Raw genomic sequence first — 56,917 nt, forward strand, 5'->3', positions numbered from 1 at the left:
AGCCGGGCGATGAAGTCCAGCAGGCCGCGGACGGCGTTGACCGGCTCACCCTGCGCTCCCGGGGCCGCCCCCGTTCTGCTTGCGTGCGCCCTCACTCGTTCGAGTGAGTTGGCGGTGCGCCAGCTGCGCCATTGCGCGATCACGCGTCCCCGCGCCCGGACGGCGGCCTATCCTCCTGACGGACACTCACCGCCGGCCCGACCGGCGGGCTGAGGCAACGCGGTCCCGGACGGCGGGGAGGTCGATATCGCTACCGACAGTGGGGGTGAGGCCCTGCCGGACGGCGCGACGCGCTACCTGGTGGCCGTCCCGGTCGCCGCGCTGTGCTGCCTGCTGCCGCTGCTGCCGGCCGGGGCGGCACCCGGGGTGCCGCGCTGGCTCGGCGCCCCGGTGGACTGGCCCAAGGTCGGGCTGCTGGCCTTCCTGCACGGCTGCTGGGAGTCGCTGGCCCAGGGCCTGCCGACGCCCTGCCTGCGGCTGACCCGCCGACTGCTGCGCCGCCCGCCGCCGGCCGAGCGGGCTCCGGCCCGGCCCGGGGTGAACGCCTTCTTCCCGGTGCTGTTCGCCGGGGTGCTGATGCTGCCGCCGGCCGCCGCCGCGCTGGTCGCCGTCCCGGCCGCGCTGCTCGGCGGACCGGCCGGGCGGCGATGCCGGGCCCGCCAGCTGTGGAACGGCTCCCAGCTCGCGCTCTGCGCCTTCGCCGCCTCCGCCGCCTTCCACCTGCTGCGCGGGCCGCAGCTGCTGCTCGGCTCCCGCTTCCCCGCCGCGTTGCTGCCCGGCTTCGCCGCCGTCGCCGCGTTCTGCCTGGTCAACGGCGTTCTGGTGGGAGTCATGCTGATGCTCACCGAGGATCGGCGGCCGGACGTGCTGCTGCGCGGACTCGGCACCGTGTGCGGGCTGCCGGTGCTGGTGCACGCGGCCGGCGGGCTGATGGTGGCCGTGCTCTGGCAGGGCCCGTACGGGGCGTTCGCGGCGCTGCTGGCGCTGCTGCCGCTGTCGATCTCGGCCTGGGTGTTCGCCCAGGGTCAGCGCGAACGCGACGCCCACCAGGCCACCGTGCAGTCGCTGGTGCAGGCCGTCGAGATCAAGGACGCGTATACCCGCGGGCACAGCGAACGGGTCGGCCGGGCCTCGGTGCTGATCGCCACTCAGCTCGGCATGGAGGCCGAGCGGCTGCGCACCCTGCGGTTCGCCGGGACCCTGCACGACGTCGGCAAGCTGGGGGTGGCCACCGAGCTGCTGCGCAGAAACGGTCCCCTCAGTGAGGCGGAGCGGCGGGCCGTCGAGATCCACCCGGTGTACGGGTACGAGCTGGTGCGCGGGATCGCCTTCCTCGGCGAGGCTCACGCCGGGATCCTGCATCACCACGAGCGGATGGACGGCCGCGGCTACCCGAACGGGCTGGCCGGCGAGCAGATTCCGGAGTTCGCCCGGATCATCTCGGTCGCCGACGCCTTCGACTCGATGACCTCCACCCGCTCCTACCGGCGCGGCCGTCCGGTCGCGGAGGCCGTGGCCGAGCTGGAGCGCTGCTCGGGCAGCCAGTTCGACCCGGTGATGGTCCGGGCGCTGGTCGACGCGCTGGCCGTGCACGTGTGGCAGCCGGTGCAGCCGTCCGAGGACTGCATCCGGGCCGTGCCGGACATCCCGCTCGGCGTGCCGGAGCCGGTGCGGGCCGCGCCCGGCCGGCTGCCCGCCCAGGGCGGCGGCGCCCCGCTGGCCGGGCAGCCGTGACGGCGCCCGGGCGGGAGGGCCGTGCGGCGCACCCGGCGGTGGCCGGGCGGGAGGCCCGCGTCGTGCACGCGGCGGCGGCCGCCCTGCTGGCCCTCGCGCTGGTGGCACTGGCGGTGCGCGGGGTCGCCGAGCCCGGGGTCGCGCTGGCGTTCACCGCGCTGATCGCGCTCGGGGAGTGCGTCCGGATCACCCTTCCGGGCGATCGCGAGCAGGCGCCCATCGGCGCGGCCGGCGCGCTGGCGTACGCCCTGCTCGGGCCGCTGCGCGGACTGCCCACCGCGCACGGGGTGCTCCAGGTGGTCGCGGTGACCGGGGTCGGCCTGCTGCTGGCCTGGCTGCCCTCGCTGGCACTGCCGCACCACGGCCGCCCGCACCGGCGCCCGCCCTGGGCCGACCCGGCCCGGCGGGACAGCGCAGCGCGCCGGCTGCTCGGTGTCGGCTTCGCGGCCGCCGTCTTCCAGCCGCTCTACAACAGCGGCCTGGTCGACCGCTTCTCGCCCACGGGCCCGGCGTACGGGGCGTTCCTGACCGTCGTGGCCGCGCTGGCCGCGCTCTGCGACGCGACGCTGGCGGCGCTGCTGCGCTGGTCGAGGGGGCGCGTCCAGGGTGCTGGTGGCCGATCGGTTCCCTCGGCGGACGGGCGGGGCGGTGGTGTCGAGGGGCGGCTCGGCGCGGCCGGGCGGCGCCACCGGCACCGCCGGGCGGGCCGGGCCGGGCCGGTGAGCCCCGCCGGTACGGGGCTGCGGTTCCCGGCGGCGCTGGAGGACGAACTGCGCTCGCTGTTCGGGATCGGCTCGGCGATCGTCGCCACCGGCATGCTGGTCAGCCTGGCGGCCGGCGAGGTCGGGCTGTGGGCGCTGCCGCTGTTCTGCACGCCGCTGCTGCTGGCCCAGGTGTCGTTCCGGCGGGCCGCGGCGGTGCGGGCCACCACCGGGCAGACCATCGCCAGCCTGGCCCGGGCCACCGAGGTCGCCGGTTACACCCCGCACGGGCATGCCCGCCGGGTCGCCGACACGGCGTGCGCGCTCGGCCGGGAGCTCGGCCTGGGCACCCGGGAGCTCGCCCTGCTGGAGTACGCGGCGCTGATGCACGACGTCGGCCAGCTGTCGCTGGTCGAGCCGGTGCCGGACGGCGCGACGGCGCTGCTGCCCTGCGCCGAGCAGCAGCGGATCGCCCGCCTCGGCAGCGAGGTGATCCGCCGCACCGGGGTGCCGCGGCAGGTCGCCGAGCAGGTCGCCCGGCTGGCCGACCCGGTGTTGGGCCCGGCCGGGGCGGACGGCTCGGTGCCGCTGGCGGCCCGGATCATCCGGGTGGCCAACGCCCACGACGACCTGTTGACGGCGGCCCGCGGCCGCGGGGTCGGCGAGGCGGTGGGGCGGCTGGAGGCGCTGGAGGTGCTGCGGCTGGGCCGCGGCCGGCTGTACGACGCCCGGGTGGTGGACGCGCTGGCCCGGGTCGGCGGCTAGGCAGGGCCAGGGGCGGGGTGGCCGGCGGGGCGCCGCCCGTCGGGGTTGAGGCGGCGGGGCCGGGCGGGCAGGCTGGGTAGGGCGGGTCCCAACCTCGGCGGTGGGGAGCGCGGGCGGGGGCGGGCGTGGTTGGATGCGGTCGTAGCGTGGAACACCGATCCGGGGCACCGGGCTCCGTACCCCGGCGGAACCGGGACGGGCCCAGCGGCCACGGGACTTGAGCGGACGACGACGGCAGGGACGAACGTGAGGATCTTCCACCGGGCACGGCACCGGCCGTCCGCCACCTGGCGGCAGACGACCGACCGGGCCTTCACGCTGATCGGCGACGGCCGCTACGAGGACGCAGGCGCTCTGCTGGTCATGGCCGCCGACCTGGAGCCGTGGCTCTCGGACTCCTGGTTCAACCTGGCCCTGCTGCACAAGTTCCGCCGGGACTGGGAGCAGGCCCGCTCGGCCGGCCTGCGGGCCGTCGCCCTGCTGGACCGCGAGCACGGCGCCCCCGACTGGTGGAACCTCGGCATCACCGCGACCGCCTTGCAGGACTGGCCGCTGGCCCGCCGCGCCTGGCAGGCGTACGGGCTGCGGCTGCCCGGCGGCCCCGGCGGTCAGCCGGACGGCCCGGTCAGCCTGGACCTCGGGACCACCCCGGTGCGGCTCTCCCCGGACGGCGAGTCCGAGGTGGTCTGGGGCCGCCGGCTGGACCCGGCCCGGATCGAGGTGCTGTCCATCCCGCTGCCGTCCTCCGGCCGCCGCTGGGGCGAGGTGGTGCTGCACGACGGCGCCCCGCACGGCGAGCGGGTCACCGACGGCATCGCGTACCCGGTGTTCGACGAGATCGAGCTGTGGGCGCCCTCCCCGGTGCCGACGTACGTCGTCCTGTTGCAGGCCGCCACGGCCGGGGACCGGGACGCCCTGGAGCGGGTGGTCGCCGACGCCGGCTACGCGGCGGAGGACTGGACCTCCTCGGTGCGGCTGCTCTGCCGGGCCTGCTCGGAGAGCCGGATGGCCGCCGACGACGGCATCGTCGCCCACCACGACCCGCACGACGACGGCGACGCCGCGCACCCCGGCCACCTGAGCCACCTCAGCCAGGGCGGCGCGGCCGGGATGTCCTGGCTGGTGGAGCGCGAGTGCGGGATCGCCGCCCCGGCGAACCTGGTGCGGACGCTGCTGGACCGCTGGGTCGCGGCCGCCCCGGCCAGCCGGGCGTTCCGGGATCTCGAAGAGGTCTGCTGAGCCCGCTGAGTACCCTGGTGAGGTACGCGTAGACCTATGGAAGCGGAAGCGGAAGACATGGCGGAGCAGGCCGAGCAGCACGACCACGAGCACGAGCACGACCTGGAGGGGGCGGCGCCCGGGGCCCCCGTGAAGGTGGTCGGCGAGGAGCCGGACCTCACCAAGGGCACCGCTCGCCCGATCACCGTCGTCGGCAACCCCGTCCTGCACCGTGAGGTCAAGGACGTCACCGCCTTCGACGGCGAGCTGTCCGCGCTGATCGACGACATGTTCCAGTCGATGTACGCGGCCGAGGGCGTGGGCCTCGCGGCCAACCAGATCGGCGTGGACCTCAAGGTCTTCGTCTACGACTGCCCGGACGACGAGGGCGTGCGCCACATCGGCCACATGATCAACCCGGTGCTGGAGGAGTTCCCGAAGGACCGCCAGCGGGTGCTGGACGACGGCAACGAGGGCTGCCTGTCGGTGCCGACCGCGTACGCCGAGCTGCCGCGCCCCGACTACGCGGCGGTGACGGGCGTCGACAAGGACGGCAAGCCGATCCGGGTCGAGGGCACCGGCTTCTTCGCCCGCTGCCTCCAGCACGAGACCGACCACCTGTACGGCACCCTCTACATCGACAAGCTGTCGAAGCGGGACCGCAAGGACGCCCTGAAGCAGATGGCCGAGGGGACGCCGCGGTACGCCACCGTGCCGAACGAGTAAGAGCCTCTTGGTACTTGAAGGCCGGCGCGGATCGTCCGCGCCGGCCTTCGGGCTGTTCGGGGGCTGCTACTGGAGGAAGAGCCACTCCGGGCCGTAGGTGAAGCGCGGGTCGGCGGGGAGCTTGATGCCGTTGATCTGCTGGGCGGTGCGGCGCATCGAACCCATCATCCCGATCGCCGGGAAGAGCGAGTCCGAGCCGCCGGCGCCCCAGGCGTCCTCAAGGGACCGCAGCATGTCGCTGTACTGCTGGTTGAAGGTGTGCAGGAGCTCGGAGGTGGCGTGGTCGGGCTGGTTGCCGGGGGAGTTGAGCCAGCCGCCCTGGGGCACGCGGGCGACCGGGGAGGTGTCCGGCAGCGGGACGTCGGGACCGGTGAACTCGAACTGCCCCGTCTGGTCGTTGCGGACCAGCTTCTTGCCGACGGCGATCTCCTTGAAGGCGTAGTAGTGGGCGAGTTCGCCCGGCGCGCCGGGGAAGGGGTTCTCCGGGGAGACGTCGGTGCCCTCGCCCTGGGTCTGGATGACGTGGATCGCGTTCAGCACGTCGTCGAGGGTGTTCATCGCGACGATGTCGTTGCCGGCGCCGTGGCTCGACGAGAGCGGGAACTCCACCTGGTGCTGCCCGGTGATCAGATGGGCGAAGGTCGGGAAGACGTTGGCGATCCGCTGGTAGAAGGCGCCGATCGTGTTGCCGTCGACGGCGAAGGCGAGGGGGTGCTCGGGCTTCTCGATGTCCGAGAACAGCCCGGCGGACTCCCGGCTCAGCCCGCTGAGGAACACTTCCAGCCCGGGGTTGACGCCACCGGGCAGCTGGCCCGGGTACTTCGGGACGGTGAGCGGGTCGGTGAGGACGACGGTGCCGCCGATGGTGGTGAGCATGTTGCAGACCAGGCCGAAGTGCGACATCTCGTCGAAGACGATCTCGCGGATCGTGTGGCGGACCGGCTGGCTGTTGTCCGGGTTGGTGATCGACCAGAGGGCGGTGGCGTAGGGCGGGATGGTGGACAGCTCCAGCATGATCGCCCGCTGGAGCGCGTCCTTGAGCTCCTGCTCGGTCCAGTCCTCCTCCGCCATGGTCATGAGCTGGACGATGGCGTCGCTCTCGTAGTCCAGGATTCCGGTCGTCGCCACAGTGGGCCCCTTTCGTTCGACTGTGGCCGGACGGTAGCCGGGGGCGGATCGTATACGGACGCTTCTCTCCGGTGTGGCCCGGGAGTTCATTCGGATGGTGGCGCTCGACGGTCCGCCGCCCCGCCCGGCCGCCTGACCGGTGGGCCGGGTGGTCCGCAGGAGCGACCTATGCGGCGCTCGTGAAGGTGAAATGGGTCGCGGCGGGGGCCCCGTCGACGGGCCGGACCGCGACCCTGCCGTACTCCCCGGCCCGCGTGACGGTCCACGCCGCTCCGTTCGGCGCCACGACCTGGTACGCCCCCTCGACCCCCGCGACGGGGACCAGCAGCCACTCCTCGGCACTCGTCTGATCGATGAGGTAGGCGACCAGTGACCCATCGGCCCGGTCACCCTCGACCCCGGCGGGGGCGCCCTTGGCGTACAGCTGGTAGCGCTCGTTGGGAAGCGCCTCGACGGCCCAGGCGGCGTCCTCGTCGTCCGTCAGACTGAAGACCGGCTTGGGCGAGAGGGTGAACGGCTCACGGAGAGCCCGACCAACCACGGCGTCCCCACTGCGAATTGTGTAGAGGCCGGTGCCCAGCGACATTGCCGCCATCCCTTCCTGGGGTCGGGGGTGTACCGCAGTTGTACGCAGCGGCGCTGGCGGGCGAGTGGGGAACGGCTTTGGCACCACCCGATCGTGTGGTGTGATCCGGAACCGAGTTCGGCACATCCGTGCGAGTGGTGGCCGGGCGCTGAACCCGATGCCCGCAGCTCGCGTCAACGGATGGGCCGGCTCTGCTCTTCGCGGCTGAGGCGTGGTCGTCCTTCCTCGCTGGGGTCAAGGGTGGGGCGTTTTCGACCGACTGAACCAACAGAGGTGCCCCGCACGGGCTGTGGCCGTGCGGGGCACCTCTGTTGGTGGTGTCCTCAGAGGATGCGGCCGAGGTGGATGACCGCGATGGTCACCGTCTGCTCGGCGATCTCGTACAGGACGCGGTAGCGGCCGATGTGGATCCGGCGGAGATCCGGGGAGCCGTAGGGTGCTGAGCCTGCCGGTCGGGGGTCGTCGGCCAGTAGGTCGACTGCATCCATGACCTGGCGAAGGCCGTCCGCGTCATCCTTGAGGAATCGGGCGGCTGCGTTGATCGCAGGCTCGTCCCAGATGATCCGGTAGGTCATTCACGCTCCAGGCCCAGGAGGGACCGGACGTCCTCGTGGGGCACGCTCGCAACGGTGCCGGCGGCTTGGCGGGCGCGGTAGCGGGCGAGCGCGAGCTCGTCCTCCAGGTCGGCGAGTTCCTGCGGATTGATGAGCACGGCGGCGGGCTGGCCGTGGTCGGTGATGGTGATGCGTTCGCGGCTGTGGGAGGCGCGGCGCACTAGAGTGCCGAATCTTGCTCGCGCCTCGGTGATGGGCAGAGTCTCACTCATGACAGAACTGTACACTTCACGCGGGTGATCGCGCGAGATGTTGCCTTGAGTAGCGTCCTCGTAGCTGAGGGTTGCGGTGTTGTCTGCGAGAGAGGGGGAGCGCCGAGTGGCGCTCCCCCTCTCTCAAGGCCTGACTCCTAGAAGTCGTCGTCGAAGGAGACGGACCCCTCAACGGCGACCTGGTACGCCGACACGCGGCGCTCGAAGAAGTTGGTCAGCTCCTGGACGTTCTGGAGCTCCATGAAGCCGAACGGGTTGGTCGACCCGTAGCGGATCGGCATGCCCAGGCGGGCCAGGCGCTGGTCGGCGACCGCCTCCAGGTACTGGCGCATCGACTCGGTGTTCATGCCGGTCAGACCGTCACCGCACAGGTCCTGGGCGAACTGGAGCTCGGCTTCGACAGCCTCCTCCAGCATCTCCGTGACCTGCTTGGCCATCTCGTCGTCGAAGAGGTCGGGCTCCTCCTCGCGGACGGTGTCCACCACGGAGAACGCGAAGTCCATATGCATGGACTCGTCGCGGAACACCCAGTTGGTGCCGGTCGCGAGACCGTGCAGCAGACCGCGCGAACGGAACCAGTACACATAGGCGAAGGCGCCGTAGAAGAACAGGCCCTCCACACACGCGGCGAAGCAGATCAGGTTGAGCAGGAACGCCCGCCTGTCCTCCTTCGTCTGCAGCGAGTCGATGTGGTCGACCGCGTTCATGTACTTGAAGCAGAACTGGGCCTTCTGGTGGATGGAGGGGATGTTCTCCACCGCGGCGAAGGCCGCGTTGCGGTCCTCCGGGTCAGGCAGGTAGGTGTCCAGCAGCGTCAGGTAGAACTGGACGTGCACGGCCTCCTCGAACAGCTGGCGCGACAGGTACAGCCGCGCCTCCGGGGAGTTGATGTGCTTGTAGAGGCTCAGCACCACGTTGTTCGCGACGATCGAGTCGCCCGTCGCGAAGAACGCGACCAGCCGGCCGATGAGGTGGCGCTCGCCCTCGCTCAGCTTCGCCAGGTCGGCGACGTCCGAGTGCAGGTCCACCTCCTCCACGGTCCAGGTGTTCTTGATCGCGTCCCGGTACCGGTCGTAGAACGACGGGTAGCGCATCGGGCGCAGGGTCAGCTCGAAGCCGGGGTCGAGCAGCATCTTGCGGTCTTCGGACTGGGGCATTACTGGCAGGCCTCGCAGGACTCGGGGTTCTCCAGGGAGCAGGCGATGGCGTCCTGTTCGGCCTGGGTCATGGTGGGGGCGGGAACCGGCACGGCGGTGCGGGCGGCGCCCGACGCGGCCTGGGCGATCCGGGTGGCCGGGCGCGAGCGCAGGTAGTAGGTGGTCTTGAGACCGACCTTCCACGCGTACGCGTACATCGAGCTGAGCTTGCCGATGGTCGGCGCCGCCATGAACAGGTTCAGCGACTGGCTCTGGTCCAGGTACGGCATGCGCGCCGCGGCCAGGTCGATCAGCGCGCGCTGCGGCAGCTCCCAGGCCGTCCGGTACAGCGAACGGACCTCCTCCGGCAGCCAGGTGAACTCCTGGACGGAGCCGTTGGCGTCGCGCAGCGCGTCGCGGGTCTGCTGGTCCCAGACGCCGAGCTCCTTGAGCTCGCGCACCAGGTACGGGTTGACCTGGAGGAACTCGCCGCTCAGCGTCTCGCGCTTGAACAGGTTGGACACCTGCGGCTCGATGCACTCGTACACACCGGCGATCGACGCAATCGTGGCCGTCGGCGCGATGGCCAGCAGCAGCGAGTTGCGCAGGCCGGTCTCGGCGATCCGGACCCGCAGCGCTGCCCAGCGGTCGGCCCACTGCGGCGCGGCGGACGGGAAGTGGTCGATGTGCAGCTCGCCGCGGGCCGCGCGGGTCTCGCCGTACGCCTCGTGGCGACCGAGCTGCTCGGCCAGGTCGGCGGAGCGCTCGTACGCGGTGAGCATGATGCGCTCGGCGATGAGGGTGGAGAGAGCCTTCGCCTCGGCGGAGTCGAAGTCGATCCGCAGCTTGAAGAAGACGTCCTGGAGGCCCATCACGCCGAGGCCCACCGGCCGCCAGCGCGAGTTGGAGGTGCCCGCCTCAACCGTCGGGTAGAAGTTGATGTCCACCACGCGGTCGAGGAAGGTCACGGCGGTCCGCACGGTGGCGTCCAGCCGCTCCCAGTCCATCGCGCCGAGCAGGTCCGCAGCCGAAGCCCCGTCAGCCACGTGCGCACCGAGGTTGACCGACCCCAGGTTGCAGACGGCGGTCTCGGAGTCGTCGGTGACCTCCAGGATCTCGGTGCACAGGTTGGACGAGTGCACCGTGCGACCCGGCAGCGCGGTCTGGTTGGCGGCCCGGTTGGAGGCGTCCTTGAAGGTCATCCAGCCGTTGCCGGTCTGCGCGAGGGTGCGCATCATCCGGGCGTACAGGGTCTGCGCCGGGATGGTGCGGACGGCCTTGCCGGCCAGCTCGGCCTTGCGGTACGCCTCGTCGAAGTCGGCGCCCCACAGGTCGACCAGCTCGGGCACGTCGGCCGGGGAGAACAGCGACCAGTCGGCGTTGGCGTTGACCCGGCGCATGAACTCGTCCGGGATCCAGTGCGCCAGGTTGAGGTTGTGGGTGCGCCGCGCCTCCTCACCGGTGTTGTCGCGCAGCTCCAGGAACTCCTCGATGTCGGCGTGCCAGGTCTCCAGGTAGACGCAGGCCGCGCCCTTGCGGCGGCCGCCCTGGTTGACGGCGGCGACCGAGGAGTCGAGGGTGCGCAGGAACGGCACGATGCCGTTGGACTTGCCGTTGGTGCCGCGGATCAGGCTGCCGCGCGAGCGGATGCGCGAGTAGGACAGGCCGATGCCGCCGGCGTGCTTGGACAGCCGGGCGATCTGCGCGTACCGGTTGTAGATCGAGTCGAGGTTGTCCAGCGGCGAGTCGAGCAGGTAGCAGCTGGACATCTGCGGGTGCCGGGTGCCGGAGTTGAACAGGGTCGGCGAGGAGGTCAGGTACTCCAGCCGGCTCATCAGGCGGTACAGCTCGGCGACCTCGGCCACGGACTGCTCGGTGTCGCCGACTGCCAGGCCACAGGCGACGCGGAGCAGGAAGTGCTGCGGGGTCTCGACGACCTTGCGGGTGATCGGGTGGCGCAGCAGGTAGCGGGACTGCACGGTGCGCAGGCCGAAGTACTCGAAGCGGTCGTCGCCCTGCGGGTCGATCAGCGCGTCGAGGGCGGCGGCGTGCTTGGCGACGAAGGCGGCGGTGGTGTCGCCGATCAGGCCCTCGGCGTGGCCGACGGCGATCGAGGCGGCGAAGGACACCGCGCCCTGGCTGTTCGCCTCGTCCACGATCTCCAGGGCGAGCAGGCGGGCGGCGAGCTTCGAGTACTGGGGGTCCTCGGCGATCATCGACGCGGCGGCGTCCACGGCCAGCCCGCGCAGCTCGGCGAAGTCCGAGCCGGCGTGGCGGCCGCGCAGCGCGGCGGCGGCGACATGGCCGGGGTCCACCTGGGGGAGATCGACGCTGCGGTCGGTGAGCAGCCGCAGCAGCGCGCCGCCGGGGTCGGAGACCGTCGGGTCGGCGGGGGCGGTACCGGAACCCTGGGTGGGCAGGGTGGCTGAGGCAGCGGTGGTCAAGGCGCTCTCTCCTGGCGGCGATCGGCGGCGGTGATCGGGGCACCGGACCGTTCGGGGCAGGGGAGCATGGCGCGAACGCGGAGCGCGTCGCGCGACGGTGGCATCCCCGGCCCGCCCGCGAGGCCCGGAAGGTACTGCTCGTGCTGGCGCGGCCTCTGCGGGAGGGCCGGGTGGCACGCCGTCGGCAGGTACTCGGACTCGCGGGCTCGGCCTGGTGGGCCGCCCGCACACCGCTGCGGGGCAGTCCCGGACTCCCACCGGGTTCCCCTGCGTCGACAGCAGGAGTGAGCATACATGTAGTGGCGAGGGACTGCGGCGGCACCATATGTAGTGGCTGCCGTGTCGAGTGCCGAGGCCGGTCCGGCGGGCTGTCAGGCCTTCAGACCGGCCCGGTCAGCCCTTCAGGCGGGCCTGGGTCGGCCCTTCAGGCGGGCCTGGGCCAGCCCTTCAGGCAGGCCCGGGCCGGCCCTTCGGACCGGCCCCGGTCAGTACTTCAGGTAGACCCGGTAGGTGCTGGAGTCGCCCGTCGGGGAGGTGAACTGGGCGATCAGCCGGTAGTGCCCGGCGGTGGCCAGCGCGGCCGTCAGAGCCCGGTCCGTGGCGCTCGGCGCGGTGCTGTCGAGGACGACCATGGCGTACTGGCCGTCCCGGATCGCGGCCGCGCTGCCCTCGTCGCCGTGGTGCTGGACCCCGGCGGCGTCCCGGTAGTCGGTGCCGTGCCGCGCCGGGACCCACTGCCCGGGCGCGCCGACGGCGACCAGGTAGTAGTCGGCGAGCCCGTCGACCTCGGTGAGGTAGCGGCCCTGCGGGGTGGAGTGCAGCCGCAGCACCGCGAGCAGCCGGCCGGAGTCGGGGCCGCTCTGGTAGCGCAGGGAGGACTGTTCGAGGCCGAGCGCGAGCAGCGCGACCCAGACCAGGATGCCCAGCTGGGGGTGGCGGAAGTGCGCGCCGACCAGCCGGGTCAGCCCCATCCCGGCGACCGGGGTGGCGAGCAGCAGCCCGTACCCGAGGTGCCGGAACATCGTCTGGGAGGTGCCGAGCCCCAGGTGGACGGCCGGGACGAGCAGCGCGGTGGCGGTCAGGGCCAGGCCCAGCAGTGCGCGCTGGGCCCGGGTGGCGGTGAGGCCGCCGTTCTCGGGCGACTCGTTCAGCTGCTCGCGCCGGACGTAGGCGATCGCGCCGGCCACCGCGAGGACGGTGAACAGGCCGCCCCACTGGGCGACGTACAGCAGGGTCTCGCCGAACGGGCGGGCGGCGTGGCCGAGCCCGGGGGACCAGGTCAGGACGTCGTCCAGCAGGCCGAAGGGCAGCAGGGCGCCGGCCGTGGCGGCGGCCAGCAGCAGACCGCGCAGCAGGGCCGGGCCGAGCCGCCGGTGCGGCCAGGCGGTGGCCACGGCCAGCACCAGCAGGGCGGGCAGCGCGAACACGGCCGAGTAGGCGACCGCGGCGGCCAGGGCGGCGGCCGGGGCGGCGAGCAGGACCAGGGCCACCGGGCGGCGGGCGGTGAACACCACCGTCCAGGCCGCCAGGGCGACCAGGAGCACGGCGAGCGCCTCGGGGGCGGCGTAGTAGCCGACCACGACGGTGGACTGCACGACCGCGTACGCGGCGATGCCGCAGATGGCGACCCGCTCGTTGAAGAGCCGGCGGGTGAGCGAGTACAGGAGCACCGTGGTGACCAGGGCGAAGGCGAGGCTGAGCGTCCGGGCGCCGAAGACGCCGCCGGCGTTGGCGGCCGCCCCGGCCAGCGGCGGGTAGAGCCAGGGCGAGCCGGCGATCCGGTCGACCAGGTCGGTGGTCACGGTGGCGCCGTCGAGCAGGTGGGAGAGCTGCTGGCGGCCGGCCACCATCGCCACCGCCTCGTCGGGGTGCGCGGCGGCCAGCAGGCGCAGCGACAGCGCGGCCTGGACGGTCAGCACGGCGGCCAGCAGGCCGCGGGCGATCCAGCGGCGGCGGGGGCTGGGGGCCGGGTCCCAGCCGATCGCGGCGACCTCGGGGATGGTGTACGGCGCCAGCTCGACGGCCTGGTCGTCGGGCTCGGGGGCGGCGGGTACGGGCTCGTCGTCGGGGTGGACGTCGGCGGCCGCGGCGGGGGAGAAGGCGGGGGAGAACTCGGGCTCGGTGGTCATCATGGGTTCCGGATGTCGAAGCCGTAGCGGGGGTCTGCCACGCGGTGCTTGAAGGCGGCGAGGGTCTCCGGGACGGCCTCGATGCGCCAGTCCGCCCGCTTGACGATGTTGAACCAGATGAAGCCGATGACGTCGTCGTGCGCCTCCAGCCCGGAGAACAGCTGGTCGATGTCCGCGAGCTGGCGCTTGCCCTGTTCGGAGGCGGTCTCGCTGATGAAGAAGGGCTTCTTGGTGAAGGCGCGGATCTCGGCCATCGTGGGCCCGTACAGGGTGTCGAAGGTCTTCGGGCCGTAGCGGGTGAAGTAGCCGGTCATGCCGGCCCAGTCCACGTAGGTGTCGCCCGGGTAGTACGGCGCGAGCCGGGTGTTGGGCGCGGGGTCGGTGATGTTCGGGCTCCAGACCCAGATGACGTTGGTGGCGCCGGCCTTGTCGAAGATGTCGTGGACGTGGCGCCAGGCCGCGACGAAGTCGGCGGCGTTGGAGGCCTGCCGGCCCCACGGGTACCAGTCGCCGTTCATCTCGTGCGCGATGCTGATGGCGATGGGCTGGTCGAGCCGGGCGACGGCCTTGGCGACGCCGCGCACGTAGTCGTCGGTGTCGCCGGCAGCGATGTCGGCGAGCGAGTGCGAGTACGGCTCCCAGGCCATGAAGGGCAGCGCCCCGGCGTCGTAGATCCGGCGGGCCCCGGCGGTGTCGAAGCCGCCCTCCCAGTGGGCGTAGAAGGCCAGCACGTTCGGCTGCTTGCCGATCGTGGTGGTGTAGCCGGGCAGCGCGTCCATCGTCGCGGGGACGTTCGGCAGCGCGGCGCCCAGGTACTTGTGCTCGGGCTTGAGCAGCGGGGTCACGTCGTACGGGACGCCGGTCGGGGCGGGCTTGGGCTTGGGCGCCTGGGTCTGCGCCTGGCCGAGGGTGCCGCCGGCGGCCTTGGACCCGGACGGCACGGGCTGAGTGGACGGCGCGGCGGGCACCGCCGCCATCGCCTCGAAGCCCGGGTCGGCCGGCCCGCAGGCGGTGGCGAGCAGCAGCGCGGCGGTGAGCAGCGGGAGCCGCAGCCGGCGGAGCCGGGCGGCCCGTCGGGGGTGGGCGGGCATGGTGATCACGCAGCTTCCGTGGGGCGCGGCTGGACCAGGACCCGGCCGACGATGGTGGCGTAGAAGAGGCCGGACGCGAGGACGAGCGCGAAGTTCAGCGGGCCCATGGTGAGCATGCGCCAGATGCTGAGGCCGACCCAGAGCACGGCCGTCCCGCCGCCCCAGGCGATCATGGCGGTCCAGAACCGCCGGGTGCGGTTCTTCTTCGCCCCGCTGGAGCCGGTCGGCTGCCAGGCCATCCGGTTGCGGCGCAGGATGTCCCAGATGGCGAAGACGTGCGCCCAGCCGTACATCATGCGGGCGGCCCAGGCCTCCAGCCGGTACGGGTTGCGGTGCCAGAGCGGGAAGACGACGGTCGCGTAGAGCAGGCCGGGCAGTACCAGCAGGGTGTTCTGCCAGTGGATGAGGTCGGGCCTGGTCAGCACCAGCACAATGGGGATGAGCGGGGAGACGAGGGTGAACAGGGCCGTGTGGATGTAGTAGAAGAACCCGGACAGGTAGCAGGCCCGGGTGACCGGCTTCAGCTTGGTCTCCCAGAACTTCCGGCTGCCGAGCAGGCTCATCGACCCGGTGCACCAGCGGTACTGCTGGTTGAAGAAGGCGCCGATGTTGTCCGGGCAGACGCCGGTCGCCAGGGCGATCGGGACGTACTGGAGGTCCCAGCCGAGGCGGCGCAGGTCGAAGCCGGTGTGCACGTCCTCGGAGTGCCCGATCAGCGTGGTGCCGCCGTTCTGCTCCAGCGCCGCCCGTCGGTACACGGCGCAGCTGCCCACGCAGATCGCGCCGTCGTTGCGCTGCCGGGAGACCTGGACGGTCCGGTAGAAGAGCTCCTGGACGGCGCCGGCGCCGCGCTCGATCCAGTTCTGGGTGTCGAGGATGCGGAAGAACTGGGGAGATTGGACGATGCCGAGCTTCGGGTCGGCCGCCATGTAGGGGAGCAGCTCGTTCAGCAGGTCCGGCCGGGGCGCGAAGTCGGCGTCCAGGATGAGGATGTACTCGCTGTCGGAGTTGCGGAAGCCGAACTGCAGGTTGCCGGCCTTCTTGAACCAGCCGAGCTTGTTGCGGGTGCCGTACACGAACTCGAAGTCCACGGCCATCTGGGCGAGTTGGGCGCTGTTGCTGTCGTCCAGGACGTACGGCGTCACCTCGCCCGGGTACTGGTCGCGCAGCCGGGCGACGTGCGTCCAGGTGTTGTGCAGGACCTCGATCGGTTCGCCGGCGACCGGCAGGAAGATGTCGACGGTCGGGTAGTGCTCGGGCTGCCAGCCCTTCACCAGCGCGCGGTGGGCGGCGAGGTCGAAGGTCTCGTTGAAGCCGTGCACCCACCGGGATATCAGGTAGTACACGATGGTGAAGGCCAGCGGCGGGATGAAGACCCAGAACCACGGCGTCGCGTGGAACAGGCCGATCTCACTGGCCACCATGCAGCCGAAGCTGATGAGCGAGAAGCAGGTCAGCACCCAGAGCCGGCTGCGGGCGTAGGAGTACTTCTCGGTGTTGTCGGGCGGCTGCGGCAGCAGGCTCCACTGGTTGCGGGCGGCCGGATCCCGGCGGCTCCGGCGGCGTGAGCCCGGTGCCCGTTCGCTGCCCGCGAGTCGGGTGCCCTCGGCGACACTCACGTGACTCCACTTCCCCCGAAACCGTGTTGACCCCGTTTGTCCCCGCGCAGCAGCCGGTTCCGAATCACTGTGCGAGGGATGCCAGGATGGTACGGGACGGCCTGCGGTGCCCTTTCGGCCTCCCCGTCCGATCCGCCGTCCGATCCGCCGTCCGGTCCGCCGTCCGGTCCGCCGTTCGGAACCGTTCCCGGGCTCCGGTCGTGATGTGGACCGTGGGTGGACGCGTACGGCTGTGCGGTCGTCCGCCCGGTGGGCAAGGGACGGTTCAGCAGGGGCATCGGGGGGATCATCGTGGGCGGCAGCACTGGGCGGCCGGCGCGTGGACTGCGGGCGGCCGCCGCCCTGGGTGCGCTCGCCGCGCTGCTGGCCGGGTGCGGCGGCGAGGCCGGGGCGAAGGCGGGCCCGCCCGCCGCGACGGCCCCGGCCCCGGCGGCGGCGAGCCCCGGGCAGAGCCTCTGCACGTCCGCGGCGGAACCGTTCCCCAAGCGCCCGTTGGGCGACGACGGCGCGCTCGTCCTGGAACCGAACCCGTGGAACACCTCGGGCACGCTCTGCCTGGACCCCACCGGGGACACCGGATTCACCGTCACCGGAGTGCGCGACCTCGCCCCGCACAACCCGCTCGCCCCCGGTGCGTACCCCAACATCTCCACCACTCCCGGGGCGAGTGGACTGCCCGTCCCGGTCAGCGCGCTGGGCGACGCGACCGCGGACTGGGACGCCTACGGGCGGGTCAGCGGCTCCTTCAACCTCTCCTTCGACCTCTGGTACGGATCGAGCCCGAACAACTGCGACCCGGGCGAGAGCGCCGAGCTGATGGTCTGGCTGGACGCCACCGACAACGTCAAGCCCGCCGGGCGCCAGGTGACGGACGGCCAGGGCATCGGGGACACCACCTACGACGTGTTCGAGGCGCCGATCACCGGCCCGCACAGCGTGATCAGCTACGTCCGCACGGCGCCGACCCACACCGTGCGCGGCCTGAACCTGCGGCTGTTCACCGCCGACGCGATGGCCCGCGGGTACGTCCCCAAGGGCTCCTACCTGTGCCGGGTGCAGGCGGGCTTCGAGATCTGGAGCGGCGGCACCGGGCTGCGCACCGAGTCCTTCGCGTTCCACAACCGGGTCGGCCTGCCGGCCGGCGAGGTCGGGGCCGGTGCGCCTGGGATCTGCCTGCGGCACGGCGGCGGCGGGGCGGCGGGCACGCCGGTGACCGTCGGGTCCTGCGGCGACCAGGCCGTCTCCACCAACTGGACGGTGGGCAACGACGGTTCGCTGCGCGGCGGGGCGGCCTGCCTGGCCCCGGGTGGCGGCGGGGGCGGGGGCGTGACGCTCGCCGAGTGCACCGGCGCGGCCGCGCAGCGCTGGGTGGCCGGGGCCGGTCAGCGGCTGCTGCACAAGGAGTCCGGGCTCTGCCTGGGGACGTCCGGCGGCGCCCTCGCCGACGGGACGTCGGTGCTCCTGCGGCAGTGCGCCGACGTGGTCTCGCAGCGGTGGCGGCTGCCCTTCAACGGGCTCGGGTAGCGCCGGCCCGGCGGATCCGGTCGGACCGGCCCGGCCGGTGGCGGTCCGATCCCGGGGACCGGACCGATCCGTCCCGCACCCCCCATGGGTTTGGCGGGGCTGATGCCCTAGCATTCCCACACATGAGCGATCGACCGGTACCGAGTGGCGAGCCGGGGCAGCCCTCCGCGACGCCACCGCAGCAGGCACCGGCCGGAGGGGCCGTACCGGCTCCCGGTGTGCCCCCGCAGCCTTCCCCGAGCGGTGCCTTCGGGCCCGCCGCCGCCGAGTTCGGCCCGCCGCCGGGCGTCGCGCCGCAGCCGGGGCAGCCGCAGCCCGGGCAGGTGACACCTCGTCCGGTGTCCCAGCCGGTGCCGCTGCTGCCGCCGCCGGGGCAGCCTGGCCAGCCGGTGTCCGGTCAGCCGGTGCCGCCGGTCGGGCCGGTGCAGCCGGCCCCGGGTCAGCCGCAGCCGCAGCCGGTGCCCGGTCAGCCGGCCCCGGGTCAGCCGGTGCCGGGTCAGGCCCTGCCGCAGCCCGCGCAGCCGCAGCCCGGCCAGGCGATACCCGGGCAGCCGCTGCCCGGCCAGCCGGCCCCGCAGCCCGGCCAGCCCGCCCAGCAGTGGCAGCAGCCCGGCTTCCCGCCGCCCTCCTCCTCCGCACCGGACTGGGAGGCCCTGGCCGAGCAGAACGAGCAGCAGGCCAAGAAGCGCCGCCGCTTGAAGCTGATCGGCGCCGTGACGGCCGTCGTGGTCGTCGCCGCGGCCGGTGCCGGGGTCCTGCTGATGAAGCGCGGCTCCGACGACAACAAGACCCCGGTGGCCGACAGTTCGGCGAGCCAGAGCCAGACCCCCGGCACCCCGAGCGGCTCGGGTTCGCCCTCGGGCGGCGGTTCGGCCACGCCGAGCGGTCCGCCGCAGACCAACGACAGCCCGCCGACCGTCGGCACCCTCCCCGCGACCAAGGGCACGGCCGCCCTGGGCCTGGGCTCGGACGCCAAGCCGGGCACGCTGGCCGGGTACAACGGGCAGGTGCTCAAGCTGGCCAGCGGCCAGAACTCCTTCGCCCAGACCACCAGCCAGATCGTCGACACCAACAAGAGCTTCACGGTCTCGATCCGGGTCAACGTCGACCTGCCGAACGGCAACCGCAGCGCGCTCAGCCAGGGCGACGGCCAGTACTACGCGTACTCGCTGGGCCGGACGAACAACGACGGTCACAACCTCTGGTACTTCAAGGTCCAGTTGCCCGGTGGCGGTTCGGCGGTGGCGTACTCCAAGGGCGACGCCACGGTCAACCAGTGGGTGCTGCTGACCGGGGTCTACGACGCCGCGGGCGGCCAGATCACCCTGTACGTCAACGGCGCGCCGCAGTCCTCCGCCAAGGCGGCCGGGGTGCGGGCCAGCGGCGCCAACACCCTCCAGATCGGGCGGCTCAGCTCCAACGCACAGTGGAGCGACCCCTGGCACGGCGCCGTCGCCGACGTCCAGACCTGGGACCAGGTGCTGCCCGAGGCCGACATCGTCAAGACCGTCGCCGGTCCGAGCTCGCCGCCGTCGATCCCGCCGACCGCCGCCTGGCTCACCGGCGGCTGACGCCGGGCCGAGCGGCCCCGAGAACGCCGAACACCCGCCCGGGGCGCCCGCCCGGCCCCGGCGGGGTGGTCGGCCGCTGCCGTGCGGCCCGGGGCGTCTTTTCCCCAAGCCGTACCGGATGCGAAGTCCCGAACGAGGAGCAGTACTGATGAGCGCGGACGGCCGCTGGATCCGGCCCGAGTCCACCCGGCGGCCCGTCCTCACCCCCGTCGGGGCCGGGCCGGCCGCGGGCGTCGGCCCGGGCGGGGCCGACCCGCAGACCGGTGCCCGGACCGCGGCCCAGGCCGTCGCACAGCCGGAGCCCGCCTCCCGCCGGCGCCGCCGGCCCACCGCCCGGCCGGCCCATCCGCCGCGGCCGGCGCTGCGGGCCGACTGGCTGCCGCTGCTCGCCGTCCTGCTGGTGCAGGGCGCGCTGTCGTACCACCTGATCCTCAGCAACACGGCCTTCATCGACGAGGGCACCTACATCTACTCCGGCTACCAGGAGATCGCGCACCTGCGGCACGGCAGCCCGGTCGCGACGTACGAGACCTTCTTCTCCGGATCGCCGCTGATCTACCCGGTGGTGGTGGCGCTGGCGGACATGGCCGCCGGCCTGACCGGCACCCGGCTGCTGAGCCTGGCCTTCATGCTCTCCGGCACGGTGGCCGTCCACCTGACCACCCGGCGGCTGCACGGCTCGCTCGCGGCCTTCTGCGCGGCGGCCGCCTTCGTCGCGCTCGGGCCCAGCCAGTTCCTGGGCGGGCTGGCCACCTACGACGCGATGGCACTGGCGCTGCTCGCCTGGGCCGGGTACTTCGCGGTGCGGCTGACCACCGGCGGCGGGTACCCGAGCCTGGTGCTCTCCGGCCTGCTGCTGGCCCTGGCCGGCTGCACCAAGTACGCCGCGCTGCTCTGGGTCCCGGTGGTGGCCGGGGTGGCGGTGCTCGCCGGGCCGGGCGGCCCGCTGCGCTCCTGGGCGCGGTGGCGGCGCGGCATGGGGATCCTGCTCGTCTTCGCGGTGGCGGTCGTCGCCGCGGCCCTGGCGGCCGGCGAGCGCTACATCAACGGCTTCAACCACACCACGCTCAAGCGCGCCCTCGGCCACGACTCGTACTCCTACGTGGCGGGCGAGGCCGCCCGCTGGGTCGGCGCGCTGCTGGTGCTGGCGCTGATCGGCGTGGTGACGCAGTTGCTGACGGCGCGTCGCCGGGGCGGCGAGACCTGGCCGCGGTTCTGGCTGGCCGTGCTGCTGCTGCTCGGTGGGCTGCTCGCGCCGGTGAACCACATCCGCATCCACACCTGGCTGTCGCTGCAGAAGCACGTGGACTTCGGCGCCTGGTTCGCCTGCGTCGTGGTGGGCGCGCTGCTGGCGCAGCTGGTGCTCTGGCTGCGCCAGCGGTTCCACCTGGCGGTGGGCGTCGCGGTCGCGGCCCTGGTGATCGGCCCGCTGGGCTGGGTGGGCACGGCGCAGGGCCGGGAGATGTACGGCGAGTGGTCGAACTCGGAGTCCTTCGTCGCCGCGCTGAAGCCGTACGTGGTCAAGGGCGACGACCGGTACCTGATCGAGAACTACAACGTGCCCGCGTACTACCTGCGCGAGCAGAGCAACTGGCAGCAGTGGCACGACCTGGTGGCGGTCTACCGCCGGGATCCGGCCACCGGTCAGCAGCAGTCCGGGGTGCCGGCGATCCAGGCGGGCATCACGGCGCACGAGTGGAAGGTGGTCGTGCTGGACTTCACCCAGACCGCCGCCACCGACAAGGCGATCCAGCCGACCCTGAAGGCGGCCGGGTACAAGGTGGTCGACGTGGTGAAGAGCGGCGAGCACGGCCAGTACACGATCTACGTGGCGCCGGGGTACGGCAAGAAGTGACGGGGCGCCGGTCGGGCGCCGGTCGGAACACCGCGGTGTCAGAACGCCATGGTGTAGACCATCAGGTCCATCCCCGGGTACGGCGCCCAGTCGCGCTCGGGAGTGCGCCGGAAGCCGAGCCGCTCGTAGATCCGGTGCGCGGTGGTCATCTCCGGGCGGGTGGAGAACGCCATGCCGGCCAGGCCCAGTTCGCGGCTGCGCGCGATCGCCGCGCGGACCAGGGCCTCGCCGACGCCCCGGCCGCGGGCGGCCGCGGCGGTGGCGAGCATCCGGATCTCGCCCTCGCGCGGGGTGGCGATGTCGGCCCACTCGGTGCCGCCGACGGCGAAGGTCACGCAGCCGAGGACCGGTCCTCCGGCCGCGTCGACGGCGACCAGGAGTTCGGCCTCCGCGGACCGGCGGGCGGCGTCGCGCAGGAGGCCGACGTAGCTGCTGCCGGGCGAGGTGAAGCCGTCGCCGACGAAGGCCTCGACGGTGACGCGGCCGGCGTCGTCGAAGTCCTCCGGACGGGCCTGGCGGATGACGATGTCCATCGGTCCAGTGTGCCGGAGCCGTGGGCGGTCCTGATCTCAGGGGTGCTGCGGACCGGGAGGGTGGCCGGGTCGGCGGACGGGCGGAGCGAGGCGGCGGGCATCGTGCCGTACAGCCGGTCGAGCCGGTCGGGCCCGGCCGGGTAGCCGCCCGGGCGGTGCCAGTTGTCGCGGCCGGTGGTGGCGCCCCGGCCGACCTCGCGGCCGATCAGGGTGCCGAGCAGGCCGAAACCGCCGACGACCCCGGCCAGGGCGAGCGCGCTTGCGAGTGTGTCGGAGTCCATGCCTCCACTCTGGTCGGGCCGCCGGACGCCCACGAGTGGCAGGAATGACCGATTGCCTCGAAATCCTGCCACCGACGTCTATCCCGCGCGCCACCCCACCGGGCATCCTGGGCGGATGCTGAAGAACGTGGTCACGGTGGTGCTGGAGGAGATCCACCCCTTCGAACTCGGTGTCGCCTGCGAGGTGTTCGGCCTCGACCGCACCGACGACGGCCTGCCCGGGTACGACTTCGCCATCGCCGGCGCCCGCCCGGGGCCGCACCGCACCCACGCCGGGTTCTCGGTGGACGTCCCGTACGGTCCCGAGCGGCTGGCCGGGGCGGACCTGGTGGTCGTCACCGCCTCCACGATCCGCCCGCAGTACCCGGAGCCGCTGCTGGAGGCGCTGCGCGCGGCGGTGGACGGCGGCGCCCGGGTGCTCTCCATCTGCAGCGGCGCCTTCGTGCTCGGCGCGGCCGGGCTGCTGGACGGCCGCCGCTCCACCACCCACTGGCGGTACAGCGAGGAGCTGGCCGCGCGCTTCCCGCGGACCAGGATCGAGCCGGACGTGCTGTACGTGGACGACGACCCGGTGATCACCTCCGCCGGGACGGCCGCCGGCATCGACGCCTGCCTGCACCTGGTGCGCAAGGAGCAGGGCGCCGAGGTGGCCCGGGGGATCGCCCGGCGGATGGTGGTGGCGCCGCACCGGGAGGGCGGGCAGGCCCAGTTCGTGAACCGCCCGCTGCCCGAGGGCGACGGCGACTCGCTGGCCCCGTTGCTCGACTGGATGCGGCACCACCTGGACGAGGACGCCACCGTCGAGCAACTGGCCGCGCGGGCCCACATGTCGCCGCGCACCTTCGCCCGCCGCTTCCAGCAGGAGACCGGCACCACCCCGCACCGCTGGCTGACCGGGCAGCGGGTGCTGCTGGCCCAGCGGCTGCTGGAGTCCACCACCGAGCCGGTGGACGCGATCGCCGCCCGCTGCGGCTTCGGCAACGCGGCCGCCCTGCGGCACCACTTCGGGCGCCGGCTGGGCACCACGCCGCTGGCCTACCGGCGCTGCTTCGCCGGGCCGCCGGCGAGGTCGGGGCTGAACTGACGATCCGTCAGTTGTCCCGTGCCAGATGGTCGACGGCGTTCCAGGCGGCGGGCCGCAGCCGCCCGTCCTGGGCCCGCCAGAGGCTGGTGGAGCAGTTGTGCACCGGCCCCAGCGCGGTGAGCCGGTCCTCCGTCAGCCGCTCCAGGACGTAGCGCAGCATGAGCACCGTGCAGTCGTGCGCGACCAGCAGGACGGGCCGGCCGGCCTCCTCCTCGCAGACGTCCCGGAGCAGACTGCGCACCCGCAGCGCGACGTCGGCCCAGGACTCCCCGCCGGGCGGCCGGTAGTACAGCTCGCCCATCTTGCGCCGCCGGGCCGCCTCCTCCGGGTGCTGGGCCTCGATCGCGGCCCTGGTCAGCATCTCCAGGACGCCCAGCTCTCGGTCGCGCAGCCGCTCGTCGTAGCGCACCGCGAGGGTGACCGGGACGGCGCCGAGCCCGGCGGCCTGGGCGAGCGCGATCCGGGCGGTCTCGGCGGTGCGCACGTACGGCGAGCACCAGACGGTGCGCGGGCGGTCGGCGCTGGGCAGGGCGGCCCACCAGCGGCCGAGCGCCTGGGCCTGCTGCTGGCCGTGCAGCGACAGCGGGATGTCGGCGTCCCGGCAGCTGATCGGCACGCTGAGCGCGCCGACGGCCTCGGCCAGCTGGAACTCCACGTTGGCGGTGGACTCGCCGTGCCGGGTGGCGATCAGGACGGACGGCAGCCGGGTGCCGGCCGCCGGACGGTGCGCGCCGAGGTGGTCGGGCGGGCTCTGGGTGGACTGGTGTTGGCCGTTGAGGGTGGTGCCGAGTTCTGCCATGCCGCGTGCTCCCCGTGGGTCGATCAGTTGCCGGCCGGTTGCCGGTCCGGTCTGGTGGTGCCCTGTGAAGACGGCTGTTCATACATATGATCGCGCCGCCTTCTCCAGTGTTCACGGAGAGGGCGGCGCGATCACAGGGCGCGCGCAGCGCGAATCAGTGCGCCGCTACGGGCTCCGGCGCGTTCTCCAGCTCCTCGTCGCCGGCCTCGGCGGTGTAGTCGGACGGCTTGGTCTCGTCCGGGCCCTGGGGCGCCTTGACCGCCCGCAGCACCAGCGTGAGCGCCACCGCGACCAGCAGGTTCAGCACGAAGGCGGTCAGGCCGATGTACCCCATCTCGCCGATGCCCGGGATCTCGGCCGCGTTGCCGCCGAAGTGCTTGGTGGACTTGCTGGAGATCCCGTAGGCCTCCCAGGTGCCGTACGCCATGCCGGCGGCCCAGCCGGCGAACAGCGCCCAGTGGTGGAACCAGCGGGTGAACAGGCCGCCGACGATCGCCACGAAGGTCTGCACGATCCACAGGCCGCCGAGCAGCTGGAGGTTGATCGCGGCCTGCTTGTCCATGCCCAGCACGAAGGCCAGCGCACCGACCTTCACCAGCAGCGACACCAGCTTGGCGACCCGGGTCTCGTCCGCGGCGGTGGCGGCGGGCTTCAGCCACTCCTTGTAGATGTTGCGGGTGAACAGGTTGGCCGCCGCGATCGACATGATGGCGGCCGGCACCAGCGCGCCGATCCCGATCGCCGCGAAGGCCACGCCGGTGAACCAGTCCGGGAACATGTCGGCGAACAGCCGCGGCACCGAGAGCTGGTTGTTGAAGTTCTTGTCGCCCTTGCTGACGCCCGCCGCGATGGCCATGAAGCCGAGCAGCGCCAGCAGACCCAGCATCAGCGAGTACGCGGGCATCAGCGCCATGTTGCGGCGCACCGTGTTGCGGGACTTGGAGGCCAGCACACCGGTCACCGAGTGCGGGTACATGAACAGCGCCAGTGACGAGCCCAGCGCCAGCGTCGCGTACGTCCACTGCTTGTTCTCGGGGACGGTCAGCGAGCCGGCCTTGGTCGTCGCGTACTGGTGCGACACGGCGTCGAAGATGTGCCCGAAGCCGCCGAGCCGGATCGGGATGTAGATCACCGCGACGATGATCACGACGTAGATCAGGGTGTCCTTGACGAAGGCGATCAGCGCCGGGGCCCGCAGGCCGGAGGAGTAGGTGTAGGCGGCCAGCACGCCGAAGGCGATGAACAGCGGCAGGTCCTTGACGAACCAGTTGGCGTTCTCGCCGCCGCCGACGCCCAGCACGTCCAGCACCGCCTGGATGCCGACCAGCTGGAGCGCGATGTACGGCATGGTGGCCAGGATCCCGGTCAGCGCGACGACCAGGGACAGCGGCCGCGAGCCGTACCGGCCGCGCACGAAGTCGGCCGGGGTGACGTACCCGTGCACCCGGGAGACCGACCAGAGCCGGGGCAGGAAGAGGAAGACCAGCGGGTAGGCGATGATCGTGTACGGCACCGCGAAGAAGCCGGCCCCGCCGGTCGCGTAGACCGCGGCCGGGACGGCGATGAAGGTGTACGCGGTGTAGAGGTCGCCGCCGAGCAGGAACCAGGTGACCCAGGTCCCGAAGCTGCGGCCGCCCAGGCCCCACTCGTCCAGGTGCAGCGCGTTGTCGGCCCTGCGCCAGCGCGAGGCCAGGAAGCCCATCACGGTGACCAGGGCGAAGAACAGGACGAAGACCACCAGGGCCGGCACATTGACGTTGCTCATCGCGCGTCCCCCTCGGCGGTCCTGCGGGCAGCCTTGCGGGCGGCCTTGCGGGCCTTCTCGTCCTTGTTGATCAGCAGGTAGGCGGCGACGGTGAAGACCGCCGACACCGGCACCCAGAGCAGCTGGTACCAGTAGAAGAACGGCATCCCGCCGACCTCCGGGTCGGGCTTGTCGTAGGACGACACCCAGAGCATCGCGACGATCGGTACCAGCAGGGCCAGCGCGGCCAGCACCCGCTCCGGTGTCACCGCGGGGACGGGCGCTCCAACTGGCTCGGGCATGACAGGTTCGGCAACATCGGTATCAGACGACATCCACGGCTCCGCTCCGGAGGGTTCTCCCCGTCGGCGCCGCAGCCCGGGAGGACGCCGAACGCCCCCGCGAACCCGCCGAGCAGCACCATCGGTGATCGGCAGTCAGTACGGCTGCGCAATCTAGAGCATGGCGTGATCCATGTCACCGGGATTGACGGAACTTCCCGCCATCCGGACGGATGTGAGCTGCGGACGCGAACGGGCACCGGCGCGCGGGTCGCGTGCGCCGGTGCCCGTGGCACTGCGGGAGCGCCCTCTACTCCGGGCGCTTCAGCCGGGTGATGAACTTGTAGCGGTCGCCGCGGTAGATCGAGCGGACCCACTCGACCGGGTGGCCCTCGGCGTCGAAGGAGTGCCGGGACAGCTGGAGCATCGGCAGGCCGAGGTCGGAGCCGAGCAGCCCGGCCTCGCGCGGGTTGGCCAGCGTGGTCTCGATGGTCTCCTCGGCCTCGGCCACCGTCACCCCGTACACCTCGCGCAGCGCCGCGTACAGCGAGTTGTGCTTGGCGAGGTTGCGGCGCAGGGCGGGGAAGCGCTTGGCGGACAGGTGGGCGACCTCGATGGCCATCGGGTCGCCGTTGGCCAGCCGCAGCCGCTCGATCCGCAGCACCCGGCCGCCGGGCTTGATGTCGAGCAGCGGGGCGAGCCGGTCGTCGGCGGTGATGTACCCGATCTCGATCAGCCGGGAGGTGGGCTCCAAGCCCTGGGCCCGCATGTCCTCGGTGTAGGAGGTGAGCTGGAGGGCCTGGGCGACCTTGGGCTTGGCGACGAAGGTGCCCTTGCCCTGGATGCGCTCCAGCCGGCCCTCGACGACCAGCTCCTGGAGGGCCTGCCGGACGGTGGTGCGCGAGGTGTCGAACTGGGCGGCCAGGGCGCGCTCGGGCGGGACCGGGGTGCCGGCGGGCTGGGTCTCGGTGAGCTGGAGCAGGTGGCGCTTGAGGCCGTAGTACTTGGGGACGCGCGCGGTCGGGTCGGCGCCGGCCTGCGTCGGGACGTTCTTCACCTCGGGGTCGTTGACCTGGGCGGTGGTTCCCCCGTCGCTGCTCATCGGACCTGTTCTCCCGCTTCTCGCAGGGCCTTTGCGGGCCCCGCCACATCGTTAACGGGTCACATCGTTGCATGTATGGCTACGGAACGAATACCTCATCACGCGATGAACGATGTGCGGTGTCGGCTTGATAACGGGTGGTCCTGATTGGTTGAACAGCCGTTGACAGGCCCATTGGTCTAGGCCAAGCTCCAGGCATCTGGTCTACACCACTAGGCCGGTTACTACGAATCCCCCCACCCGTTCGCAGGGGTCCGCGGCACCTATTCTCCCGCTTTTTGTGGGTCTGCCGCTGCCACCCGACGGGGGTAACCCAGGCATCCCTCAGGAGGATGGCGTGAAGCGTCAGCTCATCGCGGCGGTCGGCGTCGCAGCAATGGTCGTCGGCCTGGCGGCCTGTGGCTCGGACGCCAAGAGCAGTGACAGCAAGTCCGACTCGTCGAGCTCGTCGTCGGCCGCGGGCGACAAGTACAAGGGCAAGACGCTCAAGGTGTGGCTGATGACCGGCTCCGCCCCCAAGGGCTGGACCGACGCGGTCAAGACCGAGTTCGAGACCACCTACCCGGGCTCCAAGGTCGACTTCCAGATCCAGGAGTGGGACGGCATCGGCGCCAAGGTCACCGCCGCGCTCTCCGAGGGCTCCGTCGACGTCCTGGAGATGGGCAACACCCAGACCGCCGGTTACGCGGCCTCGGGCGGCCTGCTCGACATCACCAAGGACAAGGCCGCCCTGGGCGGTGCCGACTGGGCCGCCAACCAGAACGAGGCCGCCGTCCTGGACGGCAAGCAGTACGCCGCCCCGTGGTGGGTCTCCAACCGCGTCGTCGCCTACAACAAGGACCTGTGGGCCAAGGCCGGCCTGACCGCCACGCCGAAGACCCTGGACGAGTTCTACGCCGACCTGGAGAAGCTGAAGGCCACCGAGGGCGTCGCCGACCCGATCTACCTGCCGGGCCAGGAGTGGTACACCTACTTCGGTCTGCTCACCGGTGAGGGCGGCAAGATCGCCAAGAAGGACGGCGACAAGTGGGTCGGCGGCCTGTCCTCGCCCGAGGCGCAGAAGGCCTTCGAGACCTACAAGAAGCTGCAGAGCTACTCGGTCACCGGTCCGAAGGACAAGGACGAGGCCACCCCGCAGCAGAAGGACGTCTTCGGCAAGGGCAACGTCGGCGCCATGATCGGCCTCGGCTGGGAGCTGCCGGACGAGAAGGACATGCCGAAGGCCAAGATCGGCTTCTTCCCGCTCCCGGGCAAGACCGCCGACAAGCCCTCCGGCGTCTTCCTCGGCGGCTCGAACCTGGCGATCGCCGCGCAGAGCAAGAACACCGACATGGCCAAGGACTTCCTGAAGGTCGCCCTCAACGACAAGAACGAGGGCGCGGTCGCCGCCGCCGGCAACATCCCGAACAAGGCCTCGCTGAACAGCCAGCTCACCGGTGACTTCGCCAAGGCCGCCCAGGCGGGCGCCGCGGTCGGCGGCATCACCCCGAACACCCCGAACTGGGCGAGCGTCGAGGACAAGCCGAACCCGATCAAGGAGTTCCTGACCGCCGCCCTCCAGGGTGGCGACTACGCGGCCACGGCCAAGAAGTACGACGACGAGATCGCCAAGCGGCTCAACCAGAAGCAGTAGCACTGAGCGGCGTCGCTCACCGACTCCCGGCGGGGAGCCGGTGAGCGACGCCTGTCCGTCGTGGCCAGGGTTGTGAGGAAGTGAGAACGATGGCTGTGCATTCGGAGCGGGTGCAGACACAGTCCCCGGACCAGGGGAAGACTGTCGTGGCCAGTATTGAGACGAGTGCCGCGGGCGGCGGTGCCAGGGGCGCCGCGCCGAAGGGCACCAGAACCGCGGGCGGACCCGGTCTGGGCGCCCGCCTCGCCCCGTACCTGCTGCTGCTGCCGGCCGTCGTGACGACCGTCGGCCTGCTGGGCTGGCCGCTGCTGAAGACCGTCCTGCTGTCGTTCCAGAACCTCAACAAGCGCCAGCTGGTCCTGCACCTGACCGAGTGGAACGGCTTCGACAACTACAAGGAGCAGCTGACCGACCCGGACTTCTGGGCGGTCACCGGGCGCACCGTCGTGTTCACCCTGGTGAACGTGGCGCTGATCATGGTCGGCGGCACCCTGATCGGGCTGCTGCTCAACCAGCTCGGCAAGAAGATGCGCCTGGTGCTGTCGGTCTCGCTCCTGATGGCCTGGGCCATGCCGGTGGTCGCCGCGACCACCGTCTACACCTGGCTGTTCGACTCGCAGTGGGGCGTCGTCAACTGGTTCCTGGACCAGCTCGGCTGGCACTCGATGGCCCAGTACAACTGGCTCAGCGACCAGTACTCGACCTTCTTCGTGGTCATCCTGCTGATCGTCTGGCAGTCGATCCCGTTCGTGGCCTTCAACATGTACGCCGGCCTGACCACCATCCCGAAGGAGCTCTACGAGGCCGCCCGGATGGACGGCGCCGGCTCCTTCAAGATCTTCGGCTCGGTGATCTTCCCCAACCTGAAGCCGTTCTTCCTGGCCACGACCTTCCTCGAGGTCATCTGGGTGTTCAAGGCCTTCACCCAGGTCTACGCGATCAACGGCGGCGGCCCCGAGAACCTGACCCGGACCCTGCCCGTGCACGCCTACCTGGAGGGCTCCTCCGGTCAGCACTACGGCGTCGGCTCCGCGATCGCGGTGCTCACCATCCTGATGCTGGGCGTGCTGATGGCGTACTACTTCCGCATCATGATCAAGCAGGAGGACGAGCTGTGAGGCGCTCTCTCTTCGGACGTACCTGGCCGAACGTGATCGCGGTCGTCCTCGCCGTCTTCTTCATCTTCCCCGTCTACTGGATGGTCGCGACCGCCTTCAAGCAGGACCGCGACATCATCAGCAGGACGCCGGTCTTCCTGCCGCTCGACGGCACCGTCGACCACTTCACCACCGCGGTCAACGCGCCGAACTTCTGGACGTACGTCGCCAACAGCCTCACCGCCACGGTCGGCGCGGTGCTGCTCTCCCTGGTGATCGCGACCCTGGCGTCCTTCGCCATCGCCCGGATGAAGTTCCGCGGCCGCAAGACCTTCGTGCTGGTCATCATGGTCGCGCAGATGGCGCCCTGGGAGGTCATGACCATCGCGGTCTACATGATCTCCCGCGACAACCAGATGCTGAACAGCCTGGTCCCGCTGACCCTCTTCTACATGATGATGGTGCTGCCCTTCACCATCTGGACGCTGCGCGGCTTCATCGCCGCCGTCCCGAAGGAGCTGGAGGAGTCGGCCATGGTGGACGGCTGCACCCGCAGCCAGGCCTTCGTGAAGGTGATCTTCCCGCTGCTGGCCCCCGGCCTGATGTCGACCTCGCTGTTCGGCTTCATCACCGCCTGGAACGAGTTCCCCCTCGTCCTGATCCTCAACAAGGAGGAGGGCAAGACCCTGCCGCTGTGGCTGTCCTCCTTCAAGACCGCCTTCGGCAACGACTGGGGCGCCACCATGGCGGCGTCGACCCTGTTCGCCATCCCGGTGCTGATCCTGTTCGTCTTCCTCCAGCGCAAGGCGGTCGGCGGTCTGACCGACGGCGCCGTGAAGGGCTGAGAAACCGTGAGCATCCTCGTCCCCACCGCGCTGGACAGCGACCAGCTGCACCGCGACGCGCTGACCGTCCTGCAACCCGGCTTCGTCGGCACCGAGCCGCCGGAGTGGCTGCGCCGGCACCTCGCCGCCGGGCTGGGCTCGGTCGCCCTGTTCGACCGCAACGTGGTCGACCTCGACCAGCTCTCCGCACTCACCACGGCGCTGCGCGGGGAGAACCCCGACCTCCTGATCGCCATCGACGAGGAGAGCGGCGACGTCACCCGGCTGGAGGCCGGCTCGGGCTCGTCCTGGCCGGGCAACCTCGCGCTCGGCGCGATCGACGACCCGGCGCTGACCCGGGACGTCGCCCGCGAGCTGGGCCGGGCGCTGGCCGCGGCCGGCGTCAACTACAACTGGGCGCCCACTGCGGACGTCAACTCCAACCCGCGCAACCCGGTGATCGGCGTCCGCTCCTTCGGCGCCGACCCGGAGTTGTGCGCCCGGCACACCGCCGCCTGGGTGGAGGGCCTCCAGTCGGCCGGCGTGGCCGCCTGCTCCAAGCACTTCCCCGGGCACGGTGACACCGCGGTCGACTCGCACCACGGCATGCCGGTCATCGACGTCGACCTCGACGTGCTGCGGGCCCGCGACCTGATCCCGTTCCAGGCGGCGATCGCGGCCGGCACCAAGGCCGTGATGACCGCCCACATCATGGTCCCGGCGCTCGACCCCGAGCTGCCGGCCACGCTCAGCCCGCTGGTGCTGCGCGACCTGCTGCGCGCCGCCCCGGCCGACGGCGGCCTCGGCTACCAGGGTCTGATCGTCAGCGACGCGATCGAGATGGGTGCCATCGCCGACACCTTCGGCATGGGCGAGGGCACCGTGCTGGCCCTGACGGCCGGCGCGGACGCGATCTGCGTCGGCGGCGGGCTCGCCGACGAGGACACCGTGCTGATGCTGCGTGACGCCATCGTGGCGGGCGTGCGGGCCGGGCGGCTCACCGAGGAGCGGCTGGCGGACGCCGCCGCCCGGGTGCGGGCGCTGGGCAGCTGGGGCCGGATCTCGGCCCAGGGCGAGCGGCCGGAGCCGGACCTGGCGGTGGGCCTGCGGGCCGCCCGCCGGGCGCTGAAGGTGGTCCGCGCGCCGGGCCGCGAGGTGCTGCCGGTGACCGAGCGCCCGTTCGTGGCCTCGTTCTCGGACGAGCCGAACATCGCCGTCGGCGACGTCACCCCGTGGGGCGTGGCCGGCATGCTGGCCGACCGCTTCCCCGGCACCCGCACCCGTGAGGTCGGCCCGGCCGAGGCCGCCCCGGAGCGGCTGGACGCGCTGGTCGCCGAGCTGGTGGCCGGGGCCGAGGGCCGCCGACTGGTGCTGGTGGTCCGGGACGCCCACCGGCACGCCTGGATGTCCGCCGCGCTGGGCCGCCTGGTGGCGGCCCGCCCGGACGCCGCCGTGGTCGAGATGGGGCTGCCCCAGTCCGAGCCGGTCGGCGCGCTCCACATCGCCACCCACGGCGCCGCCCGGGTCTGCGGGCTGGCGGCCGTCGAGGTGCTCACCGGGCAGCCGGGAGCGATCGGCTGAACCGATGTCAGGACGTCACCGGGAGTGTCCGGGAGACGTCGGCCGACGGGCCCGTCATGCGCATGTCGCATGGCGGGCCCGTTCCGTTGTTGCCCGCGCTGACCTGCGGATTCGTCGAGTGACCGTGCTCCCTCAAGCAGGCCTTAAATCCCACTTAAGTCCCACTTAGGGTGATGGTCTCGCAACTGATTGCCACGCGGTACAACGGCTCTGCAACGGCCTTGGCAACAACGGCACTTGGGCGTTGACACCGGCATTGGTCTAGGCCAGAGTCCATGCATCCGGTTCGAACTTCAACCTCACCGGATGTGGTATCGGCCCTCCCCGCAGCTCTCGCCGCCCCGGCCCGGACTCTCCGCTGCGGGCGCCACCACGCTGCCGGCGGGCATCACGGCTCTAACACCCTCGGAGGATGGCGTGAAGAAGCGTCAGCTCATGTCGACGTTCGGCATCATGGCACTGGCGGTCGGGCTGACGGCCTGTTCCTCGTCCGGCTCCCCGTCGGCGGACGGGAAGAACTCCTCCAACGATCCCCAGGCCGCGACCGGCACCGTCACCGTCTGGCTGATGGACGACGCCCAGAAGAACTGGCCGGACCTGGTGCAGCGGGTCAACGACGAGTTCGCGGCGAAGTACCCGAACGTCGTCCTCAAGCTCGCGTACCAGGGCTGGGCCGACAAGGTCGGCAAGCTCGACAGGGCGATCGCCGACGGCAACGCCCCCGACGTGGTCGAGCTCGGCAACACCGAGACCATGAAGTACGTGCTGGCCGGCTCGCTGGCCCCGGTCGACCGGACCACCTTCGACAACTCCGACAGCTGGATCAAGGCGCTCGCCAACACCTGCACGTACCAGGACAAGCTCTGGTGCGTGCCCTACTACGCCGGCGCCCGGGTGGCCATCTACAACACCACGGCCTTCCAACAGGCCACCGGCAGCGCCGAGTTCCCGAAGACCGAGCCCGAACTGCTGGCGGCCCTGGACAAGGTCGCGGAGAAGAACAAGGCCGACCGGACCTTCTCCCCGCTCTACCTGCCCGGCCCGTACTGGTACGCCGCGATGAGCTACGTGGCCGCGGCCGGCGGCAGCATCGCCAAGTTCGACAGCTCCGGCAACTGGCACGGCACCCTGCACGACCCCAAGTCCCAGCAGGGCATCGGCCACTTCGTCGACCTGGTCCGCAAGTACAACAAGGGCGACCTGGCGGTGAACGAGCAGAACCAGTTCGAGGCGATGGCCCGCGGGCACGCCGCGTCCTTCTACGGCAACGGTTTCGAGGCCAGCAGCGTGACGGCCCCGGTCACCGGTGACCCGAACCTCAAGGACGCGGTCAAGGTGGCCACCATGCCCGGCCCGGACGGCAAGCCGCTGCCGACCTTCATCGGCGGCTCCGACCTCGCGGTCACCGCCAAGTCCCCGCAGGCCGCGCTGGCGGCCGACTGGATCCGGATGTTCACCAGCACCAAGTCCCAGCAGGCGCTGGCCGACAAGGACATCCTGCCGAACAACCTCAACCAGCTGAACCAGCTGAAGAACAAGCCGACCACGGCCGCCGCGGCCAACGCGGTGCCGGACGCCTGGTTCACCCCGCTCGCCCCCGGCTGGGGCGCGATCGAGAAGCAGAAGATCCTGCCGGACATGCTGACCGCCATCCTCAAGGGCAAGTCGGTGGACCAGGCCACCAAGGACGCCGACGCCGCCATCGACCAGCTGATCAACAGAGCGTCCTGATCCCGAGGCCGCCCCCTCCCGCACCGGCCGGAGGGGGCGGCGGCCGGACCTGATGTGCTCCGCCGCAGCGGCCACCGTAGGATTGCGGCAGGGAACAACACCCGCAGCGAGTGTGCGGACTCGCCGCCGTAGAGGTCCCCGTCGGGCAATCCGCCCGGACGGGGTCGAACCATCTCATCGGAGGCACACCCAGATGTCCGACACGCAGACTGTTTCCGTCCCCGGCCGGATCATGGCGGCGGAGATGGCCGAGCAGCCGGCCGTCCTCCAGCGCATCCTCGACGAGGGTGCCCCGAAGATCCGCGAGATCGCGGCCGAGATCGCCACCCGCAACCCGCGGTTCGTCCTGCTGACCGCGCGCGGCACGTCCGACAACGCGGCGCTGTACGCCAAGTACCTGATCGAGATCCTGCTGGGCAAGCCGGCCGGTCTGACCTCGATGTCCACCACCACCGCCTACGGCGCCAAGCCGGACCTCACCGACGTCCTGGTGATCACCGTCAGCCAGTCCGGCGGCTCGCCCGACCTGGTGGCCTCCACCAAGGCCGCCCGGGAGGCCGGGGCGATCACCCTCGCGGTCACCAACAACGCCGCCTCGCCGCTGGCCGAGGTCTCCGAGTTCCACATCGACGTGCTGGCCGGCCCGGAGAAGGCGCTGCCCGCGACCAAGACCTACACCGCCGAGCTGCTGGCGCTCTACCTGCTGATCGAGGGCCTGCGGGGCGGGGACGGCTCGGCCGCCAAGGAGCTGCCGGCCCTGGCCGCCGGCGTGCTGGCCCGCCAGGCCGAGGTGAAGGCCCTGGCCGAGCGCTACCGCTTCGCCCAGCGCCTGGTCATCACCTCGCGCGGCTACGGCTACCCGACCGCCCGCGAGGCGGCGCTCAAGCTGATGGAGACCACCTACATCCCGGCCTCCCCGTTCTCCGGCGCCGACCTGCTGCACGGCCCGCTGGCCATGGTGGACAACGTCTCCCCGGTCATCGCGATCGTTCCGGACGGCAAGGGCGGCGAGGCCCTCCAGCCGGTGCTGGACCGCCTGCGCGGCCGGGGCGCGGACCTGGTGGTCATCGGCCAGCGGCCGCAGGTGGACGCCGCCTCCGCGGGCTTCGCGCTGCCGGCCGGCGTGCCCGAGGAGGTCCAGCCGATCCTGGAGATCCTGCCGCTCCAGCTGCTGGCCTACGAGGTCACCATCGCCCGCGGCCAGGACCCGGACGCCCCGCGCGCCCTCGCCAAGGTCACCGAGACCCACTGACGCTGCTGGCGCAAAGCGAACCGGGCCCCCGTCCACAGGCTGTGGACGGGGGCCCGGTTCGTTGAGCGGCGGAACGGGGTTCTGGTGGCACAAAGCACTACGGGCCACGGCGCCGACACGGGACCCTCAACCCGTGCGGCACCGCAGCCCGGAGCTGTCGTCGGGCACCGGGGGCGATCGAGGACTGTGCGGGGTCCTCGCTCGGCGGCGTCCGACCGAGGAAAGGCCTCGCGCGGTCAGGGCAGTTGCGCGGTGGGCCTCTCCTTGGTGCCCTTTCATTGTGGACTAGACCAATCTCGATTGTCCAGGCCTCTCCAAAAATTGGTCTAAACAACTCCCGGTGGTCGGTGGCCGCCCACTCCGCGGTCCGCCGTGCCCCGCCCGGACCTGCGGCGCTACGCTCGCCATGTGCCCTCGTTGAACGAACTCGTCCGCCGCCACACCACCCTGACCGGGGCTGACGTGGAATGGCTCCACATGCTGGTCTCGGAGTGGCAGCTGCTCTCCGACCTCTCCTTCGCCGACCTCGTGCTGTGGATCCCCACCTGGGACGGCATCCGCTACGTCTCGGTCGCCCAGATGCGTCCCAACACCGGCCCCACCTCCTACCAGGACGACATGGTCGGCCACCTCGTCCCGCGCGGCCGCCGGCCGCTGCTGGACGCCGCCTTCGACGAGGGGCGGATCGTGCGCGAGGGCGACCCGGAGTGGCGCGAGGAGGTCCCGGTCCGGGTCGAGTCCATCCCGGTCCGCCGCGAGGGCCGGGTGCTCGGGGTGATCGCCCGCAACACCAACCTGCTGACCGTGCGCACCCCCAGCCGGCTGGAGCTCACCTATCTGCAGAGCGCCTCCGACCTGGCCCAGATGATCGCCGCCGGCAGCTTCCCCTTCCCCGACGTCGAGCAGGTCGACATGGACGCTGCCCCCCGGGTCGGCGACGGCCTGATCCGGCTGGACGCGGACGGCATCGTCACCTACGCCAGCCCCAACGCGCTCTCCGCCTACCACCGCCTCGGCCTCACCGCCGACCTGGTCGGCAGCCACCTCGGCCGCGCCACCGCCGAGCTCGCCCCGCCCTCGCGCGCGGCCGTGCACGAGGCCCTGGTGAAGCTGGCGAGCGGCTGGGCGCCCCGGCAGACCGAGGTGGAGGCCCAGGGCGGCGTGGTGACCCTGCGGGCGATCCCGCTCAAGCCCAAGGGCACGCTGACCGGTTCGCTGGTGCTCTGCCGGGACGTCACCGAGCTGCGCCGCCGCGACCGCGAGCTGATGACCAAGGACGCCACCATCCGGGAGATCCACCACCGGGTGAAGAACAACCTGCAGACCGTCGCGGCCCTGCTGCGGCTGCAGTCCCGCCGGATGGAGTCGGACGCCGGCCGGGCCGCGCTGGACGAGGCGGTCCGCCGGGTCGGCTCGATCGCGATCGTGCACGAGACGCTCTCCCAGGCCCTGGACGAGCAGGTGGCCTTCGACGAGATCGCCGACCGGGTGCTGGCGATGGTGATGGAGCTGTCCCAGGACGGCCGGGTGGCGACCCGCCGCACCGGCAGCTTCGGCATCCTGTCCGCCGAGGTGGCCACCCCGCTGTCGATGGTGCTCACCGAACTGCTGCAGAACGCCCTGGAGCACGCCTTCGGCCCGACCGCCTCCGGGAACCTGGAGGTCAGCGCGCTGCGCGGGCGGGCCCCGGCCACCGGGACGGGCTGGTCGGACAGCTGGAACGGCGGCGCCCGGCCGGAGGAGTTCCTGCTGATCACCGTGCAGGACGACGGCCGGGGCATGCCGGAGGGGTTCGACCCGCAGACGGCGGGCAACCTCGGGCTGCAGATCGTCCGCACCCTGGCCACCGGTGAGCTGGGCGGCACCTTCGACATGGTGGCCGGTCCGGACGGCGGCACCAAGGTGATCCTGGAGATCCCGGTGCGCTGAGCCGCAGGCCGAGGTGTGACGAAGTGTGACGGGGGCGCGTGTCGGGCGGAAGCGCCGGTCGCGCGCTCCACGCGCCGTCCGGCACCTGACCCGTCCGGGAAACAGAGTCCGGGAAACAGAAACGAGGCCCTGTCGACCGGGGGGGGTGGGTCGACAGGGCCTCTCAACCCGTTCCGGCCGTCGGGGGGAGTCGGCCGGAACGGGGGCTCTGGGTGGTGCGACACCTCGCCGGTGCGTTGCACACGGTGAGCGCCACAGCTCCACAATATTGCTCTAAGTGAACAGTATCAAGTGGCTGGACGGTCCGGTGTCGCGGAACCTCGTCGGACAAGGTCCTTTGTGCGGAAGGCTTCACCAGGAAGTGCAGGGAAGCCTTTGATCATGTGTTGATCGGTACGGCGGTTACTGCTGGTGCTACGGCGTGTGATCAGGCGGTGCGGGCGCGGTTGCGGGCGGCACGGCGCTTCATGGCGCGACGCTCGTCCTCGCTCATACCGCCCCAGACGCCGGCGTCCTGGCCGGTCTCAAGAGCCCACTGCAGGCACTGCTCCATGACCGGACAGCGGCGGCACACGGCCTTGGCTTCCTCGATCTGCAGCAGAGCAGGACCGGTGTTCCCGATCGGGAAGAACAGCTCCGGGTCCTCTTCGCGGCAGACAGCGCGGTGGCGCCAGTCCATGGTCGTCCAACTCCTCCTGCCGGCGGGGGTGGCCCGGTCGGCATAATCGATGGCTTTGTGAATGTGAACGCTTTCACGAATCCCGCAACAGCAAAAGAGACCAAAGGCCCACCGGGCCCGGGTGGTCTGTGCTGGGGAGGGATTCGGCGATTCGAGGGACACTCCGCGGTCGGCCTCCGTCAGGTGCTGAGGTTGCCGTCGCTGCGATGTGTCCCGATCGCCATGTAGAGGTTCGCAAACCTCGGGCCCGGATACAACCCCCTTCAGGGAGGAATTTTTGATTCTTCGGTGTCGCCTAGCTCACAGCCCGTACTTCTATGGAGTGAAGGGGGCTTGTGCGTTCGAGAAGAAGGGTGAACCCCCCTTCCGGTCACACAATCACACGCAGTGCCCGCCGTACGCCTGTGAAACTGACGCGACTCCTGTCTCCAAGATGGTCCCCGTCGACCTGAAACGGCGCGGGTTCCTGTGAAACCAAGGTGAAGTGTCTGACGTCGTGATAGGAGACGACGTGCTTGCCGGACGGACCGACCGGCGGGGTGCCGTCACTCGAAGGTGCGTGCGACCGCAGGATCTGACGGATCGTTCGAGCCGTGCCGAACGCCGTCATCCGGGTGATCCCGAAGACGTCGAGGTCCGTGTCGAAGGAGGCGAGTGGTGAGGGGTACACCGGGCGGTTGCCCAGGAAGGTCCAGGGCGAGGTGTTGCTGACTATCGACAGCACCAGCCCCGGCACACTCCGGTGGCCCGGAAGTTCCAGCGTCACCGGGCCGGACCGGCGCTGCTCACGCTGGGTGACGTAGTGCCGTAGCGCCTGCCCGACGTAGAGGGCGTGGGTGGACTTGCGCCCGGCCCGGCGCTGCTCCTCGACCCGGCCGACCACCCCGGCGTCGAAGCCCAGGCCGGCGGTGAAGGTGAACCAGCGGTCCGGCAGCCCCTCGGTCATCGCCTTGCCCAGGCCGATCGGCCGCTCGCTCCCGCGCTCCAGCGCGTCCAGCAGCGCCCCGGTGGCCTCCACCGGATCGTTCGGCAGACCCAGCGCGCGGGCGAACACATTGGTCGAACCGCCCGGCACCACGGCCAGTCGCGGGACCTTCTCGCCCGGGCCGTGCGCCAGCAGCCCGTTCACCACCTCGTTGACCGTCCCGTCGCCGCCCAGGGCCACCACCAGGTCGACCGAACCGTCCTCCGTCGCCTCCCGGGCCAGGTCGCGCGCGTGGCCCCGGTACTTGGTTTCGGCCACGTCCAGCTTGAGGTCGCTGCGCAGGGCGTGGATGAGCACATCCCTGGTGCGGCCACTGGTGGTGGTCGCCTTTTGGTTCACGACCAGGAGAGCGCGCATGGGCAAAGCCTACGGGTCGGTACGCGGCGGGCGGCGGCTACCCTGCTGGAGTGACCGCAGAATCCTCCGCACCCGTACCCACGGCCGGCCCCGCCCGCCCGGTGTCCCTGACCGTGGGCGCCGCCATCACCGCCCTGGAGGGCGCCGCACTGGCCGTCGTCGGCGTCTGGGACATGGTGTCCGCGCTGTCCGGCCAGTCCAAGCAGCTGGCCCTGAACGAGTTCGGCGGCGTCGTCATCGTGCTGCTCGGCGTGCTGCCGGTGCTGGCCGCCCGGGCGCTGCTCAGGGGGCGCCGCTGGGGCCGCAGCCCGAGCGTGCTGACCAACTCGATCTGCCTGCCGGTCGGCTACTACATGGTGCAGAGCGGCGGCGCGATGGTCGTCGTCGGCGCACTGGTGATCCTGCTCGGCCTGGTGGGCATCGGCGCCCTGCTGAACCCGAAGTCGACGGCGGCCCTCTACGCTCCGCACGAGGGCTGAGCGCACAGGGCCGCCGGTGGTCCCGCGGGGCCGCTGAGCGGCCGTCAGTTCTACTCCTCCACGAGGAGCTTCTCCCGCAGCTGGGCCAGCGTCCGGGCCAGCAGCCGGGAGACGTGCATCTGGGAGATCCCCACCTCGGCGGCGATCTGCGACTGGGTCATGTTCCGGAAGAACCGCAGCACCAGGATCTTCTGCTCCCGGGGCGGCAGTTGGGCGAGCAGCGGCTTGAGCGACTCGCGGTACTCGACGCCCTCCAGCGCCTCGTCGGTGGCCCCCAGGGTGTCCGCCACGGCCGGCGACTCGTCGTCGCTGTCCGGGACGTCCAGGGACAGCGTGGAGTACGCGTTGGCGGACTCCAGGCCCTCCAGCACGTCCTCCTCGGAGATCCCCAGGTGCTCCGCCAGCTCGTGCACCGTGGGGGAGCGGCCGTGCCGCTGGGAGAGCTCGCTGGTCGCCGTGGTGAGCGACAGCCGCAGCTCCTGGAGCCGGCGCGGCACCCGGACCGCCCAGCCCTTGTCGCGGAAGTGCCGCTTGATCTCGCCGACGATGGTCGGCGTCGCGTAGGTGGAGAACTCCACCCCGCGTTCGTGGTCGAAGCGGTCCACCGACTTGATCAGGCCGATGGTGGCGACCTGGGTCAGGTCGTCCAGCGGCTCGCCCCGGTTGCGGAACCGCCGGGCCAGGTGCTCGACCAGCGGGATGTGCATCCGCACCAGCTGGTTGCGCAGCTCGACGCGCTCCGGGGAGCCCTCGGGCAGCGCGGACAGCCGGACGAACAGCGCGCGGGCCGCCTCCCGGTCCGGCGCGCCCGAGCGGTGCGGGCCCTGGGCGGGCACCGCGCCGCGCAGGTCCCCGGCCTGGTCCGCCGGATCGGGCGGGGGCACGGAGGCGGGCGACGGATCAGACGTCGGCTCGGTCGGGTGGCTCATCCGGTGGGCGTCCTTCGGGTGCGCTTCGTCGGTGGCGGCGAGGCCGGGAACGCTCGCCTGGGTCGGTACGGCAGGGCCCGCCGTCGCGAGGCCGGTACGGTCCAGATCACTCACGGCCATTCCCCCGTTCCGTTCCGGGAGCACCGGGGCCCTCGGCCCCGGCATCGTCTCGTTGGTCGTACCGCGTGGTGGGCGGTACCGGGCGCCGCCCGCCCGGCCCCCCGTAGGGGACCGGCCGGACGGCCCTTTCGCACGGTGCTGCTGCTCGGCGTCCCGCCTAGTGGACGGTGGAGCCGCCGCGCTTCTTGTGCAGGCTGATCGACACGGTGTTGTCCGCGCCGACCGAGGAGTCCACCTCGCCGGCCAGTGCGGAGAGCACCGTCCAGGCGAAGGTGTCCCGCTCGGGCGCCTTCCCGTCCGTGGTCGGGGCGGCGACGGTCACCTTCAGCGAGTCGCCGACCAGACGGAACTCGCAGGAGAGGACGGAGCCGGGCACCGCCTGCTGGAGCAGGATGGCGCAGGCCTCGTCCACCGCGATCCGCAGGTCCTCGATCTCGTCGAGGGTGAAGTCCAGCCGAGCCGCCAGGCCGGCCGTCGCGGTTCGCAGGACCGAGAGATAGGCCCCGGCCGCGGGCAGTCGGACCTCCACGAAGTCCTGGACTCCGGGCTCGCCGTCGATCTGGGACACCCTCACCTCCTGGGTGACGCGCTGTGCTTCCGGGCCGGTGGCCGCGGCACTGTCTGTTGCTTGGCTCAACTGCTTCGCCCCAACTGTCCAGAGGGGTGGTGCGGTACGTACCGGTCATACCCTGCGCAGGGCGGCCGGACGCCGCGTATCCGCCTGAGACCTTACCGCTTTCCGTGCTCCGACCCTGGCCCGGGAGTCACTCATGGTAAGCCATCGCGACGCTGGGTGGCAGGGGTCGGAGCGGACCGGTGCCCGCCGTCAGCGGGTGCCGGCGGCGGTGAGCGCGTCACCGGTGAGCCGGTGGACGGTCCACTCGTCCATCGCCACCGCGCCGAGCGACTTGTAGAAGTCGATCGAGGGCTGGTTCCAGTCGAGCACCGACCACTCGACCCGCGAGTAGCCGCGCTCCACGGCGATCCGCGCCAGCTCCAGCAGCAGGGCCTTGCCGTGGCCGCCGCCCCGGGCCTCCGGGCGGACGTACAGGTCCTCCAGGTAGATCCCGTGGGTGCCGCGCCAGGTCGAGTAGTTGCGGAACCAGACGGCGAAGCCGACCGGCTCGCCGGTGGCGTCGTCCTCGGCGATCAGGCCGAACAGCGCGGGCTCGGCGCCGAACAGCGCCTCGTGCAGCTGCGCCTCGGTGCCGACCGCCTCCTGCGGAGCCTTCTCGTACTCGGCGAGCTCGCGGATCATGGCGTTGATGAGCGGGACGTCGGTGGGAACGGCGGTGCGGATCATGGATAGGAGCCTACTGGGCGGGCCCGGTCTCGTCCCAGGCCTGGATCGAGGTCTGGTCGACGATCCGGCCGTCCTTCAGGCCGGCCATCGAGGTCATCAGCACCCGGACGCCGTCCGGATAGAGACAGGACTCCATGAAGGCGACGTGATCGCCCTGGACCACCACCTGCTCCAGCTTGTGGGTCATCTCGCGGCCGTAGATGTCGCTCAGCATGGCGCCGATCTCGTCCCGCCCGTGCATCACCAGGGGGTGGCTGGGCTGGGTCTTGTGATCGACCATGCGCAGTTCGGCGTCCTCCGCGTACAGCGCCAGCAGGGCGTCGGCGTTGCTGCGCTCGATGCCCTCGCGCAGCGCGCGGGTGTCGAAGGCGGACGGCGCCGCCGTGGTGGTCATGGTCTCGCTCCTCCGGTCGGGTTCCGTCGGCTCGTACTCCGAGCGTACGCCCGGCGCGAGTGAGCCAAAGGGCCGTGCCGGATCAGCCGCGCAGGTAGGCGGCCAGCGCGGTGATCGCGGCCGGGTTGCGCGGGCTCTCCACCAGGTCGACGTAGTCCAGCACGAAGATCCGGTCGTTCCTGATCGCGGAGACCCCGGCCAGCGGCGGGAAGGACTTCAGGAAGCGCCGCTTGGCCTCGGCACCGGTCTCCCCGTAGTTGTTGATCACGATCACCTCGGGGTCGCGCCGGACCACGCTCTCCCAGCCGACGGTGGTCCAGCTGTCCGCGAGGTCGCCCATCACGTTGCGCCCGCCGGCCCTGGCGATGATCTCCTCGGGCGCGGCGAACCGCCCGGCGGTGTACGGCTTGTCCTCGCCGCTGTCGTACAGGAAGACGGACGGGCGGTGCTCCGGTTGCGGGACGGCCGCGATCTGCGCCCGGAAGTCGGCGATCAGCCGGTCGGCGCGGTCCCGGACGTCGAAGATCTCGCCGAGGTTGGCCAGGTCGGTGTAGAGCGCGTCCAGCGGGGACATCACCCCGCGCTCGGGGCCCTTGCCGCTGCGGCAGGACTCGCTGAGCACGTACGAGTCGACGCCGAGCCCGGCGAGCGCCTGCGGGGTGAAGCCGGTCGCCTCGCTGAAGCCGTAGTGCCAGCCGGCGAAGACCAGGTCGGCCCGGGCGTCCAGCACGATCTCCTTGGTGATCTGCTTCCTGGAGAGCCAGGTCGTCCGCTGGTAGCCGTCCTTCCAGGCCACCTTGTCGACCTGCCCCTTGTCGTCGGGCATGACGTAGCCGGCCATCCGGTCCTCGAGGCCGAGGGCGAGCATCAGTTCGGTGATGCCGACGTCGTTGGTCACCGCCCGGGCGGGCTTCTGCCGGACGGTGAGCTTGCCGCCGCAGTTCTCCACGGTCACCGGGTAGTGGGCGGAGGCGGTGGCGCCCTCGCCGCCGGGGGCGATCTCGGCGCCGCAGCCGGCGAGGGTCAGGGCGAGCAGGGTGGCGGCGGCAACGGCCTTGGTGCGCACGGGTTTCCTTCAGGGGAGGCGGTCGAGGAGCAGGTGGACGGCGCCCGTCACCGGGTGCCGGACGGGGGTGGCCCGGACGCCGAACACCTCGGCCAGCAGGGCGGGTCGGAGCACCTCGGCGGGCGGTCCGGAGGCGACGATCCGGCCCGCCCGCAGCACGTACAGCAGGTCGCAGTGGCCGGCCGCCAGGTTGAGGTCGTGCAGCGCGGTGAGCACCGTCGGGCCGGCCGCGCGGACCAGCGCCAGGACCTCCAGCTGGTGCGCGACGTCCAGGTGGTTGGTGGGCTCGTCCAGCACCAGCAGGCGCGGCTCCTGGGCCAGCGCGCGGGCGATCAGCACCCGCTGCTTCTCACCGCCGGACAGGCTCAGGAAGCCCCGCCCGGCCAGGTGTTCGGCGCCGACCCGGCGCAGCGCCCCGACGCAGTGCGCGTCGTCCCACGCGCCCGGTCCGCCAAGCCCGCGCCGGTGCGGCAGCCGTCCCATCGCGACCACCTCGGCCACCGTGAAGTCGAACTCGGCGGTGTGCTCCTGCGGCAGCGCGGCCACCCGCCGGGCGGCCTCCCGCGCGGGCAGCGCGTGCAACCGCGCGCCGTCCAGCCGGACGGCCCCGGCGGCGGGCCGCAGCGCCCGGTAGACGCAGCGCAGCAGGGTGGACTTGCCGCTGCCGTTGGGCCCGATCAGCCCGACCACCTGCCCGGCGGCGGCCTCCAGCGCGACCTCGTGCACCAGCCGGGCGCCGGCCAGTTCGACCGAGACGCCGTCGAGGGCGAGGTGCTGGCCCGTACTCATCAGCGACCCCCGAAGGCGTGGCCGCGACGGCGCATCAGCAGCAGGAAGCAGGGCACCCCGAGCACCGCGGTGACCACTCCGACGGGCAGTTCGGCGGGCGCCAGCAGGGTGCGCGAGACGATGTCCACCCAGACCAGCAGCAGTGCCCCGGCGAGCGGCGCGACCAGCAGCAGCCGGCGGTGCCCGGCCCCGACCAGCATCCGGGCCAGGTGCGGCACCATCAGCCCGACGAAGCCGATCGCCCCGCTGACCGCGACCACCGTGCCGGTGACGGCGGCGGTCACCACGAACAGCTCGCGGCGCAGCCGGTCCGGGTCCACGCCGAGCGTGGTGGCGGTCTCGTCGCCCATGGCGAGCGCGTCCAGCCGCCCGGCGGCGCAGACCAGGTACGCCAGGCCGGCCAGCACGGTGGCGGCGGCGATCGGGACGGATCCCCAGGTGGCCCCGCCGAGGCTGCCGAGCAGCCACATCATCGCGTCCCGGGCGGCCTCGCCGCGGGCGGCGGCGAAGACCATCAGCGCGGTGGCGGCGGAGAAGCCGTAGGACAGCGCGGTGCCGGTGAGCACCAGCCGCAGCGGGGTGAGCCCGTACGCCGTCCGGGCCGCGAGGTAGACCAGCACCATGGCGACCAGCGCCGAGCCGAAGGCCGAGACGGAGATCGCCCACACCCCGAGCGAGGCGAACGCGCCCAGCAGCAGTACGGCGTTGGCGCCGACCGCGGCGCCGGAGGAGACGCCGAGCACGAACGGGTCGGCCAGCGCGTTGCGCACCAGCGCCTGCACGGCGACGCCGGTCGCGGCCAGCCCGGCGCCGACCACGGCGGCCAGGACGGTGCGCGGCAGCCGGATCTCCCAGACGATCGCGTACCCGGCCGCCTCGGCCGCCTCCAGCCGACCACCCGTCAGTCCGGCGCCCAGCAGCCGCAGTACCCGGGGGAGGCCGAGCCCGGTGGCACCCAGCGCGGCCCCGCAGACCAGCGAGAGCAGCAGCGCGGCCGCCAGGGCGAGGGCGAGCGGGACGGCGGGCAGCCGCCGGGGGAGGGGCGGGGCCGCGGTGGCGGGCGCTGTGCTGCTCAAAGACCGGGTGCCTTGCCTCGGGCCGCGGGCGCGCCGGGGCGGACGCCGGCAGGGCGCGGGCCCGGGCGCCATCCCCTCGCAGTCCACGGCGAGTTGTCGGGAGTTCAGCGGCCGGGGGCGATCGGGCTGGCGCGGCTCCGGAGCGCTCTCCGGGGCCGTGCTCACCGTTGCGGGTCAGCGCCGGATTCACACCGGACTTCTCCCTCGGCCGCTCTGGCAGCATAACAGCCGCTCAGCCCCTGCACCCCTTACGCGACCCGGATCGACCGTGAACGCACGACCGCCCCCGTCCGGCGGGCGGACGGGGGCGGCCGGGTGGCGACGCGTCAGGCTCAGGCCTGCTTGGTCTCCCAGAAGATCTTGTCGACCTCGGCGATCAGGTCCAGCAGAGCCTGGCCGGTGGCCGGGTCGGTGGACGCCTTGGCGGCCGAGGCGGCCTTCAGGGTGTCGTTGATCAGCTGGTGCAGCTGAGGGTACTTCTCGAAGTGCGGGGCCTTGAAGTAGTCGCTCCACAGCACCGAGATGTGGTGCTTGACGGCCTCGGCGCGCTGCTCCTTGATGATGATCGCTCGCGCGCGGAAGTGCGGGTCCTCGTTGGCCTGGTACTTCTCCTGGGTGGCCTTGACCGACTCGGCCTCAAGCTTGGCCTGGGCGGGGTCGTACACGCCGCAGGGCAGGTCGCAGTGGGCGTGAGCGGTGGCACGCGGTGCAAACAGACGAGAGAACATGGGAGTCCTTCCTTAGATCGTCTTCCCGCGCCCGAGATTACCCTTCCGCCCTCGTGGTTTCGCGGCCGGGCGGCGGGCCTAGGGCAAAAGGCGGAGCCGGAACCGGGGTAATCCGGACATCGAGCAGGTGACGGTCCGTACGGCAGACTGGGAGCCGGCAGGCCGGGAGGAGGAGTCGTGACACGCAGGACGGAGCCGGAGCGGAGCGCCCGGGGCGGCGTGCTGCCGTTCGGGCTGGTCGACGTGGCGGGGCCGTCGATGGTCCCGACCCTGCGCGAGGGCGACCAGCTGCTGGTCCGCTACGGCGCGCCGATCCGGCCCGGCGCGGTGGTGGTGTTCCGCCACCCGCTCCAGCAGGACCTGCTGGTGGTGAAGCGCGCCGCCGAACGCCGCCCGAAGGGCTGGTGGCTGCTGTCAGACAACCGGCCGGTCGACAGCGACAGCCGCAGCTACGGTCCCGTTCCGGACGAACTGGTGCTCGGCCGGGTCCTGCTGCGGCTGCGCCCGCACCCGGTCTGGCTGGCCCCGGGCCGCCGGCTGGAGCGGCTGCTGCTCACCACCCGGCTGGCCCGGGTCCCGGGCCTGGCCCGCCGCCTGGGCGTCTGGGCCGAGGAGCTCTAAAGCTTGTTGCCCATTGCGGCGGCTTCCGCCTCCTGGCGCTTGCGGGCCCGGTACGCGGCGACGTTGGCGCGGGTCGCGCAGCGGTCCGAGCAGTAGCGGCGCGAGCGGTTGGTCGAGGTGTCGAGGTAGGCGTTGCGGCAGGGCGCGGCCTGGCAGATGCCGAGCCGGTCGGCGCCCAGCTCGGTCAGGTGCACCGCCAGGCCCATGCACGCGACGGCGCTGAAGTGGGCGGTGGCGGTCGGCGAGTTGTCGCCCAGGTGCAGGTGCCAGCGCGGCCGCCCGGCGTCGTCCAGGTAGTCGTGCCCGGAGACCAGCGGGCTGACCGGGAACTCCATCAGCAGGCTGTTCAGCAGGTCGACGCCCCGGGTCTCGTCGCCCTCGGCGGCGGCCTCGAAGACCCCGCGCAGCCTGGTCCGCACCGCCCGCAGCCGGGGCAGGTCGGACTCGTCGGCCAGCGCGGCGGCCCGCGAGGAGTCCGCGAACAGCGCGCGCACCGCGTCCACCGAGGTCAGCGAGTCGGTGCCGCGCTCGGGTTCCTCGGTGTTCACCAGCCGAACGGCGAGATCGGCGTAGGAGGCGAGCTCCACGGCGGTCCTTCCAGGAGATTCGGTAACGGAGGGGTTCGGTAACGGGCGGACTGCTTCCAGCCTATTACTCGGAGGGGGAAAACGGCGGCGCCCGGCAGGACCGGCCTGCCGGGCGCCGACGGTACGGCTCAGAGGACCTTGGAGAGGAAGGCCCGGGTGCGCTCGTGCTGGGGGTTGGTGAGGACCTCGCGGGGGTTGCCGGACTCGACCACCACACCGCCGTCCATGAACACCAGCGCGTCGCCGACCTCGCGGGCGAAGCCCATCTCGTGGGTGACGACGATCATCGTCATGCCCTCCTCGGCGAGGCCGCGCATGACGTCCAGCACCTCGCCGACCAGCTCCGGGTCGAGCGCCGAGGTGGGCTCGTCGAAGAGCATCAGCTTGGGCTTCATGGCCAGCGCGCGGGCGATCGCCACCCGCTGCTGCTGGCCGCCGGAGAGCTGGGACGGGTAGCTCTTCGCCTTCTCGGCGAGCCCGACCCGGTCCAGCAGGGCCATCGCGCGCTCCCGGGCGTCGGCCTTGTTCTCCCGCTTGACCTGGACCGGGGCCTCCATGACGTTCTCGATGGCCGTCATGTGCGGGAACAGGTTGAAGCGCTGGAAGACCATGCCGATGTCCCGGCGCTTGAGCGCGACCTCGCGGTCCTTGAGCTCGTAGAGCTTGTCGCCCTTCTGCCGGTACCCGACCAGTTCGCCGTCCACCCAGAGGCGGCCGCCGTTGATCTTCTCCAGGTGGTTGATGCACCGCAGGAAGGTCGACTTGCCGGAGCCGGACGGGCCGACCAGGCAGAACACCTCGCTCTGCTTGACCTCCAGTTCGATGCCCTTGAGCACCTCGACCAGGCCGTAGGACTTGTGCACGCCCTCGGCCTTCACCATGGGCTCGCCGGGGACGGTGTCCCGGCGGTCCTTGCTCAGGTCGGTCATCACAGACCACCTCCCACGCCACCGCTGCCGCTCTGTTCGTGTCCGCCGGCCGTGATGACCGGCGGTCCCGGCGGCGGCAGCGGCTTGCCCTTGAACAGGCCGCGCAGCCGCTGCAACGGGGTGGGCGGCAGCGTCCGGTTCGCACCACGAGCGTAATGCCGCTCGACGTAGTACTGACCGACGGTGAGGATCGAGGTCATGATCAGGTAGTAGATGCTGACCGCGACCAGGACCGGGATGGTCTGGAAGGTCCGCGAGTAGATGTCGTGACCGGCGGTGAACAGCTCGGACAGCGAGATGACCTGGACCAGCGAGGTGGTCTTCAGCATCGAGATGGTCTCGTTGCCGGTCGGCGGGATGATCACCCGCATTGCCTGCGGCAGGACGATCCGGCGCAGCGTGGCCGCCCGGCTCATGCCGAGTGCGTGCGCGGCCTCGCTCTGCCCCTCGTCCACCGACTGGATGCCGCCGCGGACGATCTCCGCCATGTACGCGGCCTCGTTGAGGCCGAGGCCGAGCAGCGCGGCGGTGAAGGTCGGGATCAGCGTGTTGGTCGACTCGGACCAGAACTCCGGCCCGAACGGGATGCCGATCGACAGCTTCGGCCAAAGGGCGCCCAGGAAGTTCCAGAACACCAGTTGGACCAGGACCGGGGTGCCGCGGAACACCCAGATGTAGAACCAGGCCGTCCCGGACAGCAGCGGGTTGGGCGAGAGCCGCATGACCGCGAGGATCACACCGCCGACCACGCCCATCAGCATGGACAGCACGGTGAGTTCCAGGGTCACCCAGATGCCGTGGATGATCTGGTCGTTCTGCATGGTGTCGCGGACGACGTCCCACTGGAACGCGGGGTTGAAGATCAGGGCGTGGAGCAGCATCGCGGCGAGGACGACGACGACGACGGCTCCGGCCCAGCGTCCGGGGTGGCGGACCGGGACGGCCTTGATGGTCTCAGGCCGTCCCGGCTGCACCGGCCCCTGCTCTGAAGGATTCACGTTGGGTGGCCTCAGGGGGTGTGGTGGTGCGGAGGATCAGCTCTTGGCGGCGTTGATCTCGGACTTTTCGATCGCGCCGGCCTCGACGCCCCACTTCGCCAGGATCTGCTTGTACGTGCCGTCGGCGATCAGCGACTGGACGGCGCCCTGGACGGCCGGGGACAGCGGGGAGCCCTTGTCGACCACGACGCCGTACGGCGCGCTGTCGTAGGTGTCGCCGATCTTCTCCAGCTGGCCGTTGGTCTGCTTGACCGCGTAGTCGACGACCGGGGAGTCGGCCATCATCACCTGGTCGCGGCCGGAGACCAGCGCGGTGGTCACGTCGGTCTGGAGGGTGAACTTGTCGCCGTCGTTCGGGATCGGCGGCTTGCCGGCCTTGACGCAGTCCGGGTTGCGGACGTCGGTGATCTCCTGGGCCTGGGTGGTGCCGGTCTGGACGGCCACCTTCTTGCCGCAGAGGTCCTTCGGGTCGATCTTGTCCGGGTTGCCCTTCTTGACCGCGATGGCGCTGCCGGCAGTGAAGTAGGTGACCATGTCGACGGTCGCCTCGCGCTCCTTGGTGTCGGTGAAGGAGCTCATGCCGAGCTGGTACTTCTTCGCCGTGATGCCCGGGATGATCGAGGTGAAGTCGGCGTTCTGGACGTCGGCGTTCAGGCCCAGCTTCTTGGCGATCGCGTTCGCCAGGTCGACGTCCAGGCCGACGATGTTGCCCTTGTCGTCCTTGAACTCGTTGGGCGCGTACGAGGCGTCGGAGGCGACGACCAGCTTGCCGGAGGACTTGACGTCGGCCGGGACGAGGGCGGCCAGAGCCGGGTCCGCGGTCACGGCGGCGACCGTGGCGCTCGGGTTGGCGCCGGCGGTGGTGCCCGAGGATGACTTGCTGCTGCCGCAGCCGGTCAGGACCAGGGAGACGGACGCGGCAACCGCGCCGGCCGCGAGGAGTCGGGTGCGCTGGGTACGGGCGGTCATGGGGGGATCTCCTCCTGAGGGAGAGGTCGGGCGGAGCGCGCCGCGGGGGGCGGCACACCGGGGCAGCAGGCCGTACGGCGCTGTACGGGTGTATTTCGCTGTACGTCGTCGTACGTTGCAGGGCCAGGGGTCGTGCAGTCCCGGGCAGTGGGCCGCCCGGGGTGGTACGAGGTACTGCTTCCGCCACCCTCCGCCGAGGTGGACGTTGACCGAACCGCCTCGACCAGTGGCCGGCTCGATCCGAGATGGGGGGAATCCTGCCATCTGAGGACGGTCAGGTGGCCCTCATTCAGATCAAAATCGGATAACGAGGACTCAGAGTGTCCGCTATTCGGACGAATTCCGAGCCCCTGTCACCCTGCGTATAAGTATGCAGAGCCCGCTGCTCTCTGCCCCGGAGGCCCGCCGCCCGCAGGTCAGATGCCCCCGTTGATCACCGCGTTCTGGGCCGCGCCCGCGCTGACGTTCCACTTGGTGAGAATCTTGTCGTACTCGCCGCTGCGGATCAGCTGGTCGACCGCCTTGGCGACCGTGTCGCGCAGCTGGGTGTCCTCCTTGCGGACCGCGATCCCGTACGGGTTGGAGGTGGACTGCGCGCCGGTCAACTCGAAACGGCCGTCGGTGCTCTTCGCGGCGTACGCGGCCACCGGGAAGTCGTTCACACCGGCCGCGGCCCCGCCCGAGGCGACCTCGGCCAGCGCCTTGTTGTCGCTGTCGAAGCGGCGCGGGGTCAGCTGGCGGCCGGTGCGGGCGCAGACGGCCACCTGGCGGGTGATGATCTCGTCCTGGGTGGTGCCCTGCTGGAGCGCGACGGTCTTGCCGCACAGGTCGTCCAGGCTCTTGATGCCCTTGGGGTTGCCCTTCGGGACGACGATCGAGGTGCCGGCGATGAAGTAGTCCACGAAGTCGACGCCGGGGTTGACCTGCTTGCCGTTGTCGTCCAGGCCCTCGCGGCGGACCCGGATGTCGCTGATCGCGGACATCGCCACGTCGAACTGCTTGCCCTGGAGACCCGGTACCAGCTTGTCGAACGGGGTGTCGACGTACTCGATCCGCACGTCCATGATGCGGCCGAGCGCGGCGGCGATGTCCGGGTCGAGGCCGTCCGGCTTGCCGTCGGCGCCGTGGAACTCCACCGGGGCGTAGTTGACGTCCATGCCGATGCGCAGCACGCCGGCCGAGCGCTGGGCCTTGGGGAGCTTGTCGCGGAGTTCCTTGACCGGGTCGGCGGAGGCGGACTGCCCGCTGTCGCTGCTGCAACCGGTGAGCAGCAGGGCCGTGGCGGTGGCGAGCACGGTGCAGGCGAGGGCCGGCCGACGGCGGCGGGGGCGGTGGTGCATATGGGTTGCTCCTGTGGGAGGGACGTGCGAGCGCCACGTTGTCGCGGAGGTGTACGCAGGATGGCGGACAAGCGATCCTGCCATCCCGCCCTGCCGGGCCCGGCGGCGGGTGTGTCAGAATTCGGATCCGGGTGACCCCCGAACGCTCGAACCAGACCGCCGAGTCCCGACAGGCTCGGGGTGCTCAGGAACGGAAGTCATCACGTGGCTCCGTATCCGAGGCGCCGGCTCCCCTTCGCGTCTGCGTTCACTCCTGCGGGTGCGCGTGCGCCATCGCCGTTGCCGCCGCCGGAGCCCGGCGCTTCCGACGCCGGGCCCCTGTGACGCGACAGCTCGGCGATGAATTGCACGTGACGAGGACGAAAAGGCATAGGTGCGATGCCTTTGTCCGACCTACGCTCGGCCCGGAAGCAACAACGCCGACTAACAAGACCCATAACCCTCATCCGAGGGCGCCGCTCGACGGCAGCGCCCCGACCCTCTCCCGGGTCCGCTTCGGCGTACCCGGTTTCCGGCTTACCGGACGGGTCGCCTCGTCCGTCGACCGCGTCCTCGCCAGATCAATGACGAAGAGGTCATCGTGGCAGCGGAGATCATCACCAGCAGCACCCAGGACACCGACGATCCGGTCGACGCCGTTTTCGCGCTCCACCGCGGCGGCAAGATGGAGATCCGGGCGACCGTCCCGGTGCGCGACGCGGACGACCTGTCCCTCGCCTACACCCCCGGTGTCGCCCGCGTCTGCACGGCCATCGCCGAGCAGCCCGAGCTGGTCAACGACTACACCTGGAAGTCCAACACCGTCGCGGTGGTCACCGACGGCACCGCGGTGCTGGGCCTGGGCGACATCGGCCCGGAGGCCTCGCTGCCCGTGATGGAGGGCAAGGCCATCCTGTTCAAGCAGTTCGGCGGGGTGGACGCCGTCCCGATCGCGCTGGCCTGCACCGAGGTCGACGAGATCGTCGAGACCGTCGTCCGGCTGGCGCCCTCCTTCGGCGGCGTCAACCTGGAGGACATCTCCGCCCCCCGCTGCTTCGAGATCGAGCGCCGGCTCCAGGACGCCCTGGACATCCCGATCTTCCACGACGACCAGCACGGCACCGCGATCGTCACCACCGCCGCCCTCTGGAACGCGGCCAAGGTGACCGACCGCGAGATCGGCTCGCTGCGGGCCGTCATCTCCGGCGCCGGCGCGGCCGGCATCGCCATCGCCAAGATGCTGGTGGCGGCCGGCATCGGCGACGTCGCGGTCTGTGACCGCCGGGGCGTGGTGTACGAGGGCCGTGGCGACCTCACCGACGTCAAGGCCGAGATCGCCGCGCAGACCAACCGCAGCGGCCTGAAGGGCTCGCTCGCGGACGCGCTGGCCGGCGCGGACGTGTTCATCGGCGTCTCCGGCGGCACCGTGCCGGAGGAGGTCGTCGCGACCATGGCCGAGGGCGCGTTCGTCTTCGCGATGGCCAACCCGAACCCGGAGATCCACCCCGAGGTCGCGCACAAGTACGCGGCGGTCGTCGCCACCGGGCGCAGCGACTTCCCGAACCAGATCAACAACGTGCTGGCCTTCCCCGGCATCTTCGCCGGCGCCCTCCAGGTGCGGGCCAGCCGGATCACCGAGGGCATGAAGCTGGCCGCCGCCAAGGCGCTGGCGGGCGTCGTGGCCGACGAGCTGACGCCGCAGAAGGTCATCCCCTCGCCGTTCGACGAGCGGGTCGCCCCGGCCGTCACCAAGGCCGTCGCCGAGGCCGCCCGCGCCGAGGGCGTGGCCAGAGCCTGACGACGGGGCCGTAGCCGATCTGGGGCCGGGACGCGCGTCACATCGACGCGTGGTTCCCGGCCCCGGCCGTCGGGGCTATCGTCCGGATCATGTTTGCTGCCTACGCCGCACGAATCGATGCCGACGACCCGCTGAGCGGACTGGAGTTGGGCGAACTCCCCGAGCCGCAGGCCCGACCCGGGTGGAGCGTGGTCACGGTCAAGGCCGCCAGCCTCAACCACCACGACCTGTGGTCGCTGCGCGGGGTCGGCCTGCCGGCCGAGAAGCTGCCGATGATCCTCGGGTGCGACGCCGCCGGCGTCGACGAGAACGGCAACGAGGTGGTCATCCACTCGGTGATCGGCCAGACCGGCCACGGGGTCGGCCCGAACGAGCCGCGCTCCATCCTCACCGAGCGCTACCAGGGCACCTTCGCCCAGCGGGTGGCCGTCCCCACCTGGAACCTGCTGCCCAAGCCGGCCGAGCTGAGCTTCGAGCAGGCCGCCTGCCTGCCCACGGCCTGGCTGACGGCCTACCGGATGCTGTTCACCAACGCCGGCGTCAAGCCCGGCGACACCGTGCTGGTGCAGGGCGCGGGCGGCGGGGTGGCGACCGCGCTGATCGTCCTCGGCAAGGCCGCCGGCCTGCGGGTCTGGGTGACCGGGCGGGACGAGGCGAAGCGGCAGCGGGCCGTCGAGCTCGGCGCCGACGCGGCCTTCGAGAGCGGCGCCCGGCTCCCGGCCCGGGTGGACGCGGTGATGGAGACGGTCGGCGCCGCCACCTGGTCGCACTCGGTGAAGGCGCTGCGCCCGGGCGGCACGATCGTCATCTCCGGTGCCACCTCCGGCCCCAACCCGCGCGCGGCCGAGCTGAACCGGATCTTCTTCCTGGAGCTCAAGGTGGTCGGCTCGACCATGGGCAGCAAGGAGGAGCTGGCCGGGCTGCTCTCGCTCTGCGCCACCACCGGCGTCCGGCCGGTGATCGACTCGGTGCTGCCGCTGACCGAGGCCCGGGAGGGCTTCGCGCGGCTGGCCAAGGGCGACGTCTTCGGCAAGATCGTCCTCACTCCGTGAGCCCGGCCCCGTCCCGGGCCTGAGACGGCACGACGACCGGCCCGGCGCTCTCCCCCGAGCAGCACCGGGCCGGTCCGTCCCCCGTACGTCAGCCGAGCAGGCGCTTGAGCCGTTCGCCGGCGGTGCCCAGCACCGTGCGGGCCTGCTCCAGCCGCTCGGCGGTCACCCCGCTGTCCCGGGCCGCGTCGCGGACCTGGTCGCGGAAGCGGTCGAGCAGCCGCTCCAGCTCGCGGGCCGGGTCCTCGGCGGGGTCGGTCCGCGCCCACGGCGGCAGGTCGGCGGGGGCGGTGGCCGGCTCGTCCTTGTCCAGGTCGATCCGGGTGACCGTGATCTGCTCGGCCGGCTCCTCCGCCGGGTGGCCCCAGCGGGCCGCGTCGGCCAGCCCGGCCAGGCCCTTGGTGAGCTCGGACAGGCCCTCGGCCAGTCCGGTCGGCCAGTCGCCCTTCGCGGCGTGCTCGCGCACCTGCTGCTCGACCCGGCGCTTGATCCGCAGGGCCTCCTGCTGGGCGGCGGTGCGGGCCGCCCGGGACTGCTCGCGCAGCCGGCGGGCCTCCTCCTCGGCGGCCTTCGCCTTGGCCTTGGCGGCCTTCTCCTGCTCGCGGGCCTTCTTGGCCTGCTCCTTGGCCTGCCGCTTGAACTGGTTGAACTCCTCCCGGGCGCGCTGCCAGGCGTCGGCGTCCCCCCAGGGGCCGGCCCACGGGTCCCCGTCCTCGGCGCGCTCCGGCCGGGGTGCCGTCTTCGCGGCGTTCCACAGCTCCTCGCGCAGGTCCTTGGCGCTGTCCCGGACGTCCTCGCGGATCGCCCCGGCGAGCTGGGCCACCGAGTCGTGGATCTCCAGCTCCAGCTCTTCCAACTCGCTCTGGCGGGCCTCCAGTTCGGTCCGGCCCGCGTCGGTGAGCCGGTAGACCTTGCGACCGCCCTCGGTGCTGTGGGTGACCAGGCCCTCCTGCTCCAGCTTGGCGAGCCGCGGGTAGACCGTGCCGGCGGACGGCGCGTAGAGGCCCTGGAAGCGCTCCTCCAGCAGGCGGATCACCTCGTAGCCGTGCCGGGGGGCCTCGTCCAGCAGCTTCAGCAGGTAGAGCCGGAGCCGGCCGTGGCCGAAGACGGGGGTCATCTCAGACCTCCTTGGTGAGGTCGGGCTTCGACGCGGCGGGGTCGCCGGCGGTGAGCTCCTTGGCCGGGGCGTCGTCCTCCGGCTCGGGGCGGCGCAGCACGGTGACGGCGCCGGAGACGGTGGTCACGGCGAGCTTGCCGCGGCCGTCGCCGAGCTGGCCGGAGAGCTTCTTGGCGCCCCAGGCGCTGTTGAGCTTGAGCTCGTCGAAGCTGCTGGAGAGGTCGCCGCTGGTGGAGCCGGCCTCGACCTTGGCGTCGGCCAGGGACGGGATCCGGATGACGACCGGGCCGCTGACGGTGGTGACCTTGACGTCGGCCGGGCCGGCGACGTCGAGGTCCAGGGTGACCGCGCCGGTGACGGCGTTGGCCTGGACCTTGTCGGCCCGGCCGGCGACCACGGTGAGCTGGCCGGAGACGCTGTTGACCTTGAGCTGGCCGGCCACCGACTGGGCGTCCACGTCACCGGTGATGGTGTTGGCGTCGGTGCGGCCGGTCAGGCCGACCAGGGTGGCGTCGCCGCTGGCGCTCTGCACCGAGACGTGGCCGGAGACCCCGGAGACGGTGGTGCCGGCCGCCACGGTGCCGACCTTGACGTCGGTGCCCGCCGGGACGGTCAGGGTGACGCCGGCGACCCGCTTGCGCTTGAAGGAGCTGAGGAAGCCCTTCACCGAGTTGACCGACTTGAGCCAGTCGCCGAACTCGCCCCAGCTGTTGATGTCCTTGTAGGTGACCGTCAGGACGCCGTCCACCAGGGTCACGTGCAGCGGGTCGCCGCGGAGCTCGGTGACCTCCAGCCGGGCCGGGCCCTCGGCCGCCACCACGTTCACCGTGCCGTCGATGACCCGCACGTGGAGCGCGCGGACCGCGTCCTCGACGGTGATCCGTTCGGGCCCCTCGACCGTCCACTGGTTCATCTCTGCCGCCTCCCGTTGTGACTCGCGATGTATCGCGTTCTCGTTTAAAGACGATATATCGCGTGGCGGGAAAAACAAGCCCGCGGACCCCCGATCCCGACCCTGAGCCGTCCCGGAGGTCTCCCCTACGGGGCTGCGGGGGCTGTGGGGGCATGCAAGAGGCCCGGGGGCAGTCGCCTCCCGGGCCTCTCACCTGCGGTTCACCGCGTCACTCGTCGTCCTCGTCGTCGAGCCGGGCCAGCCAGGTGGCCAGCCGCTCGACCGGGATCTCGAAGTCGGGGTTGAGGTCCACGAACTCGCGCAGACGCTCGGCCAGCCACTCGAAGGTGACCTCCTCGTCGCCGCGCCGGTTCTCCAGCTCCTCGATGCCGCGGTCGGTGAAGTACACGGTTCCACTCCGGTCCGATGGGGATTGACCTGGTCAGGATAGTCCGGTCAGCTGGCGCGCCAGGTGCTGACGGTGACCTTGGCGGCGCCGGTGGTCGGGTCCGCCGTCTCGATCGTCGCGATGGCGATGTTGCGGGTGACCCGGTCACGGACGCACAGCAGGCGGCCGGGCGCGACCCGGTTGTACGAGAGGTCGGTGTCCGGCCGGGAGTCGATCGCGACGTTGCACTGCTCGGGCGTCACGGTGGGCTCGGTGATCACGGCGAAGTCCGACTTGTTGTCGCCGTAGCTGGCGAAGCCGTTGGCCTTGCTGCTGCTGCCGTTGGCGGCCACCCCCAGGCCCCACTTCAGGTCGGTGCCGTGCGGCACGACGGTGCCGCTGTCCAGGTCGATCCGGTAGG

At 71.8% G+C, this 56,917-nt stretch carries 52 protein-coding genes and 1 riboswitch (1 of these 53 cut by a window edge); of the genes, 19 read left to right on the plus strand and 33 right to left on the minus strand.

Annotated elements, in window-relative coordinates; all coding sequences use genetic code 11:
- The first annotated feature begins 297 nt into the window (after positions 1-297).
- The 4 genes from ABTY15_RS04180 (at position 298) to def (ending at position 5,144) form a co-directional block, all read left to right on the plus strand.
- Positions 298-1,734, plus strand: a complete 1,437-nt coding sequence (locus tag ABTY15_RS04180; protein ID WP_502893421.1) for an HD-GYP domain-containing protein — start codon at positions 298-300, stop codon at positions 1,732-1,734.
- Positions 1,731-3,200 (plus strand): HD domain-containing protein, encoded by a 1,470-nt coding sequence (locus ABTY15_RS04185; RefSeq protein WP_350575700.1) that lies wholly within the window; start codon positions 1,731-1,733, stop codon positions 3,198-3,200. The genes ABTY15_RS04180 and ABTY15_RS04185 overlap by 4 nt, the downstream gene beginning before the upstream one ends.
- A gap of 246 nt (positions 3,201-3,446) precedes the next feature.
- On the plus strand, positions 3,447-4,439 hold the full coding sequence (locus ABTY15_RS04190) for a tetratricopeptide repeat protein (protein WP_350575707.1): 993 nt from the start codon (positions 3,447-3,449) through the stop codon (positions 4,437-4,439).
- 36 nt (positions 4,440-4,475) lie between these two features.
- Positions 4,476-5,144 carry a peptide deformylase gene (gene def, locus ABTY15_RS04195; RefSeq protein WP_350575709.1) on the plus strand — a complete coding sequence of 223 codons (669 nt, stop codon included), beginning with the start codon at positions 4,476-4,478 and terminating at the stop codon, positions 5,142-5,144.
- A 66-nt stretch (positions 5,145-5,210) separates the two neighbouring features.
- Here the strand turns inward: def and ABTY15_RS04200 are convergent, their stop codons facing one another.
- The 9 genes from ABTY15_RS04200 to ABTY15_RS04240 form a co-directional block, all read right to left on the minus strand.
- The gene (locus tag ABTY15_RS04200) at positions 5,211-6,272 is read right to left on the minus strand and encodes a ferritin-like domain-containing protein (protein WP_350575712.1); all 1,062 of its coding nucleotides are present in this window, start codon (positions 6,270-6,272) and stop codon (positions 5,211-5,213) included.
- A 166-nt stretch (positions 6,273-6,438) separates the two neighbouring features.
- Positions 6,439-6,858 carry an I66 family serine proteinase inhibitor gene (locus tag ABTY15_RS04205; RefSeq protein ID WP_350575715.1) on the minus strand — a complete coding sequence of 140 codons (420 nt, stop codon included), beginning with the start codon at positions 6,856-6,858 and terminating at the stop codon, positions 6,439-6,441.
- Between the two features lie 323 nt (positions 6,859-7,181).
- Positions 7,182-7,433 (minus strand): type II toxin-antitoxin system RelE family toxin, encoded by a 252-nt coding sequence (locus ABTY15_RS04210; RefSeq protein ID WP_350575717.1) that lies wholly within the window; start codon positions 7,431-7,433, stop codon positions 7,182-7,184.
- Positions 7,430-7,684, minus strand: coding sequence for a type II toxin-antitoxin system Phd/YefM family antitoxin (locus ABTY15_RS04215; RefSeq protein ID WP_045699840.1), 255 nt, complete (start codon positions 7,682-7,684; stop codon positions 7,430-7,432). Before ABTY15_RS04215 ends, ABTY15_RS04210 begins: the two co-directional genes overlap by 4 nt.
- A gap of 137 nt (positions 7,685-7,821) precedes the next feature.
- Positions 7,822-8,841, minus strand: a complete 1,020-nt coding sequence (locus ABTY15_RS04220; protein WP_350575721.1) for a ribonucleotide-diphosphate reductase subunit beta — start codon at positions 8,839-8,841, stop codon at positions 7,822-7,824.
- On the minus strand, positions 8,841-11,240 hold the full coding sequence (locus tag ABTY15_RS04225; RefSeq protein ID WP_350576133.1) for a ribonucleoside-diphosphate reductase subunit alpha: 2,400 nt from the start codon (positions 11,238-11,240) through the stop codon (positions 8,841-8,843). The genes ABTY15_RS04220 and ABTY15_RS04225 overlap by 1 nt, the downstream gene beginning before the upstream one ends.
- A 190-nt stretch (positions 11,241-11,430) precedes the next feature.
- A riboswitch (cobalamin riboswitch) is annotated at positions 11,431-11,560 on the minus strand.
- Between the two features lie 189 nt (positions 11,561-11,749).
- Positions 11,750-13,393, minus strand: a complete 1,644-nt coding sequence (locus ABTY15_RS04230; protein ID WP_350575723.1) for a glycosyltransferase family 39 protein — start codon at positions 13,391-13,393, stop codon at positions 11,750-11,752.
- Positions 13,393-14,484 carry a glycoside hydrolase family 26 protein gene (locus ABTY15_RS04235; RefSeq protein ID WP_350576136.1) on the minus strand — a complete coding sequence of 364 codons (1,092 nt, stop codon included), beginning with the start codon at positions 14,482-14,484 and terminating at the stop codon, positions 13,393-13,395. Before ABTY15_RS04235 ends, ABTY15_RS04230 begins: the two co-directional genes overlap by 1 nt.
- A 5-nt stretch (positions 14,485-14,489) precedes the next feature.
- Positions 14,490-15,908, minus strand: coding sequence for a glycosyltransferase family 2 protein (locus ABTY15_RS04240; RefSeq protein WP_350576139.1), 1,419 nt, complete (start codon positions 15,906-15,908; stop codon positions 14,490-14,492).
- 486 nt (positions 15,909-16,394) lie between these two features.
- Between ABTY15_RS04240 and ABTY15_RS04245 the strand changes: the two genes are divergently transcribed.
- The 3 genes from ABTY15_RS04245 to ABTY15_RS04255 all read left to right on the plus strand — a co-directional run bounded on the left by ABTY15_RS04245 (position 16,395) and on the right by ABTY15_RS04255 (position 21,053).
- Positions 16,395-17,627 carry a ricin-type beta-trefoil lectin domain protein gene (locus ABTY15_RS04245; protein ID WP_350575725.1) on the plus strand — a complete coding sequence of 411 codons (1,233 nt, stop codon included), beginning with the start codon at positions 16,395-16,397 and terminating at the stop codon, positions 17,625-17,627.
- 122 nt (positions 17,628-17,749) lie between these two features.
- Complete coding sequence (locus ABTY15_RS04250) at positions 17,750-19,198, plus strand: LamG-like jellyroll fold domain-containing protein (RefSeq protein WP_350575727.1); 1,449 nt, start codon at positions 17,750-17,752, stop codon at positions 19,196-19,198.
- A gap of 148 nt (positions 19,199-19,346) precedes the next feature.
- Complete coding sequence (locus ABTY15_RS04255; RefSeq protein ID WP_350575729.1) at positions 19,347-21,053, plus strand: hypothetical protein; 1,707 nt, start codon at positions 19,347-19,349, stop codon at positions 21,051-21,053.
- A gap of 38 nt (positions 21,054-21,091) precedes the next feature.
- On the opposite strand, the gene ABTY15_RS04260 is transcribed toward ABTY15_RS04255, so the two are convergent.
- Positions 21,092-21,586: a GNAT family N-acetyltransferase gene (locus tag ABTY15_RS04260; protein ID WP_350575732.1), complete on the minus strand. Its 495-nt coding sequence runs from the start codon at positions 21,584-21,586 to the stop codon at positions 21,092-21,094.
- Positions 21,587-21,982: 396 nt separating this feature from the next.
- Here ABTY15_RS04260 and ABTY15_RS04265 point away from each other — a divergent pair, with 396 nt between their 5' ends.
- A complete protein-coding gene (locus ABTY15_RS04265) occupies positions 21,983-22,951 on the plus strand; it encodes a helix-turn-helix domain-containing protein (RefSeq protein WP_350575735.1) in 969 nt (322 codons plus the stop codon).
- A 7-nt stretch (positions 22,952-22,958) separates the two neighbouring features.
- Here ABTY15_RS04265 and ABTY15_RS04270 read toward each other — a convergent pair whose 3' ends face one another.
- The 4 genes from ABTY15_RS04270 to ABTY15_RS04285 all read right to left on the minus strand — a co-directional run bounded on the left by ABTY15_RS04270 (position 22,959) and on the right by ABTY15_RS04285 (position 26,877).
- Positions 22,959-23,750, minus strand: coding sequence for a histidine phosphatase family protein (locus ABTY15_RS04270; protein ID WP_350575737.1), 792 nt, complete (start codon positions 23,748-23,750; stop codon positions 22,959-22,961).
- A gap of 154 nt (positions 23,751-23,904) precedes the next feature.
- A complete protein-coding gene (gene mctP / locus ABTY15_RS04275; protein ID WP_350575739.1) occupies positions 23,905-25,515 on the minus strand; it encodes a monocarboxylate uptake permease MctP in 1,611 nt (536 codons plus the stop codon).
- Positions 25,512-25,796 (minus strand): DUF3311 domain-containing protein, encoded by a 285-nt coding sequence (locus ABTY15_RS04280; protein WP_350575742.1) that lies wholly within the window; start codon positions 25,794-25,796, stop codon positions 25,512-25,514. Before ABTY15_RS04280 ends, mctP begins: the two co-directional genes overlap by 4 nt.
- 289 nt (positions 25,797-26,085) lie before the next feature.
- The gene (locus ABTY15_RS04285; RefSeq protein WP_350575744.1) at positions 26,086-26,877 is read right to left on the minus strand and encodes a GntR family transcriptional regulator; all 792 of its coding nucleotides are present in this window, start codon (positions 26,875-26,877) and stop codon (positions 26,086-26,088) included.
- 337 nt (positions 26,878-27,214) lie between these two features.
- Here ABTY15_RS04285 and ABTY15_RS04290 point away from each other — a divergent pair, with 337 nt between their 5' ends.
- The 7 genes from ABTY15_RS04290 to ABTY15_RS04320 all read left to right on the plus strand — a co-directional run bounded on the left by ABTY15_RS04290 (position 27,215) and on the right by ABTY15_RS04320 (position 36,924).
- On the plus strand, positions 27,215-28,510 hold the full coding sequence (locus ABTY15_RS04290; RefSeq protein ID WP_350575747.1) for an extracellular solute-binding protein: 1,296 nt from the start codon (positions 27,215-27,217) through the stop codon (positions 28,508-28,510).
- Between the two features lie 89 nt (positions 28,511-28,599).
- Positions 28,600-29,628, plus strand: coding sequence for a carbohydrate ABC transporter permease (locus tag ABTY15_RS04295; RefSeq protein WP_502893417.1), 1,029 nt, complete (start codon positions 28,600-28,602; stop codon positions 29,626-29,628).
- Positions 29,625-30,452 (plus strand): carbohydrate ABC transporter permease, encoded by an 828-nt coding sequence (locus tag ABTY15_RS04300; protein WP_350575752.1) that lies wholly within the window; start codon positions 29,625-29,627, stop codon positions 30,450-30,452. The genes ABTY15_RS04295 and ABTY15_RS04300 overlap by 4 nt, the downstream gene beginning before the upstream one ends.
- A 6-nt stretch (positions 30,453-30,458) precedes the next feature.
- Entirely contained in the window at positions 30,459-32,012 is a 1,554-nt protein-coding gene (locus ABTY15_RS04305) for a glycoside hydrolase family 3 protein (RefSeq protein ID WP_350575755.1), read from the plus strand.
- A gap of 435 nt (positions 32,013-32,447) precedes the next feature.
- A complete protein-coding gene (locus tag ABTY15_RS04310; protein WP_350576142.1) occupies positions 32,448-33,743 on the plus strand; it encodes an extracellular solute-binding protein in 1,296 nt (431 codons plus the stop codon).
- 193 nt (positions 33,744-33,936) lie between these two features.
- Positions 33,937-34,995: an SIS domain-containing protein gene (locus ABTY15_RS04315; RefSeq protein WP_350575758.1), complete on the plus strand. Its 1,059-nt coding sequence runs from the start codon at positions 33,937-33,939 to the stop codon at positions 34,993-34,995.
- Between the two features lie 417 nt (positions 34,996-35,412).
- Complete coding sequence (locus tag ABTY15_RS04320; protein WP_350576145.1) at positions 35,413-36,924, plus strand: sensor histidine kinase; 1,512 nt, start codon at positions 35,413-35,415, stop codon at positions 36,922-36,924.
- Positions 36,925-37,351: 427 nt separating this feature from the next.
- Here ABTY15_RS04320 and ABTY15_RS04325 read toward each other — a convergent pair whose 3' ends face one another.
- Positions 37,352-37,603 (minus strand): WhiB family transcriptional regulator, encoded by a 252-nt coding sequence (locus ABTY15_RS04325; protein ID WP_014138019.1) that lies wholly within the window; start codon positions 37,601-37,603, stop codon positions 37,352-37,354.
- Between the two features lie 370 nt (positions 37,604-37,973).
- Positions 37,974-38,945, minus strand: a complete 972-nt coding sequence (locus tag ABTY15_RS04330) for a diacylglycerol/lipid kinase family protein (RefSeq protein ID WP_350575761.1) — start codon at positions 38,943-38,945, stop codon at positions 37,974-37,976.
- Positions 38,946-38,995: 50 nt separating this feature from the next.
- Between ABTY15_RS04330 and ABTY15_RS04335 the strand changes: the two genes are divergently transcribed.
- Positions 38,996-39,424 (plus strand): hypothetical protein, encoded by a 429-nt coding sequence (locus ABTY15_RS04335; RefSeq protein ID WP_350575763.1) that lies wholly within the window; start codon positions 38,996-38,998, stop codon positions 39,422-39,424.
- A 50-nt stretch (positions 39,425-39,474) separates the two neighbouring features.
- On the opposite strand, the gene ABTY15_RS04340 is transcribed toward ABTY15_RS04335, so the two are convergent.
- From ABTY15_RS04340 to sodN, 8 genes are all read right to left on the minus strand, one after another.
- Entirely contained in the window at positions 39,475-40,467 is a 993-nt protein-coding gene (locus ABTY15_RS04340) for an RNA polymerase sigma factor SigF (protein ID WP_502893418.1), read from the minus strand.
- 163 nt (positions 40,468-40,630) lie between these two features.
- Positions 40,631-41,041 (minus strand): ATP-binding protein, encoded by a 411-nt coding sequence (locus ABTY15_RS04345; protein WP_350575769.1) that lies wholly within the window; start codon positions 41,039-41,041, stop codon positions 40,631-40,633.
- A gap of 258 nt (positions 41,042-41,299) precedes the next feature.
- The gene (locus tag ABTY15_RS04350; RefSeq protein ID WP_350575772.1) at positions 41,300-41,776 is read right to left on the minus strand and encodes a GNAT family N-acetyltransferase; all 477 of its coding nucleotides are present in this window, start codon (positions 41,774-41,776) and stop codon (positions 41,300-41,302) included.
- A 10-nt stretch (positions 41,777-41,786) separates the two neighbouring features.
- Positions 41,787-42,170, minus strand: a complete 384-nt coding sequence (locus ABTY15_RS04355; protein WP_350575775.1) for a nuclear transport factor 2 family protein — start codon at positions 42,168-42,170, stop codon at positions 41,787-41,789.
- An 82-nt stretch (positions 42,171-42,252) separates the two neighbouring features.
- Positions 42,253-43,236: an ABC transporter substrate-binding protein gene (locus ABTY15_RS04360; RefSeq protein WP_350575778.1), complete on the minus strand. Its 984-nt coding sequence runs from the start codon at positions 43,234-43,236 to the stop codon at positions 42,253-42,255.
- A 9-nt stretch (positions 43,237-43,245) separates the two neighbouring features.
- A complete protein-coding gene (locus tag ABTY15_RS04365) occupies positions 43,246-44,025 on the minus strand; it encodes an ABC transporter ATP-binding protein (protein ID WP_350575781.1) in 780 nt (259 codons plus the stop codon).
- The gene (locus tag ABTY15_RS04370) at positions 44,025-45,101 is read right to left on the minus strand and encodes a FecCD family ABC transporter permease (RefSeq protein ID WP_350575784.1); all 1,077 of its coding nucleotides are present in this window, start codon (positions 45,099-45,101) and stop codon (positions 44,025-44,027) included. The genes ABTY15_RS04365 and ABTY15_RS04370 overlap by 1 nt, the downstream gene beginning before the upstream one ends.
- Before the next feature lie 332 nt (positions 45,102-45,433).
- Complete coding sequence (gene sodN, locus ABTY15_RS04375; protein ID WP_045699892.1) at positions 45,434-45,829, minus strand: superoxide dismutase, Ni; 396 nt, start codon at positions 45,827-45,829, stop codon at positions 45,434-45,436.
- A gap of 258 nt (positions 45,830-46,087) precedes the next feature.
- Here sodN and sodX point away from each other — a divergent pair, with 258 nt between their 5' ends.
- Entirely contained in the window at positions 46,088-46,450 is a 363-nt protein-coding gene (gene sodX, locus ABTY15_RS04380; protein WP_502893422.1) for a nickel-type superoxide dismutase maturation protease, read from the plus strand.
- On the opposite strand, the gene ABTY15_RS04385 is transcribed toward sodX, so the two are convergent.
- The 5 genes from ABTY15_RS04385 to ABTY15_RS04405 form a co-directional block, all read right to left on the minus strand.
- A complete protein-coding gene (locus ABTY15_RS04385) occupies positions 46,447-47,037 on the minus strand; it encodes a CGNR zinc finger domain-containing protein (protein ID WP_350575790.1) in 591 nt (196 codons plus the stop codon). The genes sodX and ABTY15_RS04385 overlap by 4 nt on opposite strands.
- Positions 47,038-47,165: 128 nt before the next feature.
- On the minus strand, positions 47,166-47,966 hold the full coding sequence (locus ABTY15_RS04390; protein WP_502893419.1) for an amino acid ABC transporter ATP-binding protein: 801 nt from the start codon (positions 47,964-47,966) through the stop codon (positions 47,166-47,168).
- Positions 47,966-48,940, minus strand: coding sequence for an amino acid ABC transporter permease (locus tag ABTY15_RS04395; protein ID WP_350575793.1), 975 nt, complete (start codon positions 48,938-48,940; stop codon positions 47,966-47,968). The genes ABTY15_RS04390 and ABTY15_RS04395 overlap by 1 nt, the downstream gene beginning before the upstream one ends.
- Before the next feature lie 60 nt (positions 48,941-49,000).
- Entirely contained in the window at positions 49,001-49,933 is a 933-nt protein-coding gene (locus tag ABTY15_RS04400; RefSeq protein WP_350575797.1) for an ABC transporter substrate-binding protein, read from the minus strand.
- Positions 49,934-50,349: 416 nt separating this feature from the next.
- Positions 50,350-51,273, minus strand: a complete 924-nt coding sequence (locus ABTY15_RS04405) for an ABC transporter substrate-binding protein (RefSeq protein ID WP_350575803.1) — start codon at positions 51,271-51,273, stop codon at positions 50,350-50,352.
- A 580-nt stretch (positions 51,274-51,853) separates the two neighbouring features.
- Here ABTY15_RS04405 and ABTY15_RS04410 point away from each other — a divergent pair.
- A complete protein-coding gene (locus tag ABTY15_RS04410) occupies positions 51,854-53,050 on the plus strand; it encodes an NAD(P)-dependent malic enzyme (protein WP_350575806.1) in 1,197 nt (398 codons plus the stop codon).
- A gap of 89 nt (positions 53,051-53,139) precedes the next feature.
- Entirely contained in the window at positions 53,140-54,102 is a 963-nt protein-coding gene (locus tag ABTY15_RS04415; RefSeq protein ID WP_350575808.1) for a zinc-binding dehydrogenase, read from the plus strand.
- Between the two features lie 88 nt (positions 54,103-54,190).
- Here the strand turns inward: ABTY15_RS04415 and ABTY15_RS04420 are convergent, their stop codons facing one another.
- From ABTY15_RS04420 to ABTY15_RS04435, 4 genes are all read right to left on the minus strand, one after another.
- Positions 54,191-55,216 (minus strand): helix-turn-helix transcriptional regulator, encoded by a 1,026-nt coding sequence (locus tag ABTY15_RS04420; RefSeq protein ID WP_350575811.1) that lies wholly within the window; start codon positions 55,214-55,216, stop codon positions 54,191-54,193.
- 1 nt (position 55,217) lies between these two features.
- Positions 55,218-56,129, minus strand: coding sequence for a DUF4097 family beta strand repeat-containing protein (locus tag ABTY15_RS04425; protein WP_350575814.1), 912 nt, complete (start codon positions 56,127-56,129; stop codon positions 55,218-55,220).
- Positions 56,130-56,337: 208 nt separating this feature from the next.
- On the minus strand, positions 56,338-56,517 hold the full coding sequence (locus tag ABTY15_RS04430; protein ID WP_030057990.1) for a DUF6104 family protein: 180 nt from the start codon (positions 56,515-56,517) through the stop codon (positions 56,338-56,340).
- A 47-nt stretch (positions 56,518-56,564) separates the two neighbouring features.
- Positions 56,565-56,917: the end of a serine/threonine-protein kinase gene (locus tag ABTY15_RS04435; RefSeq protein ID WP_350575817.1), read on the minus strand. 1,669 nt of this gene lie beyond the right edge of the window; only the last 353 of its 2,022 coding nucleotides appear in the window; its start codon lies beyond the right edge, outside the window; the stop codon is at positions 56,565-56,567.

The organism is Kitasatospora sp. NPDC097643, assembly GCF_040302625.1.
Lineage (GTDB): Bacteria > Actinomycetota > Actinomycetes > Streptomycetales > Streptomycetaceae > Kitasatospora.

Bases quoted from the DNA above. Each gene is read 5' to 3' on its own strand.
- def (WP_350575709.1), top strand. From the start codon at position 4,476: ATGGAAGCGGAAGCGGAAGACATGGCGGAGCAGGCCGAGCAGCACGAC.
- ABTY15_RS04205 (WP_350575715.1), bottom strand. From the start codon at position 6,858: ATGTCGCTGGGCACCGGCCTCTACACAATTCGCAGTGGGGACGCCGTG.
- ABTY15_RS04210 (WP_350575717.1), bottom strand. From the start codon at position 7,433: ATGACCTACCGGATCATCTGGGACGAGCCTGCGATCAACGCAGCCGCC.
- ABTY15_RS04215 (WP_045699840.1), bottom strand. From the start codon at position 7,684: ATGAGTGAGACTCTGCCCATCACCGAGGCGCGAGCAAGATTCGGCACT.
- ABTY15_RS04220 (WP_350575721.1), bottom strand. From the start codon at position 8,841: ATGCCCCAGTCCGAAGACCGCAAGATGCTGCTCGACCCCGGCTTCGAG.
- ABTY15_RS04230 (WP_350575723.1), bottom strand. From the start codon at position 13,393: ATGACCACCGAGCCCGAGTTCTCCCCCGCCTTCTCCCCCGCCGCGGCC.
- ABTY15_RS04235 (WP_350576136.1), bottom strand. From the start codon at position 14,484: ATGCCCGCCCACCCCCGACGGGCCGCCCGGCTCCGCCGGCTGCGGCTC.
- ABTY15_RS04240 (WP_350576139.1), bottom strand. From the start codon at position 15,908: ATGGTGGCCAGTGAGATCGGCCTGTTCCACGCGACGCCGTGGTTCTGG.
- ABTY15_RS04250 (WP_350575727.1), top strand. From the start codon at position 17,750: ATGAGCGATCGACCGGTACCGAGTGGCGAGCCGGGGCAGCCCTCCGCG.
- ABTY15_RS04255 (WP_350575729.1), top strand. From the start codon at position 19,347: ATGAGCGCGGACGGCCGCTGGATCCGGCCCGAGTCCACCCGGCGGCCC.
- ABTY15_RS04260 (WP_350575732.1), bottom strand. From the start codon at position 21,586: ATGGACATCGTCATCCGCCAGGCCCGTCCGGAGGACTTCGACGACGCC.
- ABTY15_RS04265 (WP_350575735.1), top strand. From the start codon at position 21,983: ATGCTGAAGAACGTGGTCACGGTGGTGCTGGAGGAGATCCACCCCTTC.
- ABTY15_RS04270 (WP_350575737.1), bottom strand. From the start codon at position 23,750: ATGGCAGAACTCGGCACCACCCTCAACGGCCAACACCAGTCCACCCAG.
- mctP (WP_350575739.1), bottom strand. From the start codon at position 25,515: ATGAGCAACGTCAATGTGCCGGCCCTGGTGGTCTTCGTCCTGTTCTTC.
- ABTY15_RS04280 (WP_350575742.1), bottom strand. From the start codon at position 25,796: ATGCCCGAGCCAGTTGGAGCGCCCGTCCCCGCGGTGACACCGGAGCGG.
- ABTY15_RS04285 (WP_350575744.1), bottom strand. From the start codon at position 26,877: ATGAGCAGCGACGGGGGAACCACCGCCCAGGTCAACGACCCCGAGGTG.
- ABTY15_RS04295 (WP_502893417.1), top strand. From the start codon at position 28,600: ATGGCTGTGCATTCGGAGCGGGTGCAGACACAGTCCCCGGACCAGGGG.
- ABTY15_RS04310 (WP_350576142.1), top strand. From the start codon at position 32,448: ATGTCGACGTTCGGCATCATGGCACTGGCGGTCGGGCTGACGGCCTGT.
- ABTY15_RS04315 (WP_350575758.1), top strand. From the start codon at position 33,937: ATGTCCGACACGCAGACTGTTTCCGTCCCCGGCCGGATCATGGCGGCG.
- ABTY15_RS04325 (WP_014138019.1), bottom strand. From the start codon at position 37,603: ATGGACTGGCGCCACCGCGCTGTCTGCCGCGAAGAGGACCCGGAGCTG.
- ABTY15_RS04330 (WP_350575761.1), bottom strand. From the start codon at position 38,945: ATGCGCGCTCTCCTGGTCGTGAACCAAAAGGCGACCACCACCAGTGGC.
- ABTY15_RS04350 (WP_350575772.1), bottom strand. From the start codon at position 41,776: ATGATCCGCACCGCCGTTCCCACCGACGTCCCGCTCATCAACGCCATG.
- ABTY15_RS04355 (WP_350575775.1), bottom strand. From the start codon at position 42,170: ATGACCACCACGGCGGCGCCGTCCGCCTTCGACACCCGCGCGCTGCGC.
- ABTY15_RS04365 (WP_350575781.1), bottom strand. From the start codon at position 44,025: ATGAGTACGGGCCAGCACCTCGCCCTCGACGGCGTCTCGGTCGAACTG.
- sodN (WP_045699892.1), bottom strand. From the start codon at position 45,829: ATGTTCTCTCGTCTGTTTGCACCGCGTGCCACCGCTCACGCCCACTGC.
- sodX (WP_502893422.1), top strand. From the start codon at position 46,088: ATGGTCCCGACCCTGCGCGAGGGCGACCAGCTGCTGGTCCGCTACGGC.
- ABTY15_RS04390 (WP_502893419.1), bottom strand. From the start codon at position 47,966: ATGACCGACCTGAGCAAGGACCGCCGGGACACCGTCCCCGGCGAGCCC.
- ABTY15_RS04400 (WP_350575797.1), bottom strand. From the start codon at position 49,933: ATGACCGCCCGTACCCAGCGCACCCGACTCCTCGCGGCCGGCGCGGTT.
- ABTY15_RS04405 (WP_350575803.1), bottom strand. From the start codon at position 51,273: ATGCACCACCGCCCCCGCCGCCGTCGGCCGGCCCTCGCCTGCACCGTG.
- ABTY15_RS04415 (WP_350575808.1), top strand. From the start codon at position 53,140: ATGTTTGCTGCCTACGCCGCACGAATCGATGCCGACGACCCGCTGAGC.
- ABTY15_RS04420 (WP_350575811.1), bottom strand. From the start codon at position 55,216: ATGACCCCCGTCTTCGGCCACGGCCGGCTCCGGCTCTACCTGCTGAAG.
- ABTY15_RS04425 (WP_350575814.1), bottom strand. From the start codon at position 56,129: ATGAACCAGTGGACGGTCGAGGGGCCCGAACGGATCACCGTCGAGGAC.